The organism is bacterium, from assembly GCA_016873475.1.
GTDB lineage: Bacteria > Krumholzibacteriota > Krumholzibacteriia > JACNKJ01 > JACNKJ01 > VGXI01.
The window spans coordinates 1-57,031 of record VGXI01000001.1; the positions used below are offsets into that span (position 1 = coordinate 1).

General features: G+C 71.3%; 46 protein-coding genes and 1 pseudogene (1 of these 47 cut by a window edge). 24 read left to right on the plus strand and 23 right to left on the minus strand.

Annotated elements, in window-relative coordinates; translation table 11 throughout:
* Both FJ251_00005 and FJ251_00010 read left to right on the plus strand, forming a co-directional pair.
* Positions 1–730 (plus strand): FtsX-like permease family protein (locus FJ251_00005; protein MBM4116125.1); only part of this gene is annotated, 730 nt, incomplete at its 5' end.
* Positions 731–745: 15 nt separating this feature from the next.
* A complete protein-coding gene (locus FJ251_00010) occupies positions 746–1,909 on the plus strand; it encodes an ABC transporter permease (GenBank protein ID MBM4116126.1) in 1,164 nt (387 codons plus the stop codon).
* A gap of 72 nt (positions 1,910–1,981) precedes the next feature.
* Here the strand turns inward: FJ251_00010 and FJ251_00015 are convergent, their stop codons facing one another.
* Positions 1,982–2,542 (minus strand): hypothetical protein, encoded by a 561-nt coding sequence (locus FJ251_00015; GenBank protein ID MBM4116127.1) that lies wholly within the window; start codon positions 2,540–2,542, stop codon positions 1,982–1,984.
* A gap of 303 nt (positions 2,543–2,845) precedes the next feature.
* On the opposite strand from FJ251_00015, the gene FJ251_00020 reads away from it, so the two are divergent.
* From FJ251_00020 to FJ251_00040, 5 genes are all read left to right on the plus strand, one after another.
* On the plus strand, positions 2,846–3,652 hold the full coding sequence (locus tag FJ251_00020) for a glutaminyl-peptide cyclotransferase (protein MBM4116128.1): 807 nt from the start codon (positions 2,846–2,848) through the stop codon (positions 3,650–3,652).
* A 137-nt stretch (positions 3,653–3,789) separates the two neighbouring features.
* Positions 3,790–4,668: an SPFH domain-containing protein gene (locus FJ251_00025; GenBank protein ID MBM4116129.1), complete on the plus strand. Its 879-nt coding sequence runs from the start codon at positions 3,790–3,792 to the stop codon at positions 4,666–4,668.
* Positions 4,669–4,675: 7 nt separating this feature from the next.
* On the plus strand, positions 4,676–4,867 hold the full coding sequence (locus FJ251_00030; GenBank protein MBM4116130.1) for a hypothetical protein: 192 nt from the start codon (positions 4,676–4,678) through the stop codon (positions 4,865–4,867).
* On the plus strand, positions 4,864–5,571 hold the full coding sequence (locus FJ251_00035) for an ABC transporter ATP-binding protein (GenBank protein MBM4116131.1): 708 nt from the start codon (positions 4,864–4,866) through the stop codon (positions 5,569–5,571). Before FJ251_00030 ends, FJ251_00035 begins: the two co-directional genes overlap by 4 nt.
* The gene (locus FJ251_00040; GenBank protein MBM4116132.1) at positions 5,568–7,019 is read left to right on the plus strand and encodes an ABC transporter permease; all 1,452 of its coding nucleotides are present in this window, start codon (positions 5,568–5,570) and stop codon (positions 7,017–7,019) included. The genes FJ251_00035 and FJ251_00040 overlap by 4 nt, the downstream gene beginning before the upstream one ends.
* A gap of 39 nt (positions 7,020–7,058) precedes the next feature.
* Here FJ251_00040 and FJ251_00045 read toward each other — a convergent pair whose 3' ends face one another.
* Together FJ251_00045 and FJ251_00050 are read right to left on the minus strand one after the other, a co-directional pair.
* The gene (locus tag FJ251_00045) at positions 7,059–8,444 is read right to left on the minus strand and encodes a hypothetical protein (GenBank protein MBM4116133.1); all 1,386 of its coding nucleotides are present in this window, start codon (positions 8,442–8,444) and stop codon (positions 7,059–7,061) included.
* Positions 8,441–10,777, minus strand: a complete 2,337-nt coding sequence (locus FJ251_00050; GenBank protein ID MBM4116134.1) for a hypothetical protein — start codon at positions 10,775–10,777, stop codon at positions 8,441–8,443. The genes FJ251_00045 and FJ251_00050 overlap by 4 nt, the downstream gene beginning before the upstream one ends.
* On the opposite strand from FJ251_00050, the gene FJ251_00055 reads away from it, so the two are divergent.
* The 6 genes and pseudogenes from FJ251_00055 (at position 10,546) to FJ251_00080 (ending at position 17,815) form a co-directional block, all read left to right on the plus strand.
* The gene (locus FJ251_00055; protein MBM4116135.1) at positions 10,546–12,711 is read left to right on the plus strand and encodes a TonB-dependent receptor; all 2,166 of its coding nucleotides are present in this window, start codon (positions 10,546–10,548) and stop codon (positions 12,709–12,711) included. The two genes, FJ251_00050 and FJ251_00055, sit on opposite strands and share 232 nt — an antisense overlap.
* Positions 12,712–12,824: 113 nt before the next feature.
* Positions 12,825–13,784, plus strand: coding sequence for a MerR family transcriptional regulator (locus tag FJ251_00060; GenBank protein MBM4116136.1), 960 nt, complete (start codon positions 12,825–12,827; stop codon positions 13,782–13,784).
* 187 nt (positions 13,785–13,971) lie between these two features.
* Positions 13,972–14,202: pseudogene (locus FJ251_00065) on the plus strand (fasciclin domain-containing protein).
* A gap of 76 nt (positions 14,203–14,278) precedes the next feature.
* A complete protein-coding gene (locus FJ251_00070) occupies positions 14,279–14,578 on the plus strand; it encodes a hypothetical protein (GenBank protein MBM4116137.1) in 300 nt (99 codons plus the stop codon).
* A 168-nt stretch (positions 14,579–14,746) separates the two neighbouring features.
* The gene (locus FJ251_00075) at positions 14,747–16,141 is read left to right on the plus strand and encodes an MBL fold metallo-hydrolase (GenBank protein MBM4116138.1); all 1,395 of its coding nucleotides are present in this window, start codon (positions 14,747–14,749) and stop codon (positions 16,139–16,141) included.
* Positions 16,142–16,342: 201 nt separating this feature from the next.
* Complete coding sequence (locus FJ251_00080; GenBank protein ID MBM4116139.1) at positions 16,343–17,815, plus strand: T9SS type A sorting domain-containing protein; 1,473 nt, start codon at positions 16,343–16,345, stop codon at positions 17,813–17,815.
* An 89-nt stretch (positions 17,816–17,904) separates the two neighbouring features.
* On the opposite strand, the gene FJ251_00085 is transcribed toward FJ251_00080, so the two are convergent.
* Complete coding sequence (locus FJ251_00085) at positions 17,905–20,403, minus strand: T9SS type A sorting domain-containing protein (protein ID MBM4116140.1); 2,499 nt, start codon at positions 20,401–20,403, stop codon at positions 17,905–17,907.
* A 154-nt stretch (positions 20,404–20,557) separates the two neighbouring features.
* Here FJ251_00085 and FJ251_00090 point away from each other — a divergent pair, with 154 nt between their 5' ends.
* The 4 genes from FJ251_00090 to FJ251_00105 all read left to right on the plus strand — a co-directional run bounded on the left by FJ251_00090 (position 20,558) and on the right by FJ251_00105 (position 27,258).
* Positions 20,558–22,384: a Na/Pi cotransporter family protein gene (locus tag FJ251_00090; protein ID MBM4116141.1), complete on the plus strand. Its 1,827-nt coding sequence runs from the start codon at positions 20,558–20,560 to the stop codon at positions 22,382–22,384.
* Complete coding sequence (locus FJ251_00095) at positions 22,384–23,295, plus strand: Ppx/GppA family phosphatase (GenBank protein ID MBM4116142.1); 912 nt, start codon at positions 22,384–22,386, stop codon at positions 23,293–23,295. Before FJ251_00090 ends, FJ251_00095 begins: the two co-directional genes overlap by 1 nt.
* 85 nt (positions 23,296–23,380) lie before the next feature.
* On the plus strand, positions 23,381–24,133 hold the full coding sequence (locus tag FJ251_00100; protein ID MBM4116143.1) for a T9SS type A sorting domain-containing protein: 753 nt from the start codon (positions 23,381–23,383) through the stop codon (positions 24,131–24,133).
* The gene (locus FJ251_00105; protein MBM4116144.1) at positions 24,040–27,258 is read left to right on the plus strand and encodes a hypothetical protein; all 3,219 of its coding nucleotides are present in this window, start codon (positions 24,040–24,042) and stop codon (positions 27,256–27,258) included. Before FJ251_00100 ends, FJ251_00105 begins: the two co-directional genes overlap by 94 nt.
* 141 nt (positions 27,259–27,399) lie before the next feature.
* Here FJ251_00105 and FJ251_00110 read toward each other — a convergent pair whose 3' ends face one another.
* The 6 genes from FJ251_00110 to FJ251_00135 all read right to left on the minus strand — a co-directional run bounded on the left by FJ251_00110 (position 27,400) and on the right by FJ251_00135 (position 33,719).
* A complete protein-coding gene (locus FJ251_00110) occupies positions 27,400–28,332 on the minus strand; it encodes a DUF1670 domain-containing protein (GenBank protein MBM4116145.1) in 933 nt (310 codons plus the stop codon).
* Positions 28,332–29,144, minus strand: a complete 813-nt coding sequence (locus tag FJ251_00115; GenBank protein ID MBM4116146.1) for a DUF1670 domain-containing protein — start codon at positions 29,142–29,144, stop codon at positions 28,332–28,334. Before FJ251_00115 ends, FJ251_00110 begins: the two co-directional genes overlap by 1 nt.
* A gap of 97 nt (positions 29,145–29,241) precedes the next feature.
* Positions 29,242–31,095, minus strand: coding sequence for a hypothetical protein (locus FJ251_00120; GenBank protein MBM4116147.1), 1,854 nt, complete (start codon positions 31,093–31,095; stop codon positions 29,242–29,244).
* A 119-nt stretch (positions 31,096–31,214) separates the two neighbouring features.
* The gene (locus FJ251_00125; GenBank protein ID MBM4116148.1) at positions 31,215–32,276 is read right to left on the minus strand and encodes a tetratricopeptide repeat protein; all 1,062 of its coding nucleotides are present in this window, start codon (positions 32,274–32,276) and stop codon (positions 31,215–31,217) included.
* Between the two features lie 7 nt (positions 32,277–32,283).
* Positions 32,284–33,228, minus strand: coding sequence for a class II fructose-bisphosphatase (gene glpX, locus FJ251_00130; GenBank protein MBM4116149.1), 945 nt, complete (start codon positions 33,226–33,228; stop codon positions 32,284–32,286).
* A 17-nt stretch (positions 33,229–33,245) separates the two neighbouring features.
* The gene (locus tag FJ251_00135) at positions 33,246–33,719 is read right to left on the minus strand and encodes a zinc ribbon domain-containing protein (protein ID MBM4116150.1); all 474 of its coding nucleotides are present in this window, start codon (positions 33,717–33,719) and stop codon (positions 33,246–33,248) included.
* A 143-nt stretch (positions 33,720–33,862) separates the two neighbouring features.
* Between FJ251_00135 and FJ251_00140 the strand changes: the two genes are divergently transcribed.
* Entirely contained in the window at positions 33,863–34,825 is a 963-nt protein-coding gene (locus FJ251_00140) for a Zn-dependent exopeptidase M28 (GenBank protein MBM4116151.1), read from the plus strand.
* Here the strand turns inward: FJ251_00140 and FJ251_00145 are convergent.
* Positions 34,817–35,911: a hypothetical protein gene (locus FJ251_00145; GenBank protein MBM4116152.1), complete on the minus strand. Its 1,095-nt coding sequence runs from the start codon at positions 35,909–35,911 to the stop codon at positions 34,817–34,819. The genes FJ251_00140 and FJ251_00145 overlap by 9 nt on opposite strands.
* On the opposite strand from FJ251_00145, the gene FJ251_00150 reads away from it, so the two are divergent.
* Positions 35,895–37,916 carry a hypothetical protein gene (locus FJ251_00150; protein ID MBM4116153.1) on the plus strand — a complete coding sequence of 674 codons (2,022 nt, stop codon included), beginning with the start codon at positions 35,895–35,897 and terminating at the stop codon, positions 37,914–37,916. The two genes, FJ251_00145 and FJ251_00150, sit on opposite strands and share 17 nt — an antisense overlap.
* 18 nt (positions 37,917–37,934) lie before the next feature.
* Here FJ251_00150 and FJ251_00155 read toward each other — a convergent pair whose 3' ends face one another.
* Positions 37,935–39,749, minus strand: a complete 1,815-nt coding sequence (locus FJ251_00155) for a hypothetical protein (GenBank protein ID MBM4116154.1) — start codon at positions 39,747–39,749, stop codon at positions 37,935–37,937.
* Positions 39,750–39,957: 208 nt separating this feature from the next.
* Here FJ251_00155 and FJ251_00160 point away from each other — a divergent pair, with 208 nt between their 5' ends.
* From FJ251_00160 to FJ251_00170, 3 genes are read left to right on the plus strand one after another with little or no spacing between them, the layout of a single operon-like run.
* Positions 39,958–41,100 carry a tetratricopeptide repeat protein gene (locus FJ251_00160; GenBank protein MBM4116155.1) on the plus strand — a complete coding sequence of 381 codons (1,143 nt, stop codon included), beginning with the start codon at positions 39,958–39,960 and terminating at the stop codon, positions 41,098–41,100.
* A 15-nt stretch (positions 41,101–41,115) separates the two neighbouring features.
* Positions 41,116–42,393 (plus strand): ABC transporter permease, encoded by a 1,278-nt coding sequence (locus FJ251_00165; GenBank protein MBM4116156.1) that lies wholly within the window; start codon positions 41,116–41,118, stop codon positions 42,391–42,393.
* A gap of 23 nt (positions 42,394–42,416) precedes the next feature.
* The gene (locus FJ251_00170) at positions 42,417–43,217 is read left to right on the plus strand and encodes a hypothetical protein (GenBank protein ID MBM4116157.1); all 801 of its coding nucleotides are present in this window, start codon (positions 42,417–42,419) and stop codon (positions 43,215–43,217) included.
* A gap of 7 nt (positions 43,218–43,224) precedes the next feature.
* Here the strand turns inward: FJ251_00170 and FJ251_00175 are convergent, their stop codons facing one another.
* Positions 43,225–44,703: an HAD-IG family 5'-nucleotidase gene (locus tag FJ251_00175; GenBank protein MBM4116158.1), complete on the minus strand. Its 1,479-nt coding sequence runs from the start codon at positions 44,701–44,703 to the stop codon at positions 43,225–43,227.
* A gap of 338 nt (positions 44,704–45,041) precedes the next feature.
* Here FJ251_00175 and FJ251_00180 point away from each other — a divergent pair, with 338 nt between their 5' ends.
* On the plus strand, positions 45,042–45,389 hold the full coding sequence (locus tag FJ251_00180; GenBank protein ID MBM4116159.1) for a hypothetical protein: 348 nt from the start codon (positions 45,042–45,044) through the stop codon (positions 45,387–45,389).
* Positions 45,390–45,464: 75 nt separating this feature from the next.
* On the opposite strand, the gene FJ251_00185 is transcribed toward FJ251_00180, so the two are convergent.
* The 4 genes from FJ251_00185 to FJ251_00200 form a co-directional block, all read right to left on the minus strand.
* The gene (locus FJ251_00185) at positions 45,465–46,520 is read right to left on the minus strand and encodes a sugar transferase (GenBank protein MBM4116160.1); all 1,056 of its coding nucleotides are present in this window, start codon (positions 46,518–46,520) and stop codon (positions 45,465–45,467) included.
* Positions 46,521–46,771: 251 nt separating this feature from the next.
* Positions 46,772–47,881: a hypothetical protein gene (locus tag FJ251_00190; protein MBM4116161.1), complete on the minus strand. Its 1,110-nt coding sequence runs from the start codon at positions 47,879–47,881 to the stop codon at positions 46,772–46,774.
* Between the two features lies 1 nt (position 47,882).
* Positions 47,883–48,902, minus strand: coding sequence for a flippase-like domain-containing protein (locus FJ251_00195; GenBank protein ID MBM4116162.1), 1,020 nt, complete (start codon positions 48,900–48,902; stop codon positions 47,883–47,885).
* 3 nt (positions 48,903–48,905) lie between these two features.
* Positions 48,906–49,919, minus strand: coding sequence for a hypothetical protein (locus tag FJ251_00200; protein MBM4116163.1), 1,014 nt, complete (start codon positions 49,917–49,919; stop codon positions 48,906–48,908).
* A 296-nt stretch (positions 49,920–50,215) separates the two neighbouring features.
* Here FJ251_00200 and FJ251_00205 point away from each other — a divergent pair, with 296 nt between their 5' ends.
* On the plus strand, positions 50,216–50,563 hold the full coding sequence (locus FJ251_00205) for a PEP-CTERM sorting domain-containing protein (GenBank protein ID MBM4116164.1): 348 nt from the start codon (positions 50,216–50,218) through the stop codon (positions 50,561–50,563).
* Between the two features lie 74 nt (positions 50,564–50,637).
* Here FJ251_00205 and FJ251_00210 read toward each other — a convergent pair whose 3' ends face one another.
* The 6 genes in view from FJ251_00210 to FJ251_00235 are tightly spaced (at most 14 nt apart) and all read right to left on the minus strand, a layout consistent with a single transcriptional unit that may run on beyond the window.
* A complete protein-coding gene (locus FJ251_00210) occupies positions 50,638–52,170 on the minus strand; it encodes an acyl--CoA ligase (GenBank protein MBM4116165.1) in 1,533 nt (510 codons plus the stop codon).
* 10 nt (positions 52,171–52,180) lie between these two features.
* Positions 52,181–52,420 carry an acyl carrier protein gene (locus FJ251_00215; GenBank protein MBM4116166.1) on the minus strand — a complete coding sequence of 80 codons (240 nt, stop codon included), beginning with the start codon at positions 52,418–52,420 and terminating at the stop codon, positions 52,181–52,183.
* Positions 52,421–52,434: 14 nt separating this feature from the next.
* On the minus strand, positions 52,435–54,432 hold the full coding sequence (asnB, locus tag FJ251_00220) for an asparagine synthase (glutamine-hydrolyzing) (GenBank protein MBM4116167.1): 1,998 nt from the start codon (positions 54,430–54,432) through the stop codon (positions 52,435–52,437).
* Positions 54,432–55,388, minus strand: coding sequence for a polysaccharide deacetylase family protein (locus FJ251_00225; protein ID MBM4116168.1), 957 nt, complete (start codon positions 55,386–55,388; stop codon positions 54,432–54,434). The genes asnB and FJ251_00225 overlap by 1 nt, the downstream gene beginning before the upstream one ends.
* Positions 55,389–55,401: 13 nt before the next feature.
* Positions 55,402–56,928 (minus strand): hypothetical protein, encoded by a 1,527-nt coding sequence (locus FJ251_00230; protein ID MBM4116169.1) that lies wholly within the window; start codon positions 56,926–56,928, stop codon positions 55,402–55,404.
* On the minus strand, positions 56,925–57,031 hold the 3' portion of the coding sequence (locus tag FJ251_00235; GenBank protein ID MBM4116170.1) for a glycosyltransferase. Its footprint extends 1,084 nt past the window's final position; the window shows 107 of its 1,191 coding nt (coding positions 1,085–1,191); its start codon lies off the right edge, out of view — the gene reads right to left on this strand; its stop codon occupies positions 56,925–56,927. Before FJ251_00235 ends, FJ251_00230 begins: the two co-directional genes overlap by 4 nt.

Below are 57,031 nucleotides of genomic sequence, written 5' to 3' on the forward strand. Positions count from 1 at the left end.
GGGGCTGGCCGAGCGCTTCGGCTTCACCGTTGGCCAGCAGATCACCTTGCGCGGCACGATCTACCCGGGGCGATGGGATTTCACGGTGCGCGGCATCGCGCGCAGCACTTCGCCCGACCTCGACACGAACTGGCTGCTCTTCTCCTGGGACTACCTGAACGAGCGCATGGGCAACCCCGGCCTCGTCGGCGTCTACACGGTGCTGATCGACGACCCGACGCGCGCGGCGGCCGTCTCGACGGCCATCGATGCCGGCTTCGCCAACAGCGCCGCCGAGACCAAGACCGAGACCGAGAAGGCCTTCCAGCTCGGTTTCATCACGATGCTCGGCAACATCCGCCTCGTGATCTACGCCCCCGGCACCGCGATCGTGATCGCCATCCTGCTCGTCGCGATGAACACGATGATGATGGCCGCCCGCGAGCGGACGCGGGAGATCGCCATCCTCAAGGCGATCGGCTTCACGGATCGCACTGTGCTCGGTCTCGTGCTGGCCGAGTCGATGCTGCTCGGCCTGACCGGTGGCCTGCTCGGCGCCGGGCTCGCACGGGTCGTCTTCGACCTCACGGACTTCACGGCGGGCGGCTTCTTCCCTAACTTCAGCGTCACCGGCGGCACCATCGCGCGCGCCTTGGCGATCGCCGCCTTCCTCGGCCTCGTCAGCGGCGCCGTGCCCGCGCTGAGCGCGGCACGATTGAAGATCGTCGACGCCCTGCGCCACGCGGGCTAGCGCGAAAGGAGGCGCATGGCCATCCCGCTCGCCTACAACCTGCGCAACCTGCGCGTGCGCAAGGCGGCCACCCTGATGACGGCCGGGGGCATCGCGCTCGTCGTCGCCGTGCTCGTGCTGACGCTCGCGCTCGCCAGCGGCTTCCAGCGGACCCTCGTCGCCACCGGCCGCGCCGACAACCTGCACGCCCTGCGGACAGGCGCCACGAGCGAGATCGAGTCGGGGATCGCGCGCGATGTGGCCCGCGTGATGCTCGCCGACGAGGCCGTCGCTCGCCAGGCGGACGGCCAGCCGATCGCGAGCGCGGAGTGCGTCGTGCTGACCACGCTCGCGCGCCGGGGATCGCAGACGACCTCCAATGTCAGCGTGCGCGGGGTCGGGCCGGGTGCGCGGGCGCTGCGGCCGGAGCTGCGCCTGGTCGCCGGCCGCTACTTCAACGCGGGGCAGGACGAGGTGGTGGTCGGCCGCGGCGCCGCCGACCGCTTCCGCGGGGCCGGGCTCGGCGAGAGTCTGCGCTTCGGCGCCCGCGACTGGCGCGTGGTGGGCGTCTTCGAAGCCGCGGGCAGCGCCTTCGAATCCGAGATCTGGGGCGACGCCGAACTCCTGATGCCCGCCTTCGACCGCGACGGCTACTCCTCGCTCACGCTGCGCCTGGCCGATCCCGGCCGCTTCGCGACCGCGAAGGCGCGTCTGGAGGCCGACCCGCGCCTGCGCGTCGACCTGCGCCGCGAGTCGGACTTCTACGCGGCGCAGTCGCAGCAGCTCGCCGGGCTCCTGCGCGGCCTCGGCTTCTTCCTCGTCGTCGTGATGGCCTTCGGCGCCGTCTTCGGCGCGCTGAACACGATGTACGCCGCCGTCGGCGCGCGGGCAAAGGAGATCGGCACCCTGCTCGCCATCGGCTTTCGGCCCTGGCAGGTGATGACGAGCTTCCTCTTCGAGTCGCTGCTCATCTCGCTCGCGGGGGGGTTGCTCGGCTGTCTGCTCGCGCTGCCCATCCACGGCGTCTCGACGGGCACCACCAACTGGTCGAGCTTCAGCGAGGTGGCCTTCCGCTTCCGCATCACGCCGGGGATCCTGCTCACCGGGCTCATCGCTTCGCTCGCGCTCGGCCTGATCGGCGGCTGGTTCCCGGCGCGCAGCGCCGCTCGGCGCGTGATCGCCGAGGCGCTGCGCAGCTAGGCCGGTGCGGAAACGAGAAGCCCCGCCTCCCGAACGGGAGGCGGGGCGGCATCGCTTCCTAGGAGAGGAAGATCAGTACAGGCTCTTGACCGTGCCGAAGCTGGTCTCCTCGACTGCGGTCGTGCAGTCCATACCAGTGATGTCGATCGTGTAGTAGCCCATGTCGCTGGGGCTCCAGCCGTCGACGACGATGTAGTACAGAGAACCGGCGGTCACCGCGACGGGCGAACCGCTGGCGTAGGTCAGCTCGGAGACGTAGCCCGGGCAGAAGTCGTCGTTGCAGGCGATCACATTGAGGCCAGAATCCAGGACGTAGAGCTTCGTGTCATACGCAGAAGCGGCGCAGAGCGTGATCTCCAGCACGCCGTTCAGGCAGGGCACGAGGGAGTAGACGACATCAGGCGCCCCGGGCAGGTTGTAGGGGCAGACCGCATCGTAGTCGTTGCCGTAGCCGATCGTGCTGCCCGACCCCGAGAAGGGCAGGACGGTGATCGGCGTGGCAGAGGCGACCGTGTCGCCGCCCTGGCGGTCGAGCGGATGGTCGACGATGGGATAGTTGTAGGGGGTCTTCTCCGCGACGGCCGTCGCGGCGATCAGCAGCAGGCCGACCGTTAGCAAAGTAGCGAGTCTCATGGAGTCCTCCTGATTGTCTCAGTTGTTGTTCGCCTCCTGGACGGACAGATCGCTGGTCCCGATCGCCCAGCTTCGGCTCTGACTGGCTTGCGTTCCTGCCAGTGCCGACCCAATGACCGGCGTCCAAGCATGTAAGAGCATAGCATCTGGATTGCTTGCTTTGGAAGCAGGAAAGCGCAGACTCGGCGCTGCCTCCCGGAGCACCCGAGCTCCCCCGAGCCCGCCTGGGGACTGGCACCTTCCCCCGTTTCTGGAGTATTGTCGCGCTCGACTCCCGAGGCCCGCCGCCGAGGTCCAATCGCGATGCGCTGCCCCACTCGCCTGCCCGCGCTTCTCCTGCTGCTCCTCCTACCGGCCGCCTCCTGCTCGGAGGAGACCGTGGGCGGCGGCGAGCCGGCGGCCGTCTGGACCGTTCGCGTGCTGGCGAGCTATCCCCACGATCCAGCGGCATTCACGCAGGGTCTCGTCATCGCCCAAGGGCAGCTCTACGAGAGCACGGGCCTGCACGGGCAGTCGACCCTGCGCCGAGTCGAGGTCGCGACGGGGGCCGTCCTCGACGGGGTCAGCCTCGACGACGCGGACTTCGGCGAGGGCCTCGCCTACCTGCCTGACGGCGACCGCCTCGCGCAGCTCACCTGGACCTCGAACCGCGGCCTCGTCTACGCGCGCGACACGCTCGAGCAGGTGGCCGAGTTCAGCTACGCGGGCGAGGGCTGGGGTCTCGCCTTTGACCCGACTCGCCAGCGGCTGATCATGAGCGATGGCACGGCGACCCTGCGCTTCCTCGATCCGGCGAGCTTCGCCGAGCTGGGTCGCGTCGAGGTGCGCGAGGGCGGCCGGCGCGTCGGCATGCTGAACGAGCTGGAAGTCGTGGCCGGCACGCTCTACGCGAACGTGCTGCCGACGAGTCGCATCGCGCGCATCGATCCCGAGACCGGCCGCCTCGAGGCCTGGATCGACTGCAGCGCCCTGCGCCCCGCCGGCCTGCCGCCCGCCGCTGCGCTCAACGGGATCGCCTACGACCCGGCCGGGGAGCGCTTCCTGCTGACCGGAAAACTCTGGCCGACGCTCTACGCCGTCGAGTTCCTGCCGCCCAGCTCCGCGCGCTAAGCCACGCCACGGCAAGCGCTTCCCTGCCAGTCCGGGGCGCCGGAAAAAACCGGCTTGACATCATATCGAAGTGATATCACACTGTTATCGTCCCGACCGCCGAAGGGCGGTCGCCTTACCCCAGCGAGGAGGCTTCCATGTCCGCCGAACGAATCCGCGGCGCCCTTTCCGGCTACCCGATGCTGCTCGTCATGTTCGCCCTGCTGGCCGGGGCGGTCTGGAGCTTGGTCAACGCGATTCGCCTGGAGAGCTCGCCCCTGCTCCTGCTCTTCTTCCCGCTCCTCATCCTGGCCTTCCTGAGCATGGCCGGCTTCTTCGTCGTCAATCCGAACGACGCGCGCGTGCTGGTGCTCTTCGGCACCTACAAGGGAACGGTGAAGCGGAACGGCTTCTACTGGGCGAATCCCTTCTTCACCAAGCGCAAGATCACGCTGCGGGCGCGCAACCTGAACGGCGAGCGCATCAAGGTGAACGACGCGGCGGGCAACCCGATCGAGATCGCCGTCGTGCTCGTCTGGCAGGTTGCCGAGACCTACAAGGCCTGCTTCGAGGTCGACGACTACGAGCACTACGTCGTCGTCCAGAGCGAGGCGGCCGTGCGGCACATGGCCGGCGCCTACCCCTACGACACCTTCAGCGACGAGGACGACCAGGGCCTGACCCTGCGCGGCGGCAAGGACGCGGTGGCCGACGTGCTCGAGCGCGAACTCGGCGAGCGCTTCGCGCGGGCCGGCATCCAGGTGATCGAGGCCCGCATCAGCCACCTGGCCTACGCGCCGGAGATCGCCGAGGCGATGCTGCGCCGGCAGCAGGCGACGGCCGTCGTCGCCGCCCGCAGCCAGATCGTCGAGGGCGCGGTGAGCATGGTGGAGATGGCCCTGGAGCGCCTGAGCGCGCGCCACATCGTCGAGCTGGACGAGGAGCGCAAGGCCGCGATGGTGAGCAACCTGATGGTGGTTCTGTGCAGCGAGAACGCCGCGGCGCCGGTCGTCAACGCCGGCTCGCTCTACCACTAGGAGCGCCGTGCCCCCCCGCAAGAACTTTCTCTTGCGCATTCCCGAGCCGCTGTGGGAGGACCTCCAGCGCTGGGCCGCCGACGAGCTGCGCAGCGTGAACGCCCAGATCGAGTTCCTCCTGCAGCGGGCGGTGGCGGAGCGCCGGGGCGGCGCGGCGCCGCCGGCCGAGAGCGACCCGCGAGGCCCGCAGGCCCGATGACGCCCAGCCTGCTCGCGACCCGCGATCTCGCGCGCCACTACCGGCGCGGCCCGCAGACGGTGCGCGCACTGGACGGCGTCAGTTTCGAGCTGGCGCGCGGCGAGTTCCTCGCCGTGCTCGGCGCCTCGGGCTCGGGCAAGTCGACGCTGCTCAATCTGCTCGCCGGACTCGACACGCCCAGCGCCGGCGAGATTGCGCTCGAGGGCCGCCGTTTGGACGGGCTCTCGCGCCGCGAGCTGGCTGCCTACCGGTCCGAGCGCGTGGGGATGATCTTCCAGGCCTTCAACCTGCTGCCCCAGTACACGGCGCTCGAGAACGTCGCGCTCGCCCTCCTCTTCGGCCGCCGCGCCGCCCGCGAGCGGCGCGCCGCCGCGGGGGCGATGCTCGAGCGCCTGGGCCTCGGCGATCGCCTCGAGCACCGCCCCGGCGATCTCTCGGGCGGCGAGCAGCAGCGCGTGGCCGTGGCGCGCGCGCTCGTCAAGCGGCCGGAGATCCTCTTCGCCGACGAGCCGACCGGCAATCTCGACCGCGAGAACAGCGAACAGCTCGGCCGGCTGCTGGGCGAACTGGTGGCCGGGGGGCAGACCCTCGTCCTCGTCACGCACGACCGCGCGCTGGCCGAGCGCCTCGCCCAGCGATTGCTGCGGCTGGACTACGGCCGCATCGCCGAGGTCTGGCAGCCCGTCCGCGAGGCGAGGCCATGACCCTCGGCGATGCGCTCGGCATGGCTGCCGGCAACCTGCGCCGCCTGAAGTTGCGTGCGGGGCTGACGATGGCCGGTGTCGTCATCGCCGTGGGGGCGATGGTGGCGATGCTCTCCTTCGGGGCGGGCAACCACCGCTTGGGGGCGAGTCAGGCCGAGCGCCTCGGCCTTCTGAACACGGTGCAGGTCACGCCGAGCAGCCCGCGGGACAGCCTGCAATCGCCGCCCCTGGACGCGGCCGCCCTCGCCCGCCTCGCGGCCCTCCCCGGCGTGCGGCTTGCCTATCCGCTGGACGCCTTCACGCTCACGCTCGCGCGGGGCGAGGGCGCCCTGCCGATCGAAGCGCAGGCGCTGCCGGAGGCCGCGCTCGCGACGCGCCTCTTCTCCCAGCTGCGCGCCGGCGAGGCCCTGCGGGGCGTGCCGGGCGAGGTCCTCGTCACGGACGCCTTCCTGAGCGCCCTCGACCTGCCCTTCGGCGAGGCCACCGCCGTGGTCGGGGACAGCCTCTTCGTGAGCCTCACCGTGGCGAGCGTGGACAGCGGCCTCGCGCAGGCGCTGGCGAGCGGGGAGGGCGGCCTCTTCGGCCTCGCCGCCCGGCTGCCTGCAGACAGCCTCCGCGATTCCGCCGCGCGGCGCCGCCTGCTGAGCCGCGAGTTGGGCGCCGCGGCCGGCCGCTTCGTTGGCGGCTACCTGGCGGGGACTGTCCTGCGCGACACCCTCGTCGTGCGCGGCGTCCTGGAGGGCACGCAGTCCAACCGGCTGCGCGTGAAGCCGATCCTCCTGCAGCCAGCCGACGCCCTCCGCTTCAACGCCGCCGGCCCGCCCGCCAATCCGCTCGCGCTCGTCACCGCGCTGCAGTCGGGCCAGCTCTTCGCCGCCAGGCCGGACACGGGACGCGGCTATCCCGCCGTCACCCTGGACCTCGATCCCTACGCGCCCTACGCGGTCGTGCGCGACAGCCTGCGCGCCATGGGCTACCAAGTCTTCAGCTACGCAGACCAGCTCGCCGACATCCGGCGCGCCTTCGTGATCTTCGACCTTGGGCTGCTCGCCATCGCGCTCGTCGCCCTCGTCACGGCGGCGCTCGGCGTCGTCAACACGCTGCTGATGGCGATCAGCGAGCGGCGCCGCGAGATCGGCGTGCTCAAGGCCCTCGGCGCGGACGAGCGCGAGATTCGCTGGCTCTTCCTCGTCGAGTCCGGGCTGATGGGCCTGATCGGCTCGATCGGCGGCATCCTGCTGGGCTGGCTGGTGGCGCGCGGCGCCTCGGCCGCGGCCAAGCTCATCATGCAGCGCCAGGGCCTGCCACCGCTGGAGCTCTTCGCCACCCCGCTCTGGCTGGTCGCGGGCGCGCTCGCCTTTGGCCTCGCGATCAGCCTCGTTGCCGGCCTGATGCCCGCCGCCCGCGCCGCCCGCGTGGATGCGGTCGAGGCCCTGCGCGGCGAGTGACGGCGCCTGCCGGCCTGGATCCGGGCGAGCCGGCCTGCCCTAGCGCTGGCGCGGCGCCACCAGCGCGTGCGTCAGTTCGCGCCGCGGCGAGGCGAGGCGCAGGCTCCGGTAGAAGTCCGCGCGCTCGAGCAGCTCGCCCGCGGCGATCAGTGCCAGCATGAGCGGCGCCGCCGGCGGGCGGCCTGCGGCGAGCAGCGCTGCGGGCGCGAGGATCCCCAGCCCCACGCGGGCGAGCGCGAGGGGCGCCCAAGGCCGCGGCTCGCCGGCCCGGCGGGCGATCCAGAAGACGAGCTTGATCGCGAGCAGTGCGGCCAGCGGCCAGGCCCAGCCGCGCAGCGCCGCGGTGTAGACGAGCGCCGTCGGCAAGGCCTCGGCGCCATGCAGGCCGCCGAGGCCGCGCCGCGGCAGCGCGACGTCGTAGAGCCGGTCCATCGCGTACAGCGCGGCCAGTCCCGCGAGGGCCCCCGCGAGGCCGATCGCGTAGGGCGCCTCGGGCAGGAAGGCGAGCGGCAGCGCGCCGGCGAGGGCGACGAAGAGCGCGAAGGCGAGGATCTCGCGGCTGAGCCAGGAGTGCCCGCTGCCGGCCAGCGCGCGCCAGGCGCGCAGGGGGCGGCCGAGGTGCGCGGCGCTGAGCGCCATGGCCAGCAGGCCCCCGATCAGGATCGGCCACGGCCGATCGAGCCGGCAGGGCGGCAGCGTGTCCAGCTTGAGCGCCACCAGGAAGGGCGCCGCCCAGGTGAAGAGGACCAGCGGCCACTCCTCGCGCAGGGAGAGGCTGCGGCCGCCGTCCTCGGGTGGCCCGGGCGGCGCGGCGAAGGCGCCGCCGGGAGGCGGCGGCAGATCCGGGAGCGGGCCATGGGCGCCGGGGCGCAAGGGAATCAGACGCAGCCGCGGACCCGCCGCTGAGGGGGGGAAGCCGGTGAGAGCCGCCACGGCGCCGCCCCCTGCGATCTCGGCCAGCGGACCCGCCGCGAGGGCGCCCGTGGGGCAGCTCGTCACGCAGGCCGGAGCGCGACCCTCGCCGAGGCGTGGCGCGCAGAGCGTGCACTTGCCCATCGTGCGCGTTCTGGTGTCGAAGCGCGGCGCGTCGAAGGGGCAGGCCCAGCTGCAGTAGCGGCAGCCGATGCAGCGCTCCGCTTGGATGAGCAGGGCGCCCGTCGCCGCGTCGCGGCGGTAGGCGTTCGCCGGGCAGGCCGTCGCACAGGGCGACTCGTCGCAGTGATTGCAGGCCAACGAGAGATGGAAGGCCGGCAGGCCGGCGAGGCCTTCGGGGTTGAAGTCTTCCACGCGCCGCCAGGCGCCCTGCGCCGGCAGCTCGTTCTCGAGAATGCAGGCCAGGGCGCAGGCCTGGCAGCCCGTGCAGCGATTGAGGTCGAGGCGGAAGCCGGTCTGAGGGGCGCCAGGCGGGTGCGCGCGCGTGTTCATCGCCGAGCCCGCTCCACCTGCACGCGGTTCTCGTGGAAGGCGGCGCCGTGGCCGAGGTCCGTCTCGCGGCCGGCCGAGAGCAGGTTGACGCCGCCGCCCTCGGCGCGCTGCCAGCCGTTGTGGGCGAGCACGCTGCCGGCGAGCAGGCGCGCGTCCAGGTGCGCGGCGAGCGTCAGCGTGCCGCGGGCGTTGAAGACGCGCACCGCGTCGCCCTCCTCGATGCCGCGCGCGGCGGCGTCGGCGGGAGCGAGGTGCAGGCGCGGCGCCGGATCCAGGGCGCGGATCAGCGCGAGCTGCCCGAACTGCGAGTGGATGCGGTTCTTCGTGTTGGGCGTCATGAGGAGCAGCGGGTAGTCGCGTGCGGTTGCGGCGTCCGCGCCCGCCTCGGGACCGGCGAGATGCTGCGGCAGCGGATCGACGCCCCAGCGCCGCGCCGCCTCTTCCGAGTAGAGCTCGACGCGGCCGGAGGGCGTGGGGAAGCGGCGGTCCGCGAAGGCCACCTCGGCGAACTCGGGCGAGAGCACGGGTCCCGCCTTGAGATCCGCCAGCTCGAGACCGGGGAAGGGAGCGAGGCGGCGCGCGAGCCAGGCGTCCACGTCCGCTTCGTCCGGGATCTCGGCGTCGACCGCGGCCTGCGGCAGATCCAGGCGCGCGGCGAGTTGGCGGTAGATCCAGGTCTCGGGCCGCGCCTCGCCGGGCGGCGCGAGCAGCTTGGGCCGGTACTGGAGGTAGGGGTGCCAGTAGGCGCCGATCACGTCCGCCTGTTCGAGGAAGCACTTCGCGGGCAACACGAGGTCGGCCTCGCGCGCGGTGTCCGTGAGCGTCTCCTCGACGACGACGCGGAAGTCGAGGGCGCGAAAGGCGGCCAGCACGCGGTTCGTGTCGGGGTTCTGGCTGAGCGGATTGCCGCGCTCCACCCAGGCGAAGCGCAGCGGCGGCTCGCGCTGCGCGAGCATGTCCTCGCCCAGGCGCGCGGTGGAGACGCTCACGCGCAGCGGCCCGTCTTCACCGCTCGGGGGCGGGTAGGCGGCCTCGGGATCCTTCGTCCCGAAGATGTTCGCCTGGAGATTGGCGAACTGCCAGCCGCCGCCGGCGAGGCCGAGGTTGCCGGTGATCGCCGGCAGGGCGATCAGCGCGCGCATCGCCTGGCCGCTGTGGGCATAGCGCTGCATGCCGAAGCCCGCGATCAGGGTCGCGGGCCGCCGCGCCATGAAGCGCTCGGCGAGGGCCGCGATCTCGGCCTCGCCGAGGCCGCAGGTCCGCGCCGCGCGGGCGAGTGGCCACTCGGCGGCGCGCGCGGCGAAGGGCGCGAAGCCGAGCACGTGCCGGTCGATGAACTCGCGATCGACGGCGCCGCGCTCGATGAGCCGATTCGCCACGGCGAGGGCGAGCGCGCCGTCCGTGCCAGGCCGCGGCCTGAGGCAGAGGTCGGCGCGGTCGGCGGTCTCCGTGCGCCGTGGGTCGATGACCACCAATTCGGCGCCCCGCTCGCGCGCCGCGGCGACGAAGCCCATCTGGTGTACGTTCGTCTCGGCGGCGTTCTTGCCCCACAGAACGATCAGCCGCGCGTTGACCAGGTCCCAGGGCGCGCTGTGCGTGTTGGCGCCGAGGGTCAAGCGGCTGGCCTCCAGGCCCGACATCCAGCAGAGGTCGCCGTAGGTCACCGTGGCGCCGCCGAAGAGGCGCCAGAAGGCAAGGCCGGCGCCGTTCAGCAAGCCCTTCGTGCCGCTGGCCGTGTAGTAGAGAAGGCTCCGCGGACCGGGCGAGCGGCGCAGCGCAGCGAGGCGCTCGGCCAGCTCGTCGAGGGCCGCCTCCCAGGCGATGGGGACGAAGCTGCCGTCGCGCTGGCGGCGCAGCGGCCGGCGCAGGCGATCGGGGGAGTGCACGCGCTCGACGTAGGCGAGGCCCTTGAGGCAGGGTCCCTCGGCCGTGGCGCGATTGGCGGCCAGCGGCTCGACGGCGCGCAAGCGGCCGTCCTCGATGCGCAGCGAGAGGCCGCAGGTGCTGTAGCAATTGCGCGGACAGGCGCTGATCGCGGCGGGCGCTGCGGGCGGCTCGGCCACGGGGTCCTCCTCGAGGTCGGGCGGGGGTGCCGGGCAGTATGCCCAGCCGCCGCGCCCCCCGCAATGCCGGCTTCGCCGTTGCCTGTGGCGGCCGCGGGCCCTACACTGGAGCGGCCCTGCGGAATCGGTCTCGGATTCCCGATCCCCATGGAGTGAGAATGCGGGCGCTGTCGCTGTTCGTCCCGCGCTTGCTGTTGCTCTGCCTGCTTCCGCTCCTCGCGAGCGTCGCGGTGCCCGCGCTGGCCGACGCGGCCAAGACCCCCACGCCACCCGACAGCCTGCCCGGTGTCTATGCGCTGCCGTCCGTGGTGGTGACCGCCGATCCGCTCGCCCCGGCGCCGGCGCTCGGCGAGACGCGCCTGGGGGGGCCGTCCCTGCGCGAGAGGAGCGAGCCCGATGTCGCGGGCCTCGCGCCCCTGCTGCCCGCGCTGCGCCTCGGCCTCAACTCGCGCGGTGAATCGCAATTCATGCTGCGCGGCGCTTCGGAGCGCCACCTGCTGGTCAGCCAGGACGGCATTCCCCTGAACCTGGCCTGGGACGAGCGCAGCGACCTCTCCCTGCAGCCGGCCGAGGCCGTGGGAGCGGTGCGCGTCCGTCGCGGCGTGCGCAGCCTCTTGCAGGGCGCCGGCGCCCTGGCCGGCAGCCTCGAGCTGCACTCGCGGGCGGCGCCGGCGGCGGGCGGCGAGAGCGCGCTCGACCTCGGCGTCGGCGAAGCCGGCCACCTTCGCGCGGCCCTGCTGCACGGGCGCCGCCTCGGCGCCTGGGGCCTGCTCGCGAGCCTCGCCCGCACTCGCCGCGACGGCTGGCTCCGACCCGCCGGCTACCACAGCGCCTACAACGAGGCGCAGGGCCGCCTGCGCCAGAACAGCGACCTCGCGCGCGCGAGCGCATTCGTCACGCTCGATAGGCCGCTGCCCCGCGAGGGCCGCCTCGCGCTGCACCTGGGGGGCAGCCGCGTCGAGAAGGGAGTGCCACCGGAAACGCACAGCGAGGACGCGCGCTTCTGGCGTTACCCGGACAGCCAGCGCTGGCTCGGCGGCTTCGGCCTCGATCAGCCGCTGGACGCGGGGGGCGCCTGGCGGCTCGGCCTCGTCGCCGCCCTCGACGCTGCCGACACGGACATCCTCGACTACGAAGACGCCAGCTACAGCGGGCCCGCGGCGGCGATCGGCCGCGAGCTCGACGAAGACCGCACGCTGCACCTGCGCCTGCTCCTCGAGCGCCGTTTCGCGGGCGGTCGCCTCAGTCTGGCCAGTGAGCTGCGCAACGCGCGCCACAAGGAGCTGCTCCCCGGGGAAACGGACTGGCAGCGCTATGCGCAGCGCCGCATCGCGGAGACACTGGAACTGGAGTTCTCGCCGCGTCCGGCCTGGACTCTGCGCGCCGGCACGGCTTGGCTGCGCGCGTCGACGCCCGCGAGCGGCGACAAGCCGGCCCGCGATGCCGATCAGATGAGCGACTGGCTCCTGTCCCTGGGCCGCCGGCTCGATGGTGCACAGTCGCTCGAGCTGTCGCTCTCGCGCCGCGGGCGCTTCCCCGGCCTGCGCGAGCTCTACTCGGGCGCGCTGGGGAAGTTCGTCCCCAATCCGGATCTCGCGCCCGAGGCACAGACCCTCACCGAGCTGGCCTACCGCCGCGAGGGCGAGCGGCTGCGCCTGGACTGCTCGCTCTTCGCGGCGCGGCTCGCCGGCGCCATCGAGCGCATCGTCGTGAACAGCGAGACGGGCGCCTTTCAGCGCGTGAACCTCGACGCGCTGCGCAGCCTGGGGGCCGAGGCCGAGCTGGCCCTGCGCGCAGGCGCCGGAGTCGACGTGAGCATCCACTGGCTGCAGCTCGCGGCGCGCCGCCGCGTGGATGGCGACTACGAGGGCCAGGTCGAGGACCGCCCGAACTGCATCGGCGGTCTGCGCCTGGGCTGGTCTGCTCCTCGCGGCTGGCGCCTGGGCGCGGAAGCCGGCCTGCTCGGCCCGCGCTGGAGCGCCGACGCCACCGATGCGGCGGACGGCCTGCGCCGCCTGCCGGCGCAGGGCCGCCTCGCGCTGCTCGCCGCCTGGCGGCGCTACCTCGGCCGGGCCGGCCTCGAGGACCTCGAGCTGCGCCTGCGCCTGGACAATGCGCTCGACAGCATCGTCGAGTCGCAGACCGGCCTGGTCGAGCCGGGGCGCAGCCTTCAGGTCGGCCTGCGCCTGGGCCTGGGCGTCTGAGCTTCCAAGAAGGCAGACCTTGACCGGCGGGTATCTGTACTGTACGCTACCTGAACAATTCCTCTCCCGAATCCCCGGGACCTGGCAGGGCGAGGCAGGCCGGACGCTGAGCGATGGACGAAGCCGAAGCCCGACATCCAATCGCCGTGGTCATGCGGCGCACGCGCCTGAGCGCGGAGCTGCTGCGGGCCTGGGAGCGGCGCTACGGCGCCGTCCGGCCGGGCCGCGGCGCGACCGGCCGGCGCCTCTACTCCGACCTCGACATCGAGCGCCTGCGCCTGCTCAAGCAGCTCACCGAAGGGGGGCGGCGCATCGGCGAGGTGGCGGCGCTGCCGCTCGCCGCGCTGCAGGGCCTCGAACGCGAGGACATCGCCGCCCGGCTGGAGAGCGCCGCGCTCGCGCCGGCCCGGCCGGCCGGCCCGGGGCGGCCGGCGCCGGGCGAGGAGTGTGCGGCGCTGCTCGCCCGCGCCCTGGCGGCCGTGGAAGACCTCGATCCCCGCGCCCTGCAGGCCGTGCTCGGCGAGGCGAGCGTCGCGCTCAGTCCCGCGCGCCTGCGCGAGGAGTTCCTCGTGCCCTTGATGGTGCTCATCGGGCAGCGCTGGCACGAGGGCAGCCTGCGCGTGGCGCACGAGCACCTCGCCACGGCCGTCGTGCAGGGCTTCGTGACCGAACTCCAGCGGCGGCCACCCCTCTCCGAGACGGCGCCGCGCCTGGTGGCGGCCACGCTCACCGGCAGTCGCCACGAGCTCGGCGTTCTCCTGGCCTGCGCGGCCGCGGCCGAGGAGGGCTGGGACGTGGCCTACCTGGGCCCCGGGCTGCCGGCCGAGGAGATCGCGGCCGCCGCCCGCCAGCGCCGGGCCCAGGCCGTGGCGCTGGGTCTCACCCTCATCGACGACCGGGCCTTCGTTCAGAGGGAGCTGGGCCGCCTGCGCGAGCTGATCGGCCCCGGCGTCCAGCTCTACATCGGCGGCGCGGCCGCCTCCCGCCTCGGCGATGCCCTGGGGCCCAGCGGGGCGGTGGCGGTCCCGACCCTCGCGGAATTCAGCCGCCTCCTCCGTCTCAAGTCAAACTAGAAGAATAGTTTACGGCCCTGGTCAGGGCGCCGGCCTGCCCGGCGTTGCCACTGCTTATCAAACGTACAGATTTTTCCCTGACGACCTTAGGCTCTTCGTCTAGATTTTGTCCTGTACAGAGCGGCAGCAAGCAGCACCGGCGGACGCCGGAGAGCTTCTCGACCGGACCAAACGACGGAGGCCAACGATGACGAAGCACTTCCTCTTCGGGCTGACTGGCCCTTCCCTCGCGCTGATCGCCACCCCGCAGGCCCAGCCGACTGCAGGGCTCGCCGAGACCCTGAGCGGGCGCGGCCCCTTCACGCTCTTCGCGCCCACGGACGAGGCCTTCGCCAAGCGGCCCGCCGGCACGGTCGAGGCCCTGCTCAAGGATCCCGAGGCCCTGCGCGCCATCCTGCTGCACCCCGTCGTCGCTGGCACCGCTCGCGGAGGCCTTCTCGGGCAGCAGCGCCGTCCTGCTGCGCGCCCTGCACGGCTCGCCCGATGCCCCGGCCGTGGACATCGGCACGGTGAGCGGCGGCACCTTCACCGCGGTGCCCGGTCTCACCGATCTGGCCTTCGGGGACGCCTCTGCCAGCTCGGGCCTGGCCTTGCCGGCCGGTCCGATCGTGCTCGGCATCGCCGCGGCCAACGCCCCCGATCCCGTGGCCACCTTCAGCGTGGCGCCGGCTTCCGGACAGCGCCTGTTCGCGCTGGCCCTCGGCTCGCTCGCGGGCCAAGGCGAGGACTTCCGCCTGGTGCAGGTCGACACCGCGCCTGCGACCTGGTCGGCAACCTCCGTCATGCCGGGCTGAAGGCCGACGCGATCGCCAGTACTGGGCGCTTCAATCGGCAAGGGCAGGGGGCGGGCGCCGCGAGCTGCCCGCCCCTCATTTCGCCGGCGTTTCCCGCCTGGGCACTGCCACTGCTCTGTGCTAGGCTGCCCGCTTTCCACCGCGGAGGCGAGCCGCATGAACGGCGAGATCGACATCAGCTTCTGGGGCGCGGCGCGGGACGTCACCGGCAGCCGCCACCTGCTCGGCCTGGGGGCCGAGAGCATCCTCTTCGACTGCGGCCTCGTGCAGGGCAAGCGCGCCGAGGCCGACCGGGCCAACCGCGAGCTGCCCTTCAAGGCGAGCGCGGTGAAGGCCGTCCTGCTCAGCCACGCTCACATGGACCACGGCGGCAACCTGCCCAGCCTCGTCGCCCGCGGCTTCAGGGGCAAGATCCACTGCACGCGGGCCACGGCCGACCTGCTGGCCGTGATGCTCAGGGACAGCGCCCACATCCAGGCGCGCGACGCCGAGTGGCTGAACCGCCGGCGCCGGCGCGGCGAGGCGCCCGTCGAGCCGCTCTACGACCTGGCCGACGTCGAGCGCACGCTGGGTCTGATCGAGCCGCATCCCTACCGGAAGTCCTTCAGCGTGCGGCCGGGGGTGACCGCGACCTTCCGCGACGCGGGGCACATCCTGGGCAGCGCCTTCGTCGAGACGGTGATCGAACGCGGGGGCGGCCAGCGCCTGCGCCTCACCTTCTCGGGCGACCTGGGCCGGCGCTTCCTGCCCATCCTCAAGGATCCCGAGCAGCCCGAGGCCGCCGACGTGCTGATCCTGGAGAGCACCTACGGCGACCGCTTCCACGCCGACATCCGCGGCGCCGAGGAGCAGCTCGGCGCGATCGTCGGTCGCACCGCCGCGCGGGGCGGCAAGGTGATCATCCCCGCCTTCAGCGTGGGCCGCAGCCAGGAGCTCATCTACGAGCTGCACCGCCTGATCACGGCGGGGGAGATCCCCGACCTGCCGGTCTACATCGACAGCCCGCTCACGGCGAAGGCGAGCCAGGTTTTCGCCGCCCACGAGGAGTGCTTCGACGCCGAGACCTGGGCGATCCTGTCGGCGGGCGGCGATCCCTTCGGCTTCGAGCGCATGCGCTACGTGGAGAGCGTCGAGGAGTCCAAGCGCCTGAACAGCCACCGCGGGCCCTGCGTGATCATCTCCGCCTCGGGCATGTGCGAAGCCGGCCGCGTGCTGCACCACCTCGCCAACAGCGTCGAGGACCCGCGCAACACGGTGCTCATCGTCGGCTTCCAGGCGGGAAACACGCTGGGGCGGCGGCTCGAGGAGGGCGCCAAGCGCGTGCGCATCCTCGGCGAGGAGTACAAGGTGGCCGCCGAGGTCGTCGCCCTGCATGCCTACAGCGCCCACGCGGACCGGCTCGACCTGCTGCGCTTCTACGAGAACATGCGGGAGCGGCCGGGGCGCATCTTCCTGGTCCACGGCGAGGAGCGCCAGTCGGAGGCCCTGGCCGCGGCCCTGCGCGAGAAGGGCGCGGCCGCGGTGGAGGTGCCCGCCCTCGGCGATCGCTTCCGGCTCGAGTAAGGCACTTCCACTGCGCGCGCCGCCCGAAGTACCCGGCTCGAGGAGAGCGCCCGAATCCCGGCGGACCAACAAGCAGGCTCTGGGACGGCTGCACGGATGCGGGCGGGGCTGCCGCGGCAGGTGTCTACTTCGCCCGGGTGCGCTATACTGATGGGACGGTAGCCTCGCGGAAGTTCACCCTCCTGCGATAAGGAGGCGGTGATGCGTTGGAGAGAACCCTTGAGGGTAACGCTGTGCGCTCTCCTGTCGGCCGCAGTTCTGACCGGGCGAAGCCAGGCCGAGGGAAGCTGGTCGACGGAGTTCGTCGGCAATGGGCTGTGGTACAACGGCAGTTACGGATGGGGCCGGGCTGTGGCTTGGTACGACGATCGCCTTTTCGTGGGTGGCGGCTTCGACCGCGCCGGAGGACAGGTGGCGAACGGCATCGCCGCCTGGAACGGCACGGCGTGGTCACCGCTCGGATCGGGAGTCTGGGATGCGTTCAATAACGATCCTGGGACTGTCCAGGCTTTCTTGGCGCACGACGGCCAGCTCTTCGTCGGGGGCTCCTTCACCCACGCGGGCGGGGTCCAGGCCCAGAATCTCGCCAAGTGGTATCCCCCCGATCACTGGCTGGCCGCCGGCAATATCAACGGCACCGTGACCTGCATGACCGAGTACAACGGCGATCTCATCGTGGGCGGTGGCTTCGACCATGTCGATTGGGACGGCGAGTGGCTGTACACGGGGAACGTCGCCGGCCTGGGCCCCTCCGGCTGGTACCCCATCGCGGGGTACGGCGGCTCCAGCGGCGTCATCGACCTGGCCGTCTGGAACGGCCAGCTCGTTGCGGGGGGCGACTTCCACGGCATGCAGGGCAACTACGACCTCGATTACCTCGCCCGCTGGGACGGCAGCACCTGGAGTTCCTTCTCGGCCTCGGGCAATGACGAGATCGACGGGTTCGTGAAGGCCATTGTAGTCTTTCAGGGGGAGCTCTACATCGGCGGCAGCTTCTGGACCATCGGCGGCAAGCCCGTCGAGAAGATGGCGCGCTGGGACGGTGTCGAGTGGCAGCCCGTCGGCGAGGAGGTCTGGTCGGCGCTCATTCTCGGGAGTGGCGTGAGCAGCTTCGCCATCTACAATGGCGCGCTCTTTGTCGGCGGCAGTTTCCGCCTCGGCGCCCCCTGGTGGACCGACGGCATCATGCGCTGGGACGGCGCAAGCTGGTCTACTTGCGGCGCGGGCTTGAGCAACTCCGCTCTAGTCATCGACCTCGAGAGAGTCGACGATGGTGTCTCGGAGAAGCTGTATGCGGCCGGTGTCTTCTCCCTGGCGGATGGGTACATCGACAGCAGGGGGATTGCAGCCTGGATCGAGACGCCCGTGACCGCCGTCGCGGAAGCCGGTGTCCCTCGCGGGGTCACCCTGCACCCGAGCAGCCCGAATCCTTTCAATGCGCAGACCCGTGTCGCATTCACCCTCGAGGAGGAGACCTGGCTCAAGGTAGACCTGCTGGATGTTCTCGGCCGGTTGGTTGCGACCCTGACGGAGGGCCTGCATGGCCCTGGAGAGCAGACCTTCGATTGGCAGGGTCGGGACAACCGGGGCAATGAGCTGCCCTCGGGCATCTATCTGCTGCGGCTGAGCAGCCCCGCGGGGGCGCAGCTCCAGAAGCTCGTCCTCGCCAAGTGAGGAGGCCTGGCTCAGCGAGCCACCGGCTCAGATCGACCGCCCTCGCAGGGGCGGCACGACCCGACGACTCGTGCGGCGGCGGCTCCGATTCAGCGCAATAGCGTCAGGCGCCGGCTCTCCACTTTGCCCTCGCTGATCAAGCGGGCGAAGTAGACCCCGCTCGGCAGCTCGCGACCGCTGTCGCTGCGGCCGTCCCAGACGAGGCGCTGCGGACCGGCCGGCAGGCGTCCCGCCTGGAGATGCCGCAGCGCGCGCCCCGCCGCATCGACGATGACGAGCCGCGCCTCGCCCGCCGCGGGCAGCGTGAAGCTGAGCGTCGTCTGCGGGTTGAAGGGGTTCGGGTAGTTCGCCAGCCCGAAGCCGGCTGCGGGAGCCTCGGCCACCGCCGTCAGGCCGTCCGTCGCGAAGTCCCAGATGCCCCGCCCGTAGGTGCCGAAGCGCATGACGCCGATGGCCGGCACGGCCTCCACGCTCCAGAAGAGCGTCAGCGGCGCGCCGGCGCCGATGTACTGCCAGCTCGCGCCGCCGGCCGGCAGCAGGTAGGGGCCGGCCTCCGTGGCCGCGTAGAGCGTCTCGCTGGCCGGGCTCTCGGCGGCGAGCATGTAGACCAGCGTGGCCGGCAGGCCCTCGCCCGCGGGCGTCCAGTTCAGGCCGCCGTCGTCGCTGCGGTAGACGGCGGGGCCGCTGTAGCCGCTGCCGCCCAGCCAGGCGCGCTGGGTCGAGAGCGGCGAGAAGGCGATCCCCGTGCCGTGGAAGTAGTGCGAGGATGGCCCCTGATCGTCGGAGTGCTGCCAGCTGGCGCCGCGGTCGTGGCTGTACCAGATCTCGCCGGTGTCCGTGACGGCGAGCCGGCGGTCCAGATCCAGCGGCGAGATCGCGAAGGCGCTGAGATAGCTGCCGCCGTACGCCGTGAAGTTCTGCGCGTGATTGGTATAGCTGACGTTGTTGCCTCCGAGCCAGCGGCCGCGGTAGAGGTACTGCCCGCAGAAGTAGTAGGCCTGCAGGTCCTCGGGATCGGCGACGATGGGCGGCAGCCACAGGTGGCTCGAGCCGGCGGGGAAGTCGAGGTAGTGGAGCCCGGGCGCGGTCTCGCCCTGCTGCACCAGCGTGAAGCCCGGGTAGACCGAGAAGACGATGCTGTGCGTCCCGTTGCCGGAGGTGAGGTGGCCGTAGTCGCCGCTGATGAGCTGGGCGAAGTCGGCGATGGGGTCGCGCAGGCCGTCCGCCCACTGGTAGCCCTGATCCTGGCTGCCGGCCGCGATGCGGTAGGGATCGTTCACGCTGGTGAGGACGTCGTAGTACTGACTGACGCCGAGCCCGTGGAGCGAGAGGTTGGTCACCGAGGCCATGCGGTCGTCGCTGCGGTAGATGCCGCCGTCCGTGCAGGGGAACCAGCGCTCGCCGAGGCCGGGGATGTTGAACACCTCCAGGCCCGGGTTGTCGGCATGGAGCTTGTGCAAGGGGTTGCCGTAGTACTCGCCCCAGCCGTTGACCTTCGTGAAGCTGCCGCCGCCGTTCGTGCTCCGCCAGGCCTCGACACCGGCGTAGACGACGATGTCGGGGTTAGTGATCGAGCAGTTGAGCGTCTCCCACCAGTCGTCCAGCTCGGCGCGGTAGGCCCAGTTGAGACCGCCGTCGGTGCTGCGCCAGAGCTCCCAGTTGTTGGCAATCCGCGCCGCCGCGTAGAAGGTCGGCGCGCCGGCCTCCGAACCCGCGAGGATCACCTTGCCCGGGTAGCTGGGCAAGTTGCCCAGGGGCGTCCAGGTGGCGCCCTGGTTCGTGCTCCGGTAGAGCGTGCGGCTGACCATCAGGTAGAGGTCGCTGCCGTCGAGGCGGTCGAGCCAGAAGTCGGCGACGCTGTTGTTCGTGTGGTTGATCAGCGTGTAGCTGCGGCCGGCATTCTCCGAGCGGTAGAGCTCTGTGCCCTGGCCCTGCGAAGCGAGCAGCAGGTAGACGCGATTCGCGTTGCCCGGATCGCGCATCACGCGCGTGGCGAGCTGGGGCACGGCCGGCAGACCGGCGGGGAGCTGCCAGGTCGCGCCCTGATCCACGCTGTAGCGGACGACCGCGCTCGTGGAGAGCACGGTGATCACCTCGGGGTTCGTCCCGGCAACGGCGACGCCGCCGCGCACGCCGCCGTAGAGATTGTCCGAGAGGGGGCGCCAGCCGTTGCCCCAGAGGTCGCCCTTCCAGAGGCCGCCCAGGTCCGAGCCGGCGTAGAGGCTGTCGCCGGCCACCGAGATGGCCGCGCAGTGCATGCGGCCCGCCTGGTTGCGGCTGCCGATTTCTGTCCAGGTCGCCACCCGTCGGCCGGCGGCCGCGTGCCGGGCCTCGCGAGCGCGGCCGTTGGAGGCTTCGATCGTCCGCCAGTCCGTGCCGGGCGCGGCGCGGTGCATCTGCTCCATCCAGGCGCGGCGGCCCTTGCGGTTCAGGCGCTCGGCGTCCTCGTCGAGGCGGTGCTCGGTGGGCATCGGCAGCGCGCGCGAGCCGCTCGGCCACAGGCGCAGCTGCCAGGCGAAGGCGAGCGCAAGGGCGGCGCTCAGGGCGAGGGCGAAGCGCGGCAACGCGGTCGGGAGGCGGCGCGGCACGGCGGGCTCCTTCGTCGGTGGTCGGCAGACCCGACCAGTATAGCAGAAGGCGACCTGGGCTTGCGGGGCGAGCCTAGGCCCGGCGCATTGTCTTGCCAAGCCGAATCCATTGGGCTAAGCCTAGGCGCGTTGCCAACCTGCCCGAGGTGGCCCGGTGCTTTCCTTGCGCGCCCCGCTGCTCCTGGCGCTGGTCGCCCTCGCCGCTGCCGCGGCGGCGCCGGCCTGGGGCCTGCCGAGCCTGCTCCCCGCGGCGGGGAGCTACGGCGAGCCCGGCTGGGGCTGGACCCTGCTCTTCGGCCTCGCCGGCGGCCTCGGCCTCTTCCTGTTCGGCATGGACATGCTCAGCGGCTCGCTGCAGCGCTCGGCGGGCCGCCGCCTGCGCGCCGTGCTGGGCACCCTCACGCGCAACCGCGTCCTCGGCCTGGCCGCGGGCGCCTTCGTCACCGTGCTCGTCCAGAGTTCGAGCGCGACGACGGTGTTGCTCGTCAGCTTCGTCCAGGCCGGCCTGATCAGCTTCGCGCAGTCGCTGGGGGTGATCCTCGGCGCCGACATCGGCACCACGGTCACGGCGCAGCTCATCGCCTTCCGGCTCACGCACTACGCGCTGTTGCTCATCGCCCTCGGCTTCGGCCTGCGCGCGCTGGCCAAGCGCCCCGGCCTGCGCCACGCCGGCGAGGTGATGCTCGGCGCGGGCCTGCTCTTCTACGGCATGCACGTGATGGCCCAGGCGATGGCGCCGCTGCGCGAACACCCCGCCTTTCCCATCGTGCTGCGCGGGCTCGAGCACCCGGTGGCGGGCATCCTCGTCGGCACCCTGCTGACGGCCCTCATCCACAGCAGCGCCGCCTTCCTCGGCCTGCTCATCGTGCTCGCGCAGCAGGGGCTGATCAGCCTGGAGGCGGGCATCCCGCTCATCTTCGGCGCCAACATCGGCACCTGCGTGACGGCCGTCACCGCGAGCCTGCGCGCGGGGCGGGCGGCCAAGCGGGTCGCCCTGGCGCACACCCTCTTCAAGGTGCTGGGCGTGCTGCTCGTCATCGCCTGGATCCCGGCCTTCGCCGATCTCGTGCGCGGCATCTCGCCGAGTGCCGCCCCCGGCGCGACGGGCGCCGAGCTGGCGGGCGTCCTGCCGCGGCAGATCGCCAACGCGCACAGCGTGTTCAACGTCGGGCTCGCGCTCGTCTTCCTGCCCTTCACGGGCCTCTGTGCCCGCGCGCTCCTGCGCCTCCTGCCCGACAAGCCGGAGCTGCTGCCCGAGCGCCTGCGCGCCCGCCACCTCGAGCCGAGCGTGCTCGGCACGCCCGTGCTGGCGCTCAGCCTGGCCAAGGTGGAGATCCTCGGCCTGGGCCAGCTCGTCAAGCGGATGACGGAGGAGATCATCGATCCCCTGTGCGGCGAGCGCCCGGAGGTGCTCGACACGCTCGACGAGGAGGAGCACCGCGTCGACGCCCTCGACGAGCAGATCACGGCCTACCTGCTCGAGATCGGCCGCCGCAATCTGAGCCCCGAGCAGACCGAGGAAGTCTACCTGATGCTCCATGTCAGCAAGCTCTTCGAGCTCAGCTCGGACGTCATCTACCGCGAGCTGCGGCCGCTCGCGCGGCACAAGCTCGAAGCCGGCCTCGCCTTCTCGCCCGCCGGCGCCGAGCAGGTGCGCGACTACCACCTGCGCGTGGTCAAGCAGATCTCCCGCGCCATCGAGGCCTTCCGCGAGGGCAGCCTGAGCCAGGCCGAGCGCATGACGCGCAAGCAGGCGAAGTACGTCGCCCTCGAGGAGAGCTACCGCCGGGCGCACTTCGAGCGCGTGCGGGGCGAGGTCGTGGATGCGGTCGCGAGCAGCGAGATCCACATCGCCGTCATGGACGCCCTGCGCAAGCTGAACAGCCACTCGACGGACATCGCCCGCGCCATGCTCGCCCGCTACCGCGCCGGCGAGGGTCCCGCGGCGAGCGCCCCGCTGCCGCCCCCGGAGCGCGCCTGATGCCGCGCGCGGCGATCGACGTCGGCAGCAACTCGGTCAAGCTCGTCCTCGCCGACGACCTGGCGACGCCGCTGCTCGATCGCGTGGCGGTCACGGGTCTCGGCGAGGGGCTGGGTCGCACGGGCCGCCTCGCCGAGCCGGCGATGGCCCGCACCCTGGACGCCCTCGCCGCGCTCGTCGCTGAGGCGCGCGCCCGCGGGGCCGGCGACTTCGCGGCCGTCGGCACGGCCGCCCTGCGCGCGGCGGCCAACGCCGACGAGTTCTGCGCGCGTGCCCGCGCGCGCTGCGGCATCGCGATCGCCGTCATCCCGGGCGAGGAGGAGGCGCGCCTGGCCTTCCTCGCCGCGCGCTCGGGGGCCGGGGCGCCGGCGGGGCCCTGCCTCGTCGTCGACATTGGGGGCGGCAGCACGGAGTTCATCTTCGGCAAGGGCAAGGGCGAGGGCGATGCGATGGGCGAGCGCTTCAGCCTGCCGCTGGGCTGCCTGCGCGCCACCGAGGAGTTCCAGCGCAGCGATCCGGCGCCGCCCGCGGTCCTGGCCGCGATGGCGACGGCTTTCGCCGCCGCCCTCGCGCCACTGGCCCCGGGGGCGGGCGCCCTCATCGGCATCGGCGGCACCTTCAGCAGCCTCGGCACCGTGGCGCTCGGCGCGCCGGACTGGGACCCGCGCCGCGTCGAGGGCCTGGAGCTCTCGCGCGCCGAGGTGGAGCGGCAACTCGCGCTCTACCAGCGGCTGCGCATTGCCGAGCGGGCGGCTCTGCCCGGCTTGATGCCCGAGCGGGCGCCGGTGATCCTGGCGGGGGCGGCCATCGCGCTGGCCGTCATGCGCCGGCGCGGGGCCGAGCGCCTGCGCCTGAGCAGCCGCGCCCTGCGCCACGGGCTCTGGCTGGCCCGCTGGGGGCGGAGCGCCTAGCCTCGCCGTCTTCTCCGCGGCGCGGCAATGGTCTATAATTGACCGATTCCAACCCGGCTCGACGCCGGCCGCCCGCGGAGCGACGATGTCCCCTCGCCCCTGGCAGCGCTTTGTCCGCGCCCTCGCGCCGGCGCTCTGCGCGCTCGGGCTCAGTGCGCCGCACGCGGCGGCCGGCACGGCCCTGGCGATCAGTCCGCCGGGCGCGGTCGATACCCGCGGGCCCCGCTTCACGCTGCTCGCACCCGAGCCGGGGGCCATCCTCATCGGCGGCGAGAGCGTCACGCTGCGCTGGTCGCTCGAGGACCCCTATCTGCCGGCGGGGCAGGCCGGGCAGGCGCCGCTCGGCCTGAGCTTCCACGTGGACGGAGCGCTGGTGCACGCGGACTCGCTGAGCCTCGCGGCGGGCATCGGTCAGCCGCCCAGCTTCGCCTACTTCTGGCTCGTCCCGTCGCTGCCCACGGAGAACTGCCGCTGGACGCTGACTCTCGCCGACGCCTTCGGCAACCTGGGCACGATCGAGAGCGAGCCGCACCGCATCGCCACCGACGAGAGCCCCGCCGACGCGCTCGCGCCCGCGGCGCTGAGCCTCGCGCCCAATTGGCCGAACCCATTCAATCCCGCCACGCGGCTGCGTTTCGGCCTGCCCCGCGCCGGCAGCCCGCGCCTGACCATCCACGACGTGCAGGGCCGCGAGCTCGCGCGGCTCTGGGACGGCCCGCATCCAGCCGGCTGGCTCGAACTGGAATGGCGGCCGCAGGCCCTGGCCAGCGGCGTCTACTTCGCGCGTCTCGTCCTGGACGGCGAGCAGCTCACCCGCAAGCTGGTGCTCCTCAAATGAGCACCCATCGGCGCTCGCTGCGCATCCGGCTGGCGCTCCTCGCGCTCGGACTCGCGCCTGCGCTCGCGCGCGGCGCCGAGCCGCAGGTCGCGAACCTGAGCTTCGCCCAGCGGACGGACGGCAGCGGGCTCGTCGACATCGCCTTCGATCTCGCCGACGCCGATGGCGGCACCCTCTTCGTCAGTGTCCAGGCCAGCGAGGACGGCGGGCTCACCTGGCTGGCGCCCTGCTACAGCCTGAGCGGCGACGTGGGCGCCGGCGTGCCGGCGACGCCCGGCCGCCACGCCGTCTGGAACGCGGGCGCCGACCTGCCGGGGCGCGAGCTCGGCGACCTGCGCCTGCGCCTGCTCGCCAGCGACGAGGCCTACCCGCGCGACATGCTGCGCCTGCCCGCCGGCAGCTTCATGATGGGCGAGACGGGCGCGCGCCAGGTCACGCTCACGCGGGACTTCCTGCTCGACCGCCAAGAACTGAGCAACGCCGAGTTCCTCGGCCTCCTGCAGTGGGCGAAGAGCGTCGGCCTGCTGACGATGCACGGGAACCTGGTCGTGGCCCAGCCCAGCGGCTTGAACCTGCTCGACCTCGGCGCCTCCACCTCGGAGATCAGCTACAGCGGGCCCAGCGGGCAGTTCAGCCTGCGCCAGGCGCCAGCGGCGGCCGCCGCCTATCCCGGCGGCTACGACTCCGGACCGCACCCGCTCAAGAATCTGAGCTGGAAGGGCGCGGCGATCGTCTGCAACTGGCTGAGCCAGCGCGCGGGACTGACGCCCGCCTACTCGACGAGCAGCTGGCTCTGCGGCGGCGGCGATCCCTACGCGGCCGTCGGCTACCGCCTGCCCACAGAGGCCGAGTGGGAGTACGCGGCGCGGCTCGCGGACGGCCGCCTCTACCCCTGGGGTGGCCCGGAGGTCGACTGCGAGCGCTGCAACGGCGCGCTGGGCGCGCCCTGCCTGGGTTGGAGCGCCGCCTGCGGCGCCCACGCCGCCGGGCGCAGCCTTCTCGGCGGCGAGGACCTGGCCGGCAACCTCGGCGAGTATTGCAACGACTGGTGGGGGTCCCTGGCCGCGGGCCAGTTCACGAACCCGAAGGGCCCGACGACCGGTATCACGCGCATCGTGCGGGGCGGAGATTTCCTCAGCGGCGCGGCGGCGCTCAAGACCACCGCCCGCGCCTCGCTGGCGCCGAACCAGGCCTCCTTCGCGACGGGCCTGCGCGTCGCGCGCAGCTGCGCGAACTCCTTCCCGGCTCCGCCCGCCGCGCCGACCCCGGCCGACGGCGCCGTGCTCATCGCGACGCAGGTGACGCTCGGCTGGACGGCGAGCGACCCCGACGGCGGGCCGCTGAGCTACGACCTCTACGTGAACGGTGCGCTGACCGCGGCCGGCCTCGCGGCCCCGAGCTACACGCTCGGCGGCCTCGCGCCCGACAGCGTGATTGCCTGGCAGGTGCTCGCGCGCGATCCGGGCGGACTCGCGCAGTGGGGCCCGCTCTGGCGCTTCGAGGCCTGGGCGCAGCCCACGGGCGAGGGCCTGCGTTTCGACTTCGACCAGGCCTACTTCGCGAGCGAGGCGGGCGAGCTGATCGCCGATCACGCGCTGGTCTTCGCGGACGGGCGCTACCACTGCTTCCACATCTACCATCGCGCGGGCGGCGGGCCGACCCAGCTCGGGCACATCACGAGCAGCGACCTGCGTCACTGGACGCGCGAGGCCGACATCCTGCCCGTCGGCGAGGGCGAGCCCTGGGAGGCCTGGGGCATCTGGGCGCCGCAGGTGATCGCCAATCCGCTGCCGGGTCCCGCCTGGCTGATGCTCTACGCCGGCGTCAAGGGCGATGGCCGGCCCCAGCAGATCGGCCTCGCCTTCAGCGAGGACCTCTTCACCTGGTGGCGCGCAGACGCGGCGCACGAGCAGCTCAATCCCTTCTACCACCCGACGGCGGCCTGGGCGGCCTGGACGGACGACGAGGCCGCGCCCGACTGGGCCGCGCCCTGCCGCGATCCCTTCGTCTTCCACCACGAGGGCCGCTGGCGCCTGCTGGCGACCGGGAAGGCACCGGACCGGAGCGGGCTGATCCTGCTCGCCGAGGCGGCGCCGGAGAGCTTCGCCTTCCAGGGGCGCGACGCGGCGGCGCCGCTGCTGCTGCGCGCGGACATCCAGCAGCCCGAGTCGCCGCAGCTCGTGGCCGTCGACCACGCCGACGGCCAGCGGCGCTGGCACCTCTTCTACTCCGATGCGAGCGGCACGCGGCACCAGATGGCGAGTGACCCCTTCGGCGGCCCGGGCGGCTGGTCGGGTGCCGAGGGCGCTGGCGACAACCTCGGCCTGCTCGGCTACAGCGCCGCCGAGCTCAACTGGCTCGAGGGGCGCTGGGTCTTCAGCCAGCATCACAAGGATGCGCCCGAGAACCGCTACCTGCTGCGCTTTGCGAGCCTGGACTTCGAGGCGAGCGGCGACGGCCGGCCCACCCTCGTCGAACCGGGCGGCGTGTCCGGGATCCTCGGCACCGACGGCGGCCGGCTCGAGGGCGCGCTCACCTGGGAGCTGATCGGCGCGCTGCAGGGGCACGCCTTCGAGCACCAGCCCACCTGGGGGGACAATCCGCTGTTCGATCCCGCGCGCGGCGTCGCGAGCGGGATGACGGGCAACAGCTACCTGGCCACCTACGAGCGGCATCCGCGGCCCGACACCGGCGAGCCCGGCACGCACTACGAGGACTTCAGCCGCGTCGGCTGGATCCGCAGCGCGCCCTTCCGGCTGCGCCACAACCGGCTGCGCCTGGCCGTCGGCGGCGGCCAGCAGCCGGAAGCCGAATTCGTGGCCCTCGTGCGCGAGGCGGACGGCGCCGTGCTCTTCCGCGCGACGGGCGCGGACAGCCACGTCCTCGCGCCACGGGTCTGGGATTGCGAGAGCCTGCGCGGGGAGTGGGTGCGCCTCGTCGTCGCCGACCTCGGCGCCGCGGATTGGGGAGCGATCGCGCTCGACGCGGTGCTTGCCTTCGAGGACCCGGACGGCAGCGCGCCGGGCGAGGCGTCCGATCCGAGTCCTGTGAGTCTCGACAGCCTGCTCGCCGCGGCGGGTTTCCCGCCGGCGCCGCGCCCGGCGCCGCCGGCGGAGCATCGCTGAGGTGAGCGCGCTGGCCCTCCACCCCGCGCGCAAGCCGGTTCTCCTGAGGTGGCGCGTGCTCCCCTCCTCGCCGCGCCCGTTGTTTCGGGCGCGGGAGGAGGGGAGAACGCGCGGTCACTTACTCTTAGGCCATCTGACCTGTTAGAGATTTCTTTCCACGTCGCCGGCCCTTGCCGGCGTTCTTGTCTCCAGCCCCTGGCGCATCCGCTCCCCATCCTCTGGAGACAAAGCCACGTTGCCCTTTTTCAGAAGCGTCGCCAGCCAGGACCGGTGCCCGGCCGTCAGCAGCTCCGGATGATAGCAGTCCGCGATCACCAGGTACTGGGCCACGGTCCGCTGCGCCTTGCCCGTCGCCTGGCAGAGCGTCGCCGCATCCAGGCCGCGGCGCAGCAGGACCTTGATCTGATCGTAGGCCTTCAGGTAGTTGTCCACCGCGGCCAGGCTGTGTCCCGTGGCACGTGCGATGTCCGGTGGACTCATCCCCTCTTCAAACCTCCTACAGATGATCCCCTTGTGCGTCGGCGAGCTGCCCATGTCCAGGACGTAGCCCTTCAGCGGCAGCGCCTCGCCCGTCTCCTGCTCGTAGGTGCGCACATACTCGTGGATCCTGCCCAGGGACCGGTTCATCAGCACCGACAGCTCCGCGCCCGTGAGCAAACCACCCTGCGCCGCTGCGCTCCGCACGAGCCGAACCAGCGTCTCGATATCGCGGCGGGCCTCCCGCCGGCGGTTGATGCGACCGTCACCCTGGCGCCCCGTCCGCATCCGCGCCTCGATCTCCGCCTTCGTCACCAGCGGCAGATGCACGATCTGCGTACCGTAAGCCTCGGCCCGCTTGCCATAGCCCACCTTCGCGCCCTCGCCCCGCTTCGTCGTCGCCCAGACGATCGTGCCCGGCTCGGCACGATCCTGCTCCGGATAAAACTCCCGCTGCAGATCCACGATCGCTTCCGCGATCAGACGAATCACCCGATGGCTGCCCACCAGCTTGAAGTCGGTCTCCAGCAGGTGCGCGATCGCCGAGCCGAAATCACGGCGGCCCACCGTCGCGTAGCGATCCCGGGAATCACCCATCAGGAGCCCCCCTTTTCTTCCCCGTTCGCCGGCAGCGAGGTGCGCACCTGCCGGGCAATCTCCGCCAAACGATCGCGGAAGGGCGACTCGGCATACTGCTCCCGTAGCCGCAGATACTCGCCCGCCAGCCGCTCGCTGATGCCCACCACGTAGGCGATCTCACCCGCTTCACGTAGGCCCTTCTCCCACAGCACCACCACACGGCCAAAGGTCTCCACGTAGCGTTTGATCGCCCCCGCGCTGTGGCGCGTCTGGCGCATGATCGCAGAGTACGTCATCCGGCGCAGGTAGAACTCGACGATCTTGGCCTTGTGCGACTGCCCCCGTCCCATCTCCTGCACCGTGCCCCGGGTCGGCACCCAGTAGTCCGCTGCCCGCAGCGCCGCAATGTCCCGGCGGATCGTCCGCACACCGGTCTGGAGCAACCGCGAAAGGTCCTCCTGGGTCAGGACCCCGCCCTGGTCCACCGCTTCTTCACACAGACGCAGCAGCCGGACGCGGCGAACGCCCTGCAGGCCACAGCGAACCTGGATCTCCAGATCCTCCAGCCCCCCGTCCACCGTCACGACCACAGCGACCTTCTTCATCGCCGCCAACGGCTTGCCCGCCGGCTCGCGCCGGCTCACCGCCGTGATCCGCATCTGCCCTTCCCGCACGTCGGTTGCGCTGCAAGACGGCAAAAGCACCTGCTGCGCCGTGGCCAACAGGGCCCGCGATAGCGCAGGTGCCAATTCGAAATCCTGCTCGAGGGCGTAGAGAAACTGATGCTCGATCGTCTTGGCCGCCAGCCGGGGCCCCGCGCTTCCACCCATGTCCCTCCTCACTTCCGCCTGCTCAAGGCGGGGGAATGACCGGATGATTTCCGGTCACTCCCCGCCTTGGCAACGGAAAGTCAGAGGTCAGGTGGCCTTATTTCAGGAGCAGCAGCTTCTGCCGGCCCAGCTCGCGGCCGTCCAGGCGCAGGCGGGCGAAGTAGACACCGCTCGCCGCGCGCTGGCCCTGGGCGTCCCGGCCGTCCCAGAGGACGAAGCCCGGCCCGGCCGGCAGCTCCTCCGCGAGCAAGGTCTGCAGGACGCGGCCCTGGGCATCGAGGATGGTCAGCTCGGCGCGGCCCGCCGCCGCCAGCTCGTAGCGCAGGCGCGTGCTTGGATTGAAGGGATTGGGGTGCGGCGCGAAGAGGCGGCCGGCGCCGGCCGCCGGCGCGACGGGCGCGTCCGACCAGCCGAAGCCGGCTTCCAGCAGCACCTGCCCGAGGGTCGGCCCGTCGGTCATCGGCGCCGTGGGCGGCATCGGATCCTGGCCGACACGAACGTACTCCTCGATGCTGTCGACGGCGATGTGTCCCCAGGCCACGGTGCTCAGATCGGCGATGACGAGAAAGACCGTCTGCCCCGCGAGGCTGGCCAGGTCCCAGAGCCGCGGCGTGATCTGGTGGCTGTCGTTGCCCGTCGCCCAGAGCAGGATGCGCTGATCGCTCGCGCGCACCAGGGCGACGAAGGTGAGCCCCGGCTGGTTGCCGCCGCCGACGCGGAGGCTCAGGCGATCGCCCGTCACCGTGAAGTCGTCGCTGCGGATCAGGCCCGTCGGCACGTTGCCCTGGATGCGGCCCGGCGGGTAGATCTCCGGGTTCGGGAAGAACTCGTAGGTGGCGATGTAGCTGTTGCCCGCCATCCCGGTGGGCACGCCGCTGCGCTCGTAGGGGTTGTCGCCCCAGGTCGGCTGGTAGTTGAACGCGGTGCCGAAGACGTTCGTCCAGTTCTCGGGCAACCCGTCGTTGAAGCTCACCGAGGGGTCGCCGCCTGGTCCGTCGAAAGCGATCTCGCCGAAGTGGTAGTAATAGCGCGTGCCGTCGCGCAGGCCGAGGCCGCGGTGCAGGCTCCACAGCTCGGGCTCGCCGGGGATGGTCGTGATCTCGCAGGCGTGCCCCTCGTCGATGTAGGTGCGGTTCTCCTTCGACCAGCCGCCGAGGAAGGTGGGGCTCGCGATGTGGCTGATCTGTTGCTGGCCCCCCTCGGTGAAGAACAGGTGGTAGTTGCCGCCCCGCTTCACGAGCTGCACGCTCTCGAGCACGTTCTGGCTGTCGTTGACGAAGAAGGCGCCGCGGTCCATCCAGGGGCCGAGGTTGAAGCTGAGGGCGTAGCTGATGGCGCCCAGGGTGTCCGGCGCCGCCGAGGCCGTATTCAGCAGGTACCAGCTGCTGCTGCCGTCCTCGTGGAAGATCTCGGGGTCGCGGCAGTTCGACCACTGCCCCGACGACCAGATCGCCCAGCTCCCCGGACGATAGATCGGGTTGTTCGGGTAGCGATACCAGTTGTAGAGGTTGTAGCTCGAGGCGAGGCCGGTCTGCTGGGTGACGGTGTAGTTGGCACCCGTGTAGTACATCAGCCAGTCGTTGCTGTTGGGATCATCGATGATCTTCGGCGCCCAGATGAACTCCGACTCCCAGGCCGGCGGATTCGGAATGTCGATCGAGAGGATGCTGTCCTGCCGCGCCCAGTGGCGCAGGTCGGGGCTGGTGATGTGGCCGAACCACTGCTCCTTGCGCAGGTAGTGGCCGCTAGGCGGCAGGCTCTGGATGTAGAAGACGTGGTAGAGCCCGTTGTGCTTGACCACCGCGTGGTCCTTGCACTGCAGGCCCATCGTCTCGAGGAAGTAGGGCTGCTCGAAGTCGGTGACGTGCAGCGCCCCTGCCGGCGCGGCCCTGAGCGTCAGAGCCGCAAGTCCCAGCAGAAGGGCCTGCGCGACCATGGGGAGTCGTGGCATTGCTCACCTCGCGAGAGGCCACAATTCTAGCAGATCCGCGCCGGACGCGGGGCCTTGAAATGGGCGGAGTTCGCGCTCCGGAACGGTGGGCAATCCCGGGGTCGTCCGCGGAAGGGAGCTCAGCGCTGCGCTGCCTCGCCCTCCGCTCGCTCGCGCTCGCGGGCCTGCTGGGCGAGCACGGAGAACTCGTCGGCGCGCCGGCTGTCGCGGCGCTCCGCGAAGATCCGGCTGAGCAGCTCGTAGACGTGCGCGGTCTCGGCCTGCGCCGCCGGCAGGCGCTGCAGCTGCTGCTCCGCGGCCGTCAGCTCGCCCATGCCGACCAGCAACTCGGCCCGGCCGAGCGCCGCCTTCGCATAGAGCGGGTTGATCGCGAGCGCCTTGCCGAGCTGGAGGAGCGAGGCCTCGCGGTGCTCGGCCTCCTGGAGCAGTCGCGCCAGGTCGTAGCGCAGGTCCGGCCAATCCGGCTGCAGCGCGACCGCGCGCTCGAGCAGTGCCACCGACGCGGCGAGGTCGCCGCGCCGGTCCCGCTCCGCAGCCGCTTCGCGCAGCAGCTCGATGGAGGCCGGCCAGCGCGCCAGGCCCTGCTCGAGCAGACCGAGCGCCGCGCTGGCATCGCCCAGCTTGCGCTCCCAACGCGCCCGGAAGAGCCAGTAGCGATCCGGCTGCCGGCCGGCGAGCACCGCCCAGGCGTAGAGCCGGCGCCCAAGCTCACCCTCGCCGCGGAACGTGAAGAACTCGCCCATGGCGGCAAAGAGGCGGCGGAAGGCCGGGCAGAGCAGGGCGCGCCGGAGGACCGCCGGTTCTGTGGCGAGGGGCGCTACGGCGGCGAGGAGGGCTTCGAGCTCCGGGCCGGCATCCGCGAAGTCCGTGCGCAGCCGCTGCACCAGCGCCTCGGCGCTTGGCGCCGCCTGGCTCGGGCGCAGGCCGCCCTGGGCCGTGAGCCAGCTCTCCCAGAGCTGCCGGTCCTCGAGCCCCGGCACGCGCACCGCGAGCGCCGCTCGCGCCTCGGCCGCGGCCGCGAGGGCCGCCGCAGCCGCCGCCGGGTCGCGCTCGGCGACGAGCTGCCCGCGCAGGAGCGCGTGCAGTCCCCATTCCAGCGTGAGGTCGGGGTAGGGCGGATGCTGCTCGCGACGCCAGCGGTAGTATGGCTCGCAGCGCTCGAGAAGGAGGATCCAGTCCACGGCAGCCTCAGCTTTCGAAGACGTGCTGCGCCTCGATGTAGCGGATGGTGCGCGACATGCTGCGCATCACGATGCTGTGCGTGTGGCAGCCGCCCCTGTGGAAGCGCACGCCGCGCAGCAGATCGCCGTCGGTGATGCCCGTGGCGGCGAACATGATGTTGTCGCCGACGGCGAGGTCGTTCAGCTGGAAGATGCGACCGGGATCGGCGAGGCCCATGCCCACGGCGCGCTCGCGCTCGGCCTCGCTGCGGAAGGCGAGCCGGGCCTGCATGTCCCCGCCCAGGCAGCGCAGGGCCGCGGCCGCGAGCACGCCTTCGGGCGCGCCGCCGGTGCCGAGCAGGATGTCCACCGTCGCCTCGCTGACCGCCGTGGCGATGGCCGCCGAGACGTCGCCATCCGGAATCAGGTGGATGCGGCAGCCGACCCTGCGCACGCGGGCGATGAGCTGCTCGTGCCGCTCGCGATCGAGGATCGCCACCGTGAGATCCTGCACCGGCTGCCCCTTGGCCTCGGCGACCGCGTGCAGATTCTCCTCCGGGCTGCGCCGGATGTCGATGGCGCCGGCCGCCGTCGGACCGACGGCGATCTTCTCCATGTAGGTGTCCGGGGCGTGCAGGAACTGCCCGCGCGGCGCGAGCGCCACCACGGAGAGCGCGTTGGGTCGGCCGTAGGCGACGCTGTTCGTGCACTCGAGCGGGTCGAGGGCGATGTCGACCGCCGGCTCCGCGCCCGTGCCGACGCGCTCGCCGATGAACAGCATCGGCGCCTCGTCGCGCTCTCCTTCGCCGATCACGACGACGCCGTCCATGGCGATGCGGTTGAAGCCCTCGCGCATGGCCGTGGTCGCCGCCTCGTCGGCGGCGTTGGGATCGCCGCGGCCGAGCAGGCGGGATGAGGCGATGGCCGCCGCCTCCGTGACGCGCACGAACTCCAGCGCGAGATTGCGATCCATCACGGGCTCCTCCCCGTCTAGACGGTGTCTCCTCCCGGGAGAGGCGGCTGGCGCTGGCCGGCGCGCAGCTCATCGTTGAGGATCAACGCCACGTCGTAGGCATGGAGCACGAATCCGGCGAGGAGCAGGGGCAGCGCCTCGCCGCGGCTCACGAGGAGGAGGACGAAGCCCCCGAGCAGGCTCCACCAGAACCAGTTGGCCTGTTCGAGGTAGAGGTAGCTGAAGGGCCCGAAGAAGAAGGCAAGCGTGGCGGCGACGAAGGGCCGCTTCGTCTCCCGGGTGCCGTGCAGGCGCAGCACGCGCGGCCAGGCGCTGGGCGCGCCACCCTCGAAGGCGGTCGCCTCGCCGGCGGGCGACGCCGGAGTCTCCGCGGACGTGCCGAGCGCGGTCGGCGACTCGCGTTCGGGCGGTAGCAGGCTCAGGTCGAGACCACAGGCGGGACAGAAACTGGCCCCTGTCGGTGTCGGCTGGGTGCAGCGAGGGCAGTTCATCAGGTCTCCTTTCCGCGATCCGGGGACCCGGGCGCCGGGCGTATTCTGCGGCGTCGGCAGTCTAGGAGCCCCCTGTCGCGCGCGCAAGCATCATTCGGGCCTGTCGCTTGTGGCGAAGCCCGGTCCCGACCTATTCTCACCGCATGTGGCGACGCCCGCATTTCCCCGGCCTCCTGCTCGCGGCCTGCCTCGGCTGCTCGGAGTCGAATCGCCAGCAGCCGGAAGCGCCGCGCGCGCAGGCCATCCGGGCCGCAGCGGCAGCGGTGGACGTCCATCGTCTCTACGCCCACGTCGCGGCCCTGAATGGCATCCACTCGCGCTGGATGCACTACGACCCCGGCACCGCCGCCACCATCAACTGGCTGCTCGAGACGCTGGCGGCCCAGGGCACGCCGGCCAGCACCGACAGCTTCACATTCCGCCGCATCCGCGACATCCACACGGCCAACGTCGTGCTCCGCATCCCGGGCCAGGTCAGGCCCGGGGAGCACGTTCTCGTCGGCGCCCACTGGGACACGACGAGCTATCCCGAGAGCTGGCAGGACTCGACCGCCCGCGCGCCCGGCGCCGTGGACAACGCGAGCGGCGTCGCCGCCCTCCTCGAGCTCGCCCGCGTCCTCGCCGAGCGACCCCTCGAGCGCACGGTCGAAATCGTGTTCGTCGCCGCCGAGGAGGTCGGCATGTTCGGCAGCCGCCGTGTGCGGGATTACTGGCGACACGAGACCGGCCCCGACAGCCTCGTCTGCTACATCAACGTGGATATGCTCGGCTACGACGCCGACCTGCCCGATGCGAACATCCTCTGCGATACGCTGAGTGCCGCCCTCGCGGCGGACTTGCTGCCCTGGGCCCAACTGACCGGCGAGGGGTTGGCTCTCGATACCCTCTTGCGTTCGACCGGGAATCCGGGGGGCAGCAGCGACCATCTTCAGTTCTGGTACTACGGGCTGCCCGCGATCTGGGTACACGAAGGGCCGGGCGACGTTTCGCCCAACGCCAATACCACGGCGGACAGCCTGCCCGATCTGTGCCCCAGATTCCTCGCGGCCGGCACGCGGGCCCTCGTCGGGGCGGTCATGCATCTCGCGGAGCCGGTGCTACGCTGAGACCGTCGGCCGCCGCTGTCCCGCGCCCAGCGCCGCCAGCTGGCTCTCGAGGGTCTCCCGGCGCAGGACGCCGAGGATGCGGCCGCCCGCCTGCACCGGCCAGGCCTCGCGTCCGCCGGCCCGCAGGCGGTGCAGCGCCTCGCCCACCGGCAGCGCGGCGGGCAGCGGCAGGAGTCCCTCCTCGACGAGCTGGCCGAGCGGCAGGGGCGCCGGCATCACGAGGAAGGCCGACAGCAAGGCGCGGCGCGAAAGGAGGCCGAAGCGGCCGCCCTCCAAGTCCACCACCGCCCAGGCGATTCCCTCGCGCGCGGCCAGCGCGGCCTGCAGATCGACCAGCCGCGTCTCGCGGTTCGCGAGCAGCCAGGACGCGGGATCGAGGCACTCGCCGACCGGGCGGTGGCTTAGGAACTCGTCCAGGCGCACGCCGCGCAGCTCGCGACCGCCGGCCACGAAGAGGAAGACGCCGATGAGGCCCAGGAGCAGGTACTGCAGTCCCAGCAGCGGCAGCAGGATCAGGAGGGCGGCGAGAATTCGACCCGCGCGCACGGCCCACTCCGTGGCCCGCAGGTAGGGCAGCCGCAGCGCGAGCAGCGCGCGCAAGACGCGACCGCCGTCGAGCGGGAAGGCCGGGAGCAGATTGAAGAGCGCGAGAGCCAGATTCGCGTGGAGAAAACGGGCCAGCAGCCCTGCGCCGAGGAGCCGCTCGCTGAGAAGCGGTCCCTCGGCCAGGCCCAGCCCGAGGAGCGCCGGCGCGGCGAGCGCCAGGTTCACGGCTGGCCCGGCGATGGCGATGAGGATCTCCTGTCGCGGGCGGCGCGGCAGGCGGTCCATCAGCGCCATGCCGCCCAGGGGCATCAGGGTGATCGAGCGGATCGCCACGCCGAAGCGCTGCGCGACCAGACTGTGTCCGAGTTCGTGCAGTAGAACCAAACTGAAGACGAGCAGGAGGCTGAGCAGGGTCAGCGCCGCCTCGCGCCAGCCGCCGCCGAGTCCATAGAGCAATCCAAGGAAAATCAAGAAGGGCGGAAAGCTCCCGTGGAGAACCACTTCGATCCCGGCGATCCGCCCGATGCGCAACCGCGCCATGCCTGGCTCCTCTCGAGTCCGCTGGTCCCCGGAGGCGACGCCGCAGCGCAGCACCGGCACTCGCCCGGATTTGACCTCGCGCGAATCCGTCTGTTATAATCTCGGCCAATTGACACGCGCTCACAACCCCACGCAGGACTGCGGCATGACCTCTGGTTCGATCCGGCCGGCGCGACGCGCCGCCGCCATCGCAATCCTCTGTGTGCTGGCCGCGCTCCCCGCCCGGTTCGCCCGCGCCGAGCTCCGCTTCGACTTCGAGCAGCCCTACTTCGTCGAGGAGCAGTCCGTCGCCTGCAAGGACCACGCCCTGCTCAAGGTCGACGGCGTTTACCACGTCTTCTACATCCACAGCTTCCCGCCGGTCCCGCCCGACTACCTGCGCAGCGAGCGCTGGCTCGGCCATCTGACGAGCACCGACCTGCGCCATTGGGCACGGCAGGACAGCATCCTGCCGGTGAGCGAGGTGCCCCCCTACGGCTGGGAGGGCAAGTTCATCTGGGCGCCGAAGGTGATCCAGGATGTCTCCGGCGCCTGGTTCCTCTTCTACACGGGAGTGAGCCAGACGGTCACCCAGCAGACGGGCCTCGCCTACAGCTGGGACCTCTACGATTGGGCGCGCTGGCCGCTGAATCCGATCTACCGTCCGGGCAGCTGGTCCAATTGGACGGCGGGCGCCTGGGCCAATTGCCGCGACCCCGAGATCTTCCGCGAGGCCGGCAGCCCGGACTACTACCTGCTCAACACCGCTAGCACGGCATCCGGACTGGGCGCGATCAGCTTCGCCCGCAGCCCGAACACGATCAACTGGGTGGACCTGCCGCCTCTCTTCGTGAATAGCAGCACGGCCGTGCTGGAAAGCCCGCAGCTCGTCAAGGACGGCGACCTGTACCACCTCTTCTTCACGGAGGAGTGGGTGCAGGGCACGAGCCACATGACCGCGCCCACGCTCACGGGCGCCTGGACCAAGGACAACCTGGAGATCATCGACCCCGGGAACGCCCCCGAGATCTCGAACCTCGGCGACGAGGTCGTCTTCAGCCGGCACAACGCCATCCTCTCGCCGGACGGCCCGATCTACTTCTACCGCTTCGACCACATCGCGCTGGACGGCCCCGGCGGCGCCGCGCAGATCACGCCGCTGCCTTCGGCGCTGGCGGACTGGACGATCGTCTTCGGCTCCGCCTTCGACAACCAGCCGACCTGGGGCGACAATCCGTACCAGCGCGGCGACGGGCAGAGCCATCTGCAGGGCAACAGTTACATCGCGACCTACGAGGACTTCCCCGAGCCCATCGAGGGGCAGGAGGGTGACGCGCAGGGCGTGCTGCCGGTCGGCCTCCTGCGCAGCGCACCGTTCACGATCAGCGAGAACCGGCTGCGCCTGCTCGTCGGCGGCGGCAACGACCCGAGCCGCCTCTTCGTCGGCCTCGTTCTCGTGGCCGGCGACATGCTCGTCCTGCGCGCCACCGGCCAAGGAAGCCACGCACTTGCGCTGCAGCTCTGGGACACCAGCGTCCTCATCGGCCAGGAGGCCTATCTGGTCATCGCCGATCTTTCCTTCACCGCCGGTGGCTTCTTCAGCGTGGACGACATCGAGGACTACCACGAGACGGGCATCGATCCCTTCCCGCCGACGCAGCCGACGATCCCCGGGCCCACGCTCGAAGAGGTCCTCGACGCCGTCGGCTACGGGCAGACCGCGGTCGCGCCGGCGCCGGCCGGTCCTGCCGGGCGCTTGCTCGCGCCCTATCCGAATCCCTTCAATCCGAGCACGCGCCTGCGCTACGAGCTGGCGCGCGGGGCGCGGGTGGAGATCAGCATCCTCGATGCCGCCGGCCGCCAGTTGCGCCGCCTGCTCAGCGCCCCGCTCCCGGCCGGACCCGGCTTCGTCAGCTGGGATGGTCGCGACGAGGCAGGGCAGGGGCTGCCCAGCGGCGTCTACCTGGCGTGCCTGAGCATCGACGGCCGCGCCGCCGACACTCGCAAGCTCCACCTGATTCGCTAGGCTTCCCGCCCGCGGCCGCTAGTTCGCGACCAGCAGGCCGAGGTCTTGGCGCGCGGGCATGTGGTAGAGGATCCGCAGCAGCTTGATCTCGTCGGCGGATGGACGATCGACGGTGTTCGTCGTCGCCAGCACGTGCAGCGTCTCGAGGCTGTGCCGCTGGGGCCCCAGGGCGTGGCCCAGTTCGTGGAGGATGACCCGCTGCAGGTTCGCTTCGCTGCCCGGCTGGCCGTTGGCGACCCAGCGGATCTCGCTGCGCAGCGGCACGCCGGTCCCGGCCTCCCAGGCCGTGTAGCGGTGGCTGCTGTACCCTTCGCTGGTGTAGACGATGTCGATGGCGCTCTCGGCCGGGCTGGCCACCTCGGTGAAGAGGTCGAGCCCCGTGTCCTCCTCCCAGATCGCAAGCGCATTGCGCGCGAGTGCATCGTAGGCGATGCCGTTCAGGGCGTAGGGGGCGAGGTGGATCGGGATCGGGTAGCGCGGATGGACGACGACGCCCTCGCCGAGATCGTTCAAGCCGCCGCTGATCCCCATCGTGAGCAGGTAGTCGAGGAACTGCGGGTAGGCGCCGCTCTGCGTGCTTCCCGCGCGGAAGGTGCCGTGAAGGTAGTGCAGCGAGTCGTCGATGGCGCGCGTGTCGAGAATGTCGTACCAGACACCGACGCCGCTGGTCATCTCGTCGCGGAGGCGGCCGGTGGGATTGCTCTCGCTGCCCGCCGGCTTCAGGGGAACGTTCGAGCAGTGGAAGCGCCCCTCGGCATCGGTGAAGACCCACACCTCGTCCTGCAGGCGGCCGATTCCATAGCGCACCTCGACGGCGGGGATGCCCTGACCCGTCTCCCAGTCGAGCAACCGCCCGCCGACCGCGAAGCCGGCCACCTTGCCGGAGGCGGCGGCACTCCAGGCCGAACGGTTGCCGCAGCCGTCCTGAGCCCGCACACGCACGTAGAAGAGCCGACCCGGGGCGAGCTGAGGGATCACGAAGAGCTCCTCGCTCGCGCCTGGCGTGGCCGGCAGGAGGCCGATCAGGTTCGTCGTGTTCCACTGCTGCGGTGGCAGGAGGCTGTCCCAGAAGCGGACCTCGTAGCGCTCGGGCTCTCCTTCCGGCAGGTCCACCGCCGCGTCGAAGCGGACGACGAGATCGCCGGGATTCGGCCCCGGGCCGATGCGCAGGTCGCTCACGGTACCCGGCGGCTCCTGGTCGCCGCAGGGGGCGATCGTCAGGTGCCAGTAGTGGAAGAGGCTGATGGTGGTCCCCGGCACCCAGGCATGGCCTTTGACGAGCAGCGCGCCCTCGGCCTGCGGCACGAAACGCAGCGCCTGGCCGGCCCCCACGTAGACGTTGTCCACGCTCCAGCGGTACTCGACCGGCCCCGGCGCATTGAGGACGGTCATCGTGAACTCGAGCGTATCGTTCACCGCGGCTGCGACCTCGGGATCCGGCGGCGTGACGAGGAACTCGATGCCGGGCGTCACGTTCACCCGCAGGGGCCAGCTGCGGCCCAGAGTCAGGCCGGCGTCCAACACCTGCAGCGTGACCGTGACGAGGCTGTCCTGGCGGATGTTCGGCCAGACGAGGCCGAAATCGGCGGGTCGGAAGAGGAACTCGCCCCCGGCGAGGGGCAGCAGGCTGTCCCCCACCAGGGCCTCGTAGCGAGCCTCGGTCCCCGCCTGGGCGGCGAGGAGGAAGCGCTCGGTGCCGTCCTCGTCGAGAACCAGGGTGTCCGTCCCGCTGGGCGAGAAGTAGAGCAGCCGCGGCGGAATGGCGGCCGGCGGCACGGCGCGCCCGCAAGAGCCCAGGCCGAACGCGCCCGCCAGCCAAAAGAGGAGGATCATCGGGACGCCACCGCGCCCCGCGGCCGTCTTACCCATTGTTGCCATCGCCCTGAACCGATGCCGGCGCCGCGCCGACCCAAGCGGAATCTAAGGTCCCGGGAACCGCAGGGCAACGCGGCCGTGCAAGCGCCGGGGTTGAAGCGGTTTCCGGGCTCCTGTATATTGCCCCTGCCTCAAGAGAACTTCCCCCATTCCGACGAGGGTGACCATGAACTTCCCGCTTCGCTTCCTTGCCGTCGTCTGCCTCCTGACCCTGGCCGCCGTGGCTGGCCAGGCTCAACCCAGCGAGGTGGAGCAGCTCGTCGCCAGCGGCGGCGAGTACTACCGAAACGGCATGTACCGGCAGGCGGTGGCGAGCTTCCGGGAGGCCTTCACCAAGGACAGCAAGCACCTCGACGCAGCCAAGGGCCTGGGCAACGCCGCCATGCAGCTCCAGGACTGGCGGAACGCCAAGTCGGGCTTCGAGGCCGCCCACGCGCTGGCGCCCGAGGACTGCGCGGTCACCAACAGCCTGGCCTACGTCTACCTCGCCCTGAAGATCGAGGAGCGGGCCAAGGCGACCTACGAGGAGATCGTCGGCAAGCCGGGGACGCCGGGCTGCGAACCGGGCAACAACTTCGCCAAGGTCAACCTGGCCACGCTGTACATGCGCTCGCGCAACGATGAGGAGAAGAGCCGTGCGCTGCAGGTCCTCAACCAGGTCGTGAACAGCGACGTCCAGGACACTTCGCTGCTGGCGCGCGCCCACTTCTCGCTCGGCACGCTCTACCGGCAGAACAAGAGCTACGACCTGGCGATCTCCAACCTCGAGAAGGCCTACGAGTACGATCCGAGCAAGCTGGACGGCCGCTACAACCTCGGCCTCCTCTACTTCAACAAGCAGCAGTACGACAAGGCGCTCAAGCACCTCGAGCTGGCCTACGCCGAGCAGGAGAACGACTACAACATCAACCTCATGCTCGGACTCGTCTACAACGAGATGCCCAACGGCAAGGAAGACGCGCGCAAGTACCTGCAGCGCGCGGTCGACGTGATCGAGTCGCTCGAGGCGACCGCGCGGCCGGACAAGAACCTGCCCCACCGCTACCTGGGCAACATCTACAACGACATCGGCGAGCCGGCGAGCGCCCTCGAGGTCGTGGACGCCGGGTTGCGTCTGGTCAAGGATCCCTCCGAACGTGCGGGCCTGCTCTGCACGCGGGCCAAGGCCTACGAGAAGCAGGGTCGCTACAAGGACGCCCTCGACATCTTCGAGTCCATCCTCGATGACCCCCAGTGGGGCGGCTACGCTCTGACGGAGATCAAGCGGCAGGAGAGCCTGATCGCGCGGGCTGGCGCTTCGGGAGACTAGGCGCCGGCGGAGGAGATGCGCCTCACCTGGTTTCTCGCCCTGCGGCAGCTCGGCGATCCCCGGCGGGGTCGCGCGGTCACGCTGACGGCACTGGTCGCGATGGCCGGCATCGCCGTCGGCGTGCTCGCGCTGACCGTGATCCTCTCGGTGATGAACGGCCTCGAGTCCGAGCTGCGCCGGCTCATCAACGACGGTGAGGCCCACATCGAACTGCGTCCCGGCGGCGGCCGAGCGATCGCCGACCCGGCGCCCCTCCTCCAGATCCTGGCCGATCGCGCCGAGCTGGCCGCGGCTGCGCCCTTCGTGCGCTCGGAGGTGCTCGCCGTCGCCCTGGACGCCACCGGCTACGAGCGCCTCGAGACGGCGACTCTGACCGGCATCGATCCCGGGCGGGAGGCGGCGGTGACCGGCGTGCTCGCCATGAGCTACCCCGATTTCACCGGCTTTGCGCCGCACCCGGGCTGGATCCTGCCGGACGGCGACGGCAAGGAGCCGGGAATCCTGCTCGGCGAGGAGCTGGCCCGCAATCTCCAGCTCGGTCTGGGCGAGCGCCTCCGCCTGCTCGTCCCAGACGCCAGCACGGGCAGCGCCAGCGATCTCGACTCGCTGCGCGGCCGCGAGGCCTGGTTTCGCCTGGTCGGGCTGGTGGACGCCGGCCTGTACGAGTTCAACGCGACGCGCGCCTTCGCCGACCTCCGCGTCTGCGGCGAGTTCCTCCAGGTGACGGGCCGCGCGCAGGGCCTCGGCCTGCGCTGCGTCCGACCGGAGCTGGCAAGTGCCGTGGCCGAGAGCCTGCTCGCGCTGCCGGCCCTCGCCGGTTATCGGGCCGAGACCTGGCAAGAGCGCAATCGCGTGCTCTTCGAGGCCATGCACCGCGAGAAGGTCATGATGTACCTCTTTCTCCTCCTCACGGTCGCGGTCGCCAGCCTCGGCATCGTCAGTGCGCTGACGCTCATGGTGAGCGCGAAACGGGCCGAGCTGGGGATCCTGCGCACCCTGGGCTTGAGCCGGGGCGGCGTTCTCGGGCTCGTCGTGCTGGAGGGCTGGCTGGTGGGTCTGGTCGGCGTGCTGGTCGGGCTGCTTGGCGGCTGGCTGCTCGGGCTCTACTTGCAGGTCCATCCCCTGCGGATACCCTGGGATCTCTTCGTCCTCGAGACGGTCCCGATCTTGCTCAATCCCATTGACTTCCTGCGGGTGGGGACCATTACCCTGGCCGTCTGCCTGCTGGCCGCCTTGTACCCTGGCTGGGAGGCGGCGCGTCTGGATCCGATCGCGGCGATCCGGTCGCTCTGAAGCCGCGGGCGAAAGGGACGCGCTTGGGCATCGACTACGTCATCCCCTTCCCCTGCCAGAACAGAGAGGAATTGGGCGAGCCGGGCCTTCGGCGCTGGACCTTCCTCTTCATGGTCCACAAGTACCTGGCCGAGCGCCCGGAGTTGAATCGGCACGGGCTGGCGGACAAGCAATGGCAGATGCCCTCCTACCGCGGGGAGCAGGTCGAGCCCGAGGCCTTCACGATCGAGGACGTGCGCAAGGTGGGCGCGGACATCGGCAAGCGCCTGCGGATCTGCCGCGATTGCCCCGCGAACCTCGACCCGAAGGCCGAGGAGTTCGGCTGCGTGGGCAGGATCAACTACCCCCTGCTGGCCAGCTTCGAGGAGTTCCTCGGCGAGCGCTTGCAGCCCCTGATCGACCGCCGCGGCGTCGAGGAATGGCCCACCCTGCTCAACCTGATCCTGCGCACGGACTCGCCCTTCACCGGCGCCCCCGTGGCGCGGCTCCGGGCCACGGAGCTGCGCGGCGGCAGCCGCCTGCTGGAGCGGCACGAGCCCGTGGCCTTCCGGCGCGCCGGCGACGGGATCAGCACCGACCACATCCTGCACGCGCTGCTCGGTCTTGCCTCGCCAAACAGCGCCGACACCGGCTACGCCCGCGAGATCCCGCGCGAGCTGCTGAGCATCTACCTGGACTTCCTGGCCGGGGTCCTCTACGAGCGGATGAGCGAGGAGCGCGTCATCGACTTCTCCCGCAGCTGCTCGACCTATCTCCAGTTCCGCTGGCTGCACCGCGCGCTGCGGCTGGCCTTCAAGCTGGACCTGCCGCTGCTGATCCACTGAGCAGGGACTAGATCTCGTGCGGCAGGAGTTCCTCGGGGCTGAGGAAGTACTTGTCGGCGGGGTAGTACGCGAGGTTGCTCACGCGAGACGTGTAGAGGCAGGCGAAGTCGCACATCTGGTCGCCGAAACGGCTCAGCTCGTTGTCCACCTTGCAGAGCGGTCCCCAGTAGCGGTTGAAGCGGCGCCGGATGCCGACTTCCACCTCCTTGATCGCGAGCAGGTTGGCCGTGAGGCGGCGGTCCAGCTCGCGCCCTTCCGCGCCCAGCGCTTCGAGGCGCTCGTCGAGGGCGCGGAGTTCGTCGGGGGGCAGGGAGCGATAGCGGCTGAGCTTGGTCTGGCGGGCCGCGTCCAGGCTCTCACGCGCCTCCAGAAGCCGCTCGAGAATCGCCTCGTTCTCCACCTGGAGACCGTCGATGCGCTCCGTGTCCGGTGCGCTCGCCTCCATCGCCCGGAGCTCGTGCTCGAGCTCCTCGACGACCATCATCGTGCGCCAGCCGCAGGTCTTCTTGGACCGGAGAATGTCTCCGTAGATGTGATCGCCGACGTAGAGGATCGCGTCGCCGCCGGCCCCCAACTGCTGCTGGAGGAGCTGGACGTTGCCGCCGGCGAAGCACGGCACCCCGTGGCAGTCCCCCGCGACGGCTCGCCAGGGCGCCGGTCCGGCGAAGAAACCCGGCTTGCGCGAGTCCGTGACGATGAGGTCGAAGTAGCTCCACCAGGGGCGCTCGAGGCCGTCGACGAGCACGTGGCTGAGCACCGCGTCGGTGTAGGTCAGGTCCGAGTTCGTGAGCAGGAAGAGCTTCTTTCCCGCCCGGCGCAGCTTGTCCAGCGCGGCCGGAAGCCTGGGATCGCGGAGGAAGCACTCGCCCAGCCGCTCGAGGATGATTGCCTTCAGGGTGCCGTCCCGGTGCACCAGGTCGACGCTGCTGCGGATGTCGTCGAATAGCCGGCGGTAGTCCAGGTCTCCCAGCGCCGCCGCCTCCATCGCCTCGACGACGCCTGCGTAGAGGGAGATCTCCGGCAGGCCGAAGAGGGTGTCGTTGCTCCAGAAGCGCTCGTCCGACATGCGGAGGCCGCCCCCCGTGTAGAGGGCTCTGCGCATCTCCTTGTCCAGCCGGCGCCGGCCGTGCAGAGCCTCGGCCACGTACTGGAACTTGTCCATTTTCAATATGTTACCTGTGACTTTGTCCACGACGAGGCCGCGGATCCCGAACTCGGGGTCGTAGCGGACCTCCCGCAGCAGCTCGGGGTAGCCGCAGTCGCGGATGAGTCTCTCCTTGGCGTGGTCGAAGGCCAGGGCCTCGATGAAATTGCGGTTGTAGAGCGCCAGGGTGTGGTCCATGTCGAAGCCCACCCAGCGGATGCTCCCCATGCGCAGGTTGCGATTCACGTAGATGCGATTGGGCTTCTCGATGAAGCGTTCGAAGCGGTGGGCGGCCACCGTCGGCAGGCGATGCGGGGAGATCTCTGAGGCTTTGCGCATCATGGCTCAGTGAATGTGCCGCGCGCGCGGCGCGGGGGCAAGCGAAGGGGCCTTGGTATCCGAGGACTTCCCTTAGTGCATAATCCTTGCCAGGAATTCCGAATTGCCGAAAAAAGTCCGCCAGGGGTTGACCCCTGCCGGAGCGTCTGCCTAGACTGCTGCCCTCAGGAGGAGGTGCCCCGACCATGAAGTCCACCGTCGCCCCCCTGTTCGCGCTCGTGTTCGCCCTGGGCCTGCGCCCGGTCGGGCCCTGGCGCGCGCCTGCCCCCGGGGGCGGGGCGGCGGCCGGTGCGGACTCCCTCCTGCGCCCCTCGCCGACCCTGGCCCTCATCGACGAGTGGCTGGGGCTGGCCAGCCCGCCGATCTACGCCGTCACGGTCACGGCCTACTCCAGTCACGAGGGACAGTGCGACTCGACGCCGCACCTGACGGCCTCCGGCACCCGCGTCCGCCAGGGGGTCATCGCCCTCAGCCGGGACCTCCTGCGCCATTTCAACCCGGCGGCGCCCTTCAGCTGGGGCGACCGGGTGCACGTCGAGGGGCTCGGCGAGTTCATCGTGGAGGACACGATGAACCGGCGCCACCAGCTCCGGGCCGACATCTGGCTGCCGGACGAGGCCAGCGCCATCGCCTGGGGCGTTCGGGAGCTGACACTGAGCCCCGTTCCCGACAACCCCCTGGGCCTCTGATCCCTCCGCCCAACAAAGGCCGCAGGCGGGAGCCTGCGGCCCCCGCCTGCCAGTAAATGCTTCTGAGTCAATAAGCTACATCGCGCCCTCGCCGCGGACGACCACGCGGAATGTCCGTGCGATGATCTTGAGATCGTTCCCCAACGAGCACTTCTGGATGTAGTAGCGATCCAGGGTGATCTTGCGACGGATGTGCTCGAGGTCCGTGTCGTAGCCGTTGCGGATCTGCGCCAGGCCGGTGATGCCGGGCTTCACGCCCAGGCGGTCCGTGTAGCCGGGGATCTGCTCGGCCAGATAGGCGATGATCTCGGGCCGCTCCGGGCGGGGCCCGACGATGCTCATGTCGCCCTTCAGCACGTTCCAGAACTGGGGCAGCTCGTCGATCCGCGTGCGCCGCATGAGGCGGCCGAGGCGGGTGATGCGTGCGTCGTTCTTCTTGGCGAGCTGGATGCCGTTCTTCTCGGCGTCCGAGACCATGCTGCGGAACTTGTAGATCTCGAAGGGCCGACCGGGCACGGGAGCGAGGCGGCGGTCGCTGCGGCGCCGCTCCTCGAGCACGCGGATGTTCGTGTGGCGACGGCGGTCACCGGTGCGCAGGTTCAGGCCGGTCCGCTGCTGGCGGTAGATCACCGGGCCAGGGCTCTCGAGCTTGATCAGGACGGCTAGCGCGAAGAAGAGCGGGCTCAGCAGGACCAGCGCCAGGAGGGAGACCAGGACATCGAAAGCGCGGATGGCCCGTCGCGTCAGCGGGCTCAGGTAGCGCTCGTTCGGCACGTGACCGCGCTTCTCGTAGCGGCTGAGCCAAGTCAGCGAGGGATCGCCCTCGGGGTCACTCACCGTGCTGAGCTGGAGCTGTCCCTTGCTGCGGAAGGACTCCAGAAAGTCGTCTGCCAGGACTGTCTTCTTCATCGGGGACCACGCCTGTTGTTCGTCACATGGGGGTGCTAGCGCTGACGCAATCAGGGTACCAAGTCGCGCTGCGCCGACATGTAAGGGTTCCCACATTCCGAACGAATCCGGGCGGCTAAAAAAAAGCAGGGCGAATCTGAAGCTTCCCCCTGTCTCCTTCACCGACCCGGAGAGCTCGAGCCATGGCGCATACTCCGCCGCTGCTCTCACCCACCGATCCATGTCTGACACCCGGAATCCGTCCCGGGCAGCGCTGCGCGCCGGGTCTCAGTATATCATCGCCCTCTGAGATGCCGCAAGGTGGACGGGTGCAATATCACGAAAACAAGAGGAGGCACCCGCGGAAATCCGGCGTTTCAGACAGGAATTGCTGTTTCTGCGCCCGCTCCGGCTCGCGTTGCGCATTGCGGGTCTGCTGCGGAATGGTGAATCCCGCTGACTGCGGCGCCCCGGCGAACTCTCCGGCGCTCGGCTCAGAACGCCGTACTGACCCCCAGGCCCGGCTGCCCCGCCGGGGAGGCGAGCAGAGCGAGCTTCGGCACGCGCCCGCGCGGGCGCGAACCCTCTGGATGGCTGAGCAGCGCATCCATCGCGTTGACCACCCAGAGCCCGCCGGCCAGCGCGCCCAGGAGGTGGAGATCGTCCTTGGCCTGCTGCATGCGCTCCTGCAGGCGGCGCAGCCGCTCCGCCTCGCCGGCATCCAGACCGTCGGCGCTCAGGAAGCCACGCTCTTCGACGAGCACGCGCTCGTGCAACTCCCGCCGCCGATAGCTGTCCAGTGACTCCTGCGCGAGATAGGCCCCTGCGGCCAGATAGACACCCGAGCGCCACTGATGCCGGTAGGCCTGGCCCATCCCGGGCAAGATCAGCGACGCGAGCACGGCCTTTCCGCGCGAGAGTCGCGGCACCTGCAGGCCCAGTTGCTGGCCGCGAATCTGGGCTTCGAGGGGACGGTTGAACCACCAGGACTCGAGCACGCCCAGGCCGAGGTAGACCCCCGTCGTCAACAGCTGCCGCTCCCGGTGGCGCTTCTGCTCCGACCAGAGGCCGAGGGCAATGCCGGCCTGACGCTCGTAGGCGGTCGGATCGTTCGCGTCCTCGGCGAGGGCGCGCCAGCGCTCGTAGTCCTCGAGGGCGGCGTCCCGATCATCGCTGGCCTGCACGATGCCTATCGCCAGGTAGGCTGCGGTGGCCAACTCCACGGTTCCGTGCAGGCGGCGATTCGAGAGCAGGCTGCCGCCACCGGGGAGCAGGGTGCCCAGGACAGCGCGGCGCGTCGCATCGTTCGTCACCAGGGGGTGGCCCTGGGCGTCCCAGCCCAGGCGGGCCTGCCGCGACTCGAAGCCACGGCCGCCCGCGCGCAGGCGGGTGTAGGCCCCGGCCGCGTTCATGGTGAAAGGCGTCAGCGCGTTCAGAGGCCGGGCACCCTCCAGGCGCACGGGCAGACCGGCCTCGGTGGACAGAACGCCCAGTTCCTGCGCCGCGGCCGGTTTGCCCAGGAGGGCGGCAAGCGCGAGCAGGAGCGGCGGGAGCGCCAGGAAGAGTGCGCGCTGGGCGCGCCGGGGGGCGGTATCCGTCGTCATGTCAACTCCGGCCGGCTTCCAGCCCGGGTTCGCCGTCCCGGGCGGGGTTCAGGGTATCGAGACCGCTCCACAGCCGGGCGCCGAGGCGCCAGCGGCGATCGAGCCAGACGAGCGCCAGCAGCCCCAGGGCCACGGCGAACCAGAGCGTGGTGGCGCGGATGAGCAGGGTTGCAGCCGCCGCCGGGCCAGCGGGCAGCCCGGCGCCGCGGCCCAGGAGGAGTGCGAGCGAGCCCTCGGTCACGCCCAGGCCCCCCGGCACGAAGGCCAGCGCGCCCAGGAGCGTGGCGAGCGAGTAGTAGCCAAGCGCTTGGCCCAGAGGCAAGGACTCGCCGAAGGCCCGGGCGGCGAAGACCAGCGCCCAGCCCTCCCAGAACCAGGCGAGCGCGCTGAGCAGGAGCAGCAGCGGCAGGTCTCGCGGACGCAGCAGGGCGCGAGTGCTCGCGAGAGCCCGCTCGAGGGACTCGCCGCGCGTGCGCAGCCCGGGGAGGCGCGCCAGCAGGCCGAGGAGCCAGCGCTCCAGCCCCGGCGCGAGCAGCAGCACGAGCAGGAGGAGTAGCAGGCCCAGGCCGAACAGCCAGGCGAGCCCGCCCTGGCGACTGCTGTAGACGCCCAGCGTGGCCAGCAGCAGCAGGCCACCGAGATCCGTCAGCCGCTCGGCCAGAATCACCGGCGCCGTCCGCGCAAGGGCCGCACCCTGGAGATGCTTCAGGAGGACGGACTTGAAGACTTCGCCGAGCTTCCCCGGCGTCACCGAGAAGGTGAAGCCGCCGACGAAGACGCCCAGGCTGTCGCGGCGGGGCAGGCGCAGCCCGAGCCGGCGCAGGAAGAACTCCCAGCGCCCGAAGCGCGTGATGTAGTTGCCGAGCGAGAAGGCGAGCAAGAGCGGCAGCCAGAGCGGATTGAGCCGGCGCAGCGCGCCCAGGGTCGCGCCCAGATCCGCCGCCACGGCGAGGACGATCATCACCAGGAGCCCCGCGGCCAGCGACAGCCAGAGGGTGCGGCTCAGACCCCGGCTCGCCATCGCTCAGCTGTTCCTCAGCAGGATGAAGCTTGTCAGCAGCGTGGCGATCGTCGTCAGGATGCCGAGGTTCGAGCGGACCAGCGCCATGACCGCCGTTTGCCGCGGCACGAAGATCGTGTCGCCGGCCCGCACATCGGGGTTCTGGCTGTCGTCGGCATCGGCAAGGTACTCGCTGACGTTGATCTCCAGGCGCAGCAGGCTGCCGTCGGGGCGCGGGCGGAGCAGCACCACCTTGCCCATGTTCGCGTCGCCGAGCGGCCCGCCGGCCTGCAGGATGAAGCCGAGCACGTCGCTGGCGCCGGCCTCCAGGCGGTAGATGCCGGGGTGGAGCACCTGGCCGAAGACGTAGATGCCGTCCGATCCCACGTAGCCGGCCGGGTTCACGGGCCGGCGCGGCACCTCGACGGTCTCGCCGGGCGCCAGCGCTGGTAGATCGAGGACGCCCTCCTGCGCGGTGAGCGCCTCGAGGTTGTAGGTCTCGAGGACCTGCTGGCCGTCGCGGAGGCGATAGACGCGCACGTGGCTGAGGTCGCCGTCGGGAGCGACGCCCCCCGCCTCGCGAATCGCGCGCCAAACATCCGGCAGCGGCCAGACGGCGTAGCGGCCCGGCGTGGTGACGGCGCCGATCACATAGAAGGCCTTGCTGTTGTAGGCCGTCAGCTCGAGGGAGACGCGGTTCACGGTGCGGTGGAAGACCTGGATGCGCTCGACGATCTCCGCCTCGATCTCGGGCGCCGTGCGCCCGCCGGCCTGGACGTCGCCGATCAGCGGCACCGTCAGGCGACCGTTCTCATCGACGGTCAGGCTGCGATCCAGGTCGGGAACCTGCCAGACCCGCAGGGCGAGCTGGTCACCGGGGCCGAGTCGATAGACCGGCGGCTCGCCCTGGGCAAAGCCGTGGGTTGGCCCCGCCGTCGCAATCAGGAGCAGGAGGAGGCAGAACGAAGCGGGTCGGAGACAGCGCAGCGCGCAGGCGCGAACCAAAGCGCGCGCGCAAGTGGACTTGCGTTCAGGCATCTTCCCCCCCGAGTGGAATTCCAAGGCACAGTAAGCAGCGCTACAGACAGTGTCTAGTGCTTTGTCGGACACTCCTTCGCAACGCAGCGATAGCCCGGGGCGCACCAGGACACCGGCCGCTCCTTCGCGGCACCCCGAGACACTTCTCAAACAGGAGGGCCAACTCCTTATTCGCTTTTCTTACCGCCGGATCCGTCCCGCCGCTTGCATGGAGATCACAGGGCCCTTACAATTATGGGCTAAGCTGACCCGCCTCGCGGGTGCGCGATACCCCACTCTTCGTTGAGGATGGCACTATGCTGAAACGCGTTCTGATCCTGTCCAGTCTGCTCATGCTTCTCGCTCTCAGCGCCAGCGCTGGCGTCGATCAGATCATCACCGGCAGCGGGGAGTTCGGCAACGAGCACTTCGGTACCGGCGAGATGCCGACCGACAACCAGTCCGATCTCTTCGTGAAGGGCAACAGCCAGCCCAACGACCAGGGCGATAGCGGCGGCCCGCTGGACTCGCCGAGCGGCCCGATCGATCCCCAGGGCGAGCCCCCGGTCGGCGACAGCGCGCCGGTCCCGGAGCCGGCCACGGGCATCATGCTCGGGATGGGCGTTCTGGGCCTGGCCCGTCTGATTCGCCGCAAGGCCGAGTAGAGCCTAGCCACGCACGCGAGGAGAGGCCGCTTCCCGAAGGGGAGGCGGCCTTTCGGCATTCTCGGCGGAGCGCCCTAGCGCTCGGCCTCGAGCTGGGCCTGGATCAGGTGCTTGCGGATCTTGCCGGAGCTGGTGCGGGGCAGCTCCTCGAAGAAGCGGGCGGCCTGGGGCTGCTTCCAGTGGGGCAGTCGCCGCTTCAGGTGGTTCAGCACGGTCGCCTCGTCCAGCGCGGCCGCCGGCCCCGGCACCAGGCAAACCACCATCTTCTCGCCGAGGAGGTCGTCGCTGACGCCGACCACCGCGCAGGCCAGCACCCCCTCCAGCTCCTGGACGATGTCCTCGATCTCCTTCGGGTTGATCCGGAAGGCCCCGCTCTTGATCATGTCCTTCTCCCGGCCGACTACCCAGAGGTAGCCCTCCTCGTCCGCCCGGGCGAGATCCCCGGTCCAGAGGCGACCCTCGCTGTCGATCACCTTCGCCGTCTCGGCCGGGTCCTGCCAATAGCCCGCCATGATGTTCTCGCCCGCGGCGACGATCTCGCCCGTCTCGCCCGGGGGCACGGCCCGGCCGTCCTTGTCGAGCACGGCGAGCGTGACGCCCGGGATGCCGCGGCCGATCGAACCCGGCTTGCGGTCCACGTCCGCGGGCGGCAGGTAGGAGAGCCGCGCGGTGCCCTCGGTCTGCCCGTACATGACGATCGGCTTCGCCTGGGGCAGCATCCCGCGCAGGCGGGCCAGGCCAGCGGGCGGCAGGGCGCCGCCGGCCGTCGCGAAGTAGCGCAGGCTCGGAATCCCCGTCTCGGGCAGACGGCTCCTCTGCATCAGGATGTTGAAGGTCGAGGCAACGCCGGGCAGGCCGGTCACCCGTTCGCGCAGGGCGGTGTCGAGGACGGTGTTCGGAAAGCCGAAGCGGTTGTCGACGACCAGGCAGCCCCCCACCGCCGCGTGCGTGAGCAGCAGCGAGTGGCCGTACGAGTAGTAGAAGGGCAGCAGCACGAGGCAGCGCTCGCTCTCGTCCAGGCGCAGGTACTCGTTGATCGAGTCGGTGTTGGCGATCAGGTTGCGCTGGGTCAGGCAGACGCCCTTCGGCGCCCCCGTGGTGCCAGAGGTGTAGAGGATCATCGCCAGGTCGCCCGCCGCCGGCCCCTGCAGGTCGAGCGGCTCGCCTTCCGCCGCATCGAGCAGACCCGTCTCGCCCGGCAGCGGCGTCTCGAGGGGCGCGTCCAGCAGGATCCGCGGCGGGAGCAGGGTCCGGTCCAGCCCGGCCGCGAAGCGGCGCAGGAACTTCTCCTGGGCGACCAGCAGCGCTGGCGCGCAGTCGGCCAGCACCTTGTTGACGTAGGCCTCGTCGTTCACCGGATTGAGCGCGACGAGCACCGCGCCCAGGCGCATCACGGCGAAGTAGATCTGCGCGTAGGCGGGCGAGTTCTCCCAGAGCAGGGCGACGCGATCGCCCGGCTGGATCCCGAGCGCCTGGAGCCGCGCCGTCAGCGCGCCGGCGCGGCGGGCGAGGGTCGCGTAGGTCCAGCGCTCGTCGCCCTGTACGATGGCCTCGCGCCCGGCGTGCCTGCACTGCGTTGCGGTGAGATACTCCCAGACCGCGTTCATGGCCGGTCGTCTAGCCGAGCTTGCCCTGGACGAAGCCGGCAACCTTGGCGATGGAGTCGAAGTTGTCGGGCGTCAGCTCGCTGTCCTGGACGCCGATCCCCCACTCCGATTCGACGAACTCCAGCAGCTCCATGATGCCCGTGGAGTCGATGACCCGCGTCTCCATGAAGGAGTCGCTGTTCTTGAAGTTGGGGTCGTCCTTGCCCGCCAGGAAGTTCTCGACGATGAACTGGCGGATGGCGCTTTCCATGCTCACGGCCTACCTCAGAGGGCCGCGGGACTGCCCAGCGGCAGCGCCTCGCGGAAGCTGGCATCCGGCGCGCTCGCCGCCGCCGGATTGCCGTCGATGAAGCTGTGTACCAGCAGCTGCGTGGAGAGAATCCCCACGAGCAGCATGTTGTCGCGAAACCCGATCTGCGTTCCCCGCCGGCGCTGCAGCTTGGCGGCGAGGGCCGCCACCGCCTGCGGGTCGAAGAGACCATAGCGGGCGAGGCGCTGGCCATCAAGCATCTCCGCTACCCAGTCCGGTGCGCCCTCGGCGAAGAAGCAGGGCGCGTCCGGCGCCATGTAGGGCTGCTTGGGGCGCTCGAGCACGGCGTCCGGCAGCACGCCGCGCGCCGCGCGCTTCAGCAGGTCCTTCTCATGGAGGACGGGCAGGCGCAGGCGCCAGGGCAGCGTCGCCGCGAAGGCCGCCACGTCGCGGTCGAGATAGGGGAAGCGCCCCTCGACGCTGTGCGCCATCGCGGGCCGGTCGCCTTGGCTGCTCAGCAGGTAGCCCCCGAGCAGGGTCTCGCTCTCCAGGAGCTGCGCGCGGTCGAGCCAGTTCCAGCGCTCGAAGTCGGCCGGCAGGCCGTCCAGGTACTCCGCGTCCCAGTCGCTCACCCGCGCGAGCAGGGCGGCCGGCTCGGGCTGCAGGTAGTTGTCGAGCACGCCGAGGTTCGTTTCCCAGCGGGGGCGGTGGCTGAAGCCGCGGTCGGCCGGGTCGTGGATCCAGCGGCCGTAGTACTGGTGCAGGTAGTCGGCGCGGCCGGCGCGCGCGAGCACGGGGCTGGTCGGGTACAGGCGCGTGAGCAGCAGCGGGCGCAGGCGGCTCTCGGGCCGGCGCGCCCACCAGTGGCGGATCTTGGCGTCCTTGAAGAGGTCGTAGCCGGCCAGCACCTCGTCGGCGCCCTCGCCGGTGAGGACGACCTTCACGCCCACCTCGCGCACCTTCTCGGCGAGCAGCATCAGCGGCGTCGGCGCCGTGCGCAGGACGGGCTTCTCGCTGTGCCGGACGAGGCGCGGGAAGGCGGCCGCGATGTCGGCGCCGCTCACCTCGACGAAGTGGTGGCGGCTCCCGAGTTGCTTCACCATCAGGTCCTGGTAGCGCCGCTCGTCGAAGACCTGGTCGGTGAAGCGGATCGAGAAGGTGTGCATGCCGGGGTTCTCGTCCCGGATCAGCGAGGCGAGCAGGGAGCTGTCGATGCCCCCGCTGACGTAGGCGCCCACCGGCACGTCGGCGCGCAGGCGCAGGCTGGTCGCGCGGCGCAGGACCTCGCGCAGGGCCTCGGCGGCCTCCTCGGGGCGGCGCGGCGCGGGCTCGCCGCTGCGGAAGGGGAAGCGCCACCAGCGCTCCTCGCGCCAGCGGCCGTCGGCGTCCAGGCGCGCCCAGTGGCCGGCCTTCAGCTCGCCGATGTCCGCGAAGGCCGTGCGACCGGGCAGCGGCGTCCAGTAGCGGAACAGCTGGAGCAGGGCCTCCCGATCCAGCGCGCGGGGTACCTCGGGATGCGCGAAGAGGGCCTTCACCTCCGAGGCGAAGGCGAAGACGCCCTCGCCCCGCCAGTAGTGCACGGGCCGGATGCCGAAGCGGTCGCGGGCCAGCAAGAGCGAGCCCTCGCGGGCGTCCCAGAGGGCGAGGGCGAACTGCCCGTTCAGGCGCGGCAGGGCCGCCGGCCCGCCGATCATCAGCATGCGCAGCAGCACTTCCGTGTCGCTGGTGGTGTGGAAGCGGTGGCCGGCGGCCTCGAGCTCGGCGCGCAGCTCGATGTAGTTGAAGATCTCCCCGTTGAAGACGAGCCAGTAGCGCCCGCTGGGGTCGGCCATCGGCTGGTCGCCACTCGTGAGGTCGATGATCGCCAGGCGGCTGTGGCCGAGCGCGGCCGCGCCCTCGACGCGGACGCCGAAGCCGTCCGGGCCGCGGTGGCCCAGCGTGGCCGTCATGCGCCGGAGCACTCCGGGATCGGGCGCGCGCCGCCGATCGACGAATCCCGCGATGCCGCACATCAGGCGCCGCCTCCCGCGTTGGGGCTCTGCTCCTCGAGCCGTTCGAGGATGTCCCGGTACAGGAGCAGCTCCAGCTCGTCGCGCCGCTCGGCCATGCGCGCGAGCAGCGCTTCGAAGCCCGCGAGCTGGGGCAGGTCCCAGGGGTCGAGGTAGATGTTCACGTAGTTGCCGTAGGCCAGCGCCGCCTCGGCCGTCTCCCAGAGCAGCGCGCAGAACTCCTGCGCCGTGTCGTGGCTCCACTTGTAGAAGGGATGCCCCACGTGCAGGCTGTGCCAGGTGTCGAGCACGGTGAGCGGGTGCTTCGGGCAGGTCGTGAGCGGAAACTCCCAGATGCCCTGCGGTCCGCGGAAGGGCCGGCCGCCCGTCGGCGAGCCGGTCATCAGCGTGGAGGAGTCGAAGCGGTAGCCCAGCTCGGCGAGGATGCCATAGATCTCCGGCGTGAAGAGGTCCTTGAAGTGCGGGATGCGGCAGCCCGCGCAGTCCACGCCCATCACCTGGCGGATCACCTCGTGGGCCCGAGCCACTTCTTCCTTCTTCTCCTCGCGCGAGATGAGGCGGAACTTGCGGCCGGGGTTGATCTCCTCGTTGTCCGGGTGGCTGTAGGTGTGGTTGACGATCTCGTGCCCGTCCTCGAGCAGGGCCTTGTGCAGGTCCGGGTAGCGCTCGACCCAGAGACCGACCACCGCGAAGCTGGCTCGGATGCGGTAGCGCTTGAGCAGCGCGACGACGTAGGGGTAGGCCTCGACGTCCTTGCTGTAGTCGCAGTCGAAGCTGAGCGTGAGCGCGCCGCGGCCGCGCAGCCAGCCGAGGGGCTTCTGCTCCGTCAGCCGCATGAAGGACCTGAAGAGGCGGCGCGGCGCCAGCACCGTGGTGGCCGCCATCAAGGGCCGCGACTCGTGGTGCGCGACCACGAAGCGCTGCAGGCGGCTGAGCGACGGCATCTCGGTGGGCTTCATCGGGCTTCCTCGTTCAATCTCCGCGCGCCTGGCCGCGGTGGATGGTGGCGCGCAGCGGAGCGCCGGCGGCGAGCGCGAGGCGCCAGCGCCCCGCACCGGCCGCAGTGCCGGCCCCGCGCAATTGCAGGTTCCCTGCCAGCTCCAGCTCGATCTCGCCCGCCGCGGCCAGTGCGAGCGCCCAGACGCCCTCGCGTTCGGGGGCAACGGTCAGCTCCCTCAGCGGGCCGCGCAGCGCGCTCAGGCCGCCGCGCAGCTCGAGCTGCGCCTCCGGCCCCGGATCGAGCAGCTCGAGCGCGAGCGCGGGCGGCGCGTCCGCGGCGCCCGGCAGGAAGCGCGTCGCCCGGTAGCGGCGGTTGCAGCGAATGGCGCGCGTGAGATAGGGAGGCAGCGTGTAGTCGCGATACTCGCCCGCGTTCCCGGCCAGGCCGTCCTCGGCCGCGCGCAGGATGTTGTAGCACTCCCGCGCGTTCACGAAGTGCAGGCGCCAGCGCTCGCCGTCGTTGTACTCGCCGCAGAGGGTCTCGAACATCCGCGCCGCGCCTTCTCCGAGCAGCGCGTCGCGGTGGCGCTCGGGTGCCCCGTGCGTGTGCACCTTGACGACGATCCACTCCGGCCGCCCCGCCACGTGGATGCCCGTGTTCACCCAGCCGCGCACGCGCGCCGGCGTGCCCGGGCCTTCGCCGGTGACGTCCGCGTCCTCCACGCTGAAGAAGGGAAAGCGCCGCCGCGCGCGCAGGCCGATGGGCCCCGTGATCAGCGCGAACTCGTCCGGCGCCGGCCGGCGGCCGGCCTGCATCAGCGGTCCGTCGTCGTAGCTCTTGGGGGCGCGCGGGTCGTCGATGGCGCGGTAGAGCGCGTTCACGCGCCGCGGCTGCGCGGCGTAGAGGCTGGGGAAGGTGAAGTCCCCGTAGCAGCCCGTCTCGCGCAGGATCGTCAGCTCGTCGTCGACGCCGCAGTACTCGGCCCGGCTGTTGTCCAGGGCCCAGTTGCCGTGGATGAAGCCGTAGGCCCGCCGCACCGGATCGCCCTGCATCAGGAATACGCCGTAGTCGGCGTAGCGCTCGAGCGTCTCCTCGAGCAAGGCGCGCAGGCTCTCGCTCGTGTCGTGGTCGTGGTGCAGGTGCAGCTCCGTCTCGCCGACGCCCTGCCAGTCCATGGCGGCCAGGCCAAGGAGGTACTCCTCGCGGAAGTAGTGCGGCGGGAAGAAGAAGCCGTGCTGCGGGTGGCGGCCCTCGGCGTCGGCGAAGCGGCGCGCGAGAGGCGGATAGAGCTCGGTCCAGGCGGCGAAGCGCGCGCGGGCGCGCCCCAAGTCGGCGCCCTTGGTGCCCGGCTCGAAGTGGTCGACGAAGCAGAAGAGCAGATCGCGCGTGGTGCCCGGCGGCACGGCGGGCGGCCGGCCGCCGAGGGCGAGGCGCCGCTCGAGCCAGGGGGCGAGCCAAAGATCGAAGCGCAGCAGCGCCGCCCGGCGCGGCTGGACGAGGCCGAAGAGGCCGGCGCCGGCGCGGGCCGCGGCAAGGAGCGCCGCGCGCCGCGCGCTCATCGCCGGGCCTCCGGGCCCGGCCCGTTCTGGGCCGCCAGCGCCTGTTCGACGCGCCGCCAGTTCTCCTGCCAGGTGTGCCGCTCGCCGACGCGCCGGCGCGCCG

Excerpts from the sequence above, each read along its gene's own strand:
- FJ251_00120 (MBM4116147.1), bottom strand. The coding sequence starts at position 31,095 with ATGCCACGACTCCCCATGGTCGCGCAGGCCCTTCTGCTGGGACTTGCG.
- FJ251_00100 (MBM4116143.1), top strand. The coding sequence starts at position 23,381 with ATGTCCCCTCGCCCCTGGCAGCGCTTTGTCCGCGCCCTCGCGCCGGCG.
- FJ251_00200 (MBM4116163.1), bottom strand. The coding sequence starts at position 49,919 with ATGCCTGAACGCAAGTCCACTTGCGCGCGCGCTTTGGTTCGCGCCTGC.
- FJ251_00230 (MBM4116169.1), bottom strand. The coding sequence starts at position 56,928 with ATGAGCGCGCGGCGCGCGGCGCTCCTTGCCGCGGCCCGCGCCGGCGCC.
- FJ251_00150 (MBM4116153.1), top strand. The coding sequence starts at position 35,895 with ATGCGCAACCGCGCCATGCCTGGCTCCTCTCGAGTCCGCTGGTCCCCG.
- FJ251_00095 (MBM4116142.1), top strand. The coding sequence starts at position 22,384 with ATGCCGCGCGCGGCGATCGACGTCGGCAGCAACTCGGTCAAGCTCGTC.
- FJ251_00135 (MBM4116150.1), bottom strand. The coding sequence starts at position 33,719 with ATGAACTGCCCTCGCTGCACCCAGCCGACACCGACAGGGGCCAGTTTC.
- FJ251_00155 (MBM4116154.1), bottom strand. The coding sequence starts at position 39,749 with ATGATCCTCCTCTTTTGGCTGGCGGGCGCGTTCGGCCTGGGCTCTTGC.
- FJ251_00015 (MBM4116127.1), bottom strand. The coding sequence starts at position 2,542 with ATGAGACTCGCTACTTTGCTAACGGTCGGCCTGCTGCTGATCGCCGCG.
- FJ251_00195 (MBM4116162.1), bottom strand. The coding sequence starts at position 48,902 with ATGGCGAGCCGGGGTCTGAGCCGCACCCTCTGGCTGTCGCTGGCCGCG.
- FJ251_00010 (MBM4116126.1), top strand. The coding sequence starts at position 746 with ATGGCCATCCCGCTCGCCTACAACCTGCGCAACCTGCGCGTGCGCAAG.
- FJ251_00055 (MBM4116135.1), top strand. The coding sequence starts at position 10,546 with ATGCCCAGCCGCCGCGCCCCCCGCAATGCCGGCTTCGCCGTTGCCTGT.
- FJ251_00190 (MBM4116161.1), bottom strand. The coding sequence starts at position 47,881 with ATGACGACGGATACCGCCCCCCGGCGCGCCCAGCGCGCACTCTTCCTG.
- FJ251_00020 (MBM4116128.1), top strand. The coding sequence starts at position 2,846 with ATGCGCTGCCCCACTCGCCTGCCCGCGCTTCTCCTGCTGCTCCTCCTA.
- asnB (MBM4116167.1), bottom strand. The coding sequence starts at position 54,432 with ATGTGCGGCATCGCGGGATTCGTCGATCGGCGGCGCGCGCCCGATCCC.
- FJ251_00160 (MBM4116155.1), top strand. The coding sequence starts at position 39,958 with ATGAACTTCCCGCTTCGCTTCCTTGCCGTCGTCTGCCTCCTGACCCTG.
- FJ251_00165 (MBM4116156.1), top strand. The coding sequence starts at position 41,116 with ATGCGCCTCACCTGGTTTCTCGCCCTGCGGCAGCTCGGCGATCCCCGG.
- FJ251_00140 (MBM4116151.1), top strand. The coding sequence starts at position 33,863 with ATGTGGCGACGCCCGCATTTCCCCGGCCTCCTGCTCGCGGCCTGCCTC.
- FJ251_00045 (MBM4116133.1), bottom strand. The coding sequence starts at position 8,444 with ATGAACACGCGCGCGCACCCGCCTGGCGCCCCTCAGACCGGCTTCCGC.
- FJ251_00105 (MBM4116144.1), top strand. The coding sequence starts at position 24,040 with ATGGCGGCCGCAGGCCCTGGCCAGCGGCGTCTACTTCGCGCGTCTCGT.
- FJ251_00205 (MBM4116164.1), top strand. The coding sequence starts at position 50,216 with ATGCTGAAACGCGTTCTGATCCTGTCCAGTCTGCTCATGCTTCTCGCT.
- FJ251_00185 (MBM4116160.1), bottom strand. The coding sequence starts at position 46,520 with ATGGATCGGTGGGTGAGAGCAGCGGCGGAGTATGCGCCATGGCTCGAG.
- glpX (MBM4116149.1), bottom strand. The coding sequence starts at position 33,228 with ATGGATCGCAATCTCGCGCTGGAGTTCGTGCGCGTCACGGAGGCGGCG.
- FJ251_00145 (MBM4116152.1), bottom strand. The coding sequence starts at position 35,911 with ATGGCGCGGTTGCGCATCGGGCGGATCGCCGGGATCGAAGTGGTTCTC.
- FJ251_00210 (MBM4116165.1), bottom strand. The coding sequence starts at position 52,170 with ATGAACGCGGTCTGGGAGTATCTCACCGCAACGCAGTGCAGGCACGCC.
- FJ251_00115 (MBM4116146.1), bottom strand. The coding sequence starts at position 29,144 with ATGGGTGGAAGCGCGGGGCCCCGGCTGGCGGCCAAGACGATCGAGCAT.
- FJ251_00035 (MBM4116131.1), top strand. The coding sequence starts at position 4,864 with ATGACGCCCAGCCTGCTCGCGACCCGCGATCTCGCGCGCCACTACCGG.
- FJ251_00110 (MBM4116145.1), bottom strand. The coding sequence starts at position 28,332 with ATGGGTGATTCCCGGGATCGCTACGCGACGGTGGGCCGCCGTGATTTC.
- FJ251_00175 (MBM4116158.1), bottom strand. The coding sequence starts at position 44,703 with ATGATGCGCAAAGCCTCAGAGATCTCCCCGCATCGCCTGCCGACGGTG.
- FJ251_00025 (MBM4116129.1), top strand. The coding sequence starts at position 3,790 with ATGTCCGCCGAACGAATCCGCGGCGCCCTTTCCGGCTACCCGATGCTG.
- FJ251_00080 (MBM4116139.1), top strand. The coding sequence starts at position 16,343 with ATGCGTTGGAGAGAACCCTTGAGGGTAACGCTGTGCGCTCTCCTGTCG.
- FJ251_00040 (MBM4116132.1), top strand. The coding sequence starts at position 5,568 with ATGACCCTCGGCGATGCGCTCGGCATGGCTGCCGGCAACCTGCGCCGC.
- FJ251_00225 (MBM4116168.1), bottom strand. The coding sequence starts at position 55,388 with ATGAAGCCCACCGAGATGCCGTCGCTCAGCCGCCTGCAGCGCTTCGTG.
- FJ251_00215 (MBM4116166.1), bottom strand. The coding sequence starts at position 52,420 with ATGGAAAGCGCCATCCGCCAGTTCATCGTCGAGAACTTCCTGGCGGGC.
- FJ251_00060 (MBM4116136.1), top strand. The coding sequence starts at position 12,825 with ATGGACGAAGCCGAAGCCCGACATCCAATCGCCGTGGTCATGCGGCGC.